This is a genomic window from Acidihalobacter sp., from assembly GCF_037381185.1.
Lineage (GTDB): Bacteria > Pseudomonadota > Gammaproteobacteria > DSM-5130 > Acidihalobacteraceae > Acidihalobacter_A.
Map to the genome: position 1 here is coordinate 1 of NZ_JARRQY010000019.1, position 46527 is coordinate 46527.

General features: G+C 63.4%; 45 protein-coding genes, 2 pseudogenes and 1 riboswitch. Of the genes and pseudogenes, 30 read left to right on the forward strand and 17 right to left on the reverse strand.

Features of this window, described 5'->3' with window-relative positions:
* The first annotated feature begins 1401 nt into the window (after window positions 1-1401).
* Window positions 1402-3033 (forward strand): annotated as a pseudogene (locus P8014_RS08305) (diguanylate cyclase).
* A 116-nt stretch (window positions 3034-3149) separates the two neighbouring features.
* On the opposite strand, the gene P8014_RS08310 reads toward P8014_RS08305, so the two are convergent.
* Window positions 3150-4508 carry a TolC family outer membrane protein gene (locus P8014_RS08310; RefSeq protein ID WP_337816847.1) on the reverse strand — a complete coding sequence of 453 codons (1359 nt, stop codon included), beginning with the start codon at window positions 4506-4508 and terminating at the stop codon, window positions 3150-3152.
* Window positions 4509-4759: 251 nt separating this feature from the next.
* The gene (locus tag P8014_RS08315; protein WP_337816848.1) at window positions 4760-5461 is read right to left on the reverse strand and encodes a protein-L-isoaspartate O-methyltransferase; all 702 of its coding nucleotides are present in this window, start codon (window positions 5459-5461) and stop codon (window positions 4760-4762) included.
* A 174-nt stretch (window positions 5462-5635) separates the two neighbouring features.
* Here P8014_RS08315 and pap point away from each other — a divergent pair, with 174 nt between their 5' ends.
* Together pap and P8014_RS08325 are read left to right on the forward strand one after the other, a co-directional pair.
* On the forward strand, window positions 5636-7126 hold the full coding sequence (pap, locus tag P8014_RS08320; RefSeq protein WP_337816849.1) for a polyphosphate:AMP phosphotransferase: 1491 nt from the start codon (window positions 5636-5638) through the stop codon (window positions 7124-7126).
* 133 nt (window positions 7127-7259) lie between these two features.
* On the forward strand, window positions 7260-8111 hold the full coding sequence (locus tag P8014_RS08325) for a UDP-2,3-diacylglucosamine diphosphatase (protein WP_337816850.1): 852 nt from the start codon (window positions 7260-7262) through the stop codon (window positions 8109-8111).
* Window positions 8112-8211: 100 nt separating this feature from the next.
* On the opposite strand, the gene P8014_RS08330 is transcribed toward P8014_RS08325, so the two are convergent.
* Both P8014_RS08330 and P8014_RS08335 read right to left on the reverse strand, forming a co-directional pair.
* The gene (locus tag P8014_RS08330) at window positions 8212-8694 is read right to left on the reverse strand and encodes a hypothetical protein (protein ID WP_337816851.1); all 483 of its coding nucleotides are present in this window, start codon (window positions 8692-8694) and stop codon (window positions 8212-8214) included.
* Window positions 8688-9110, reverse strand: coding sequence for a hypothetical protein (locus P8014_RS08335; RefSeq protein ID WP_337816852.1), 423 nt, complete (start codon window positions 9108-9110; stop codon window positions 8688-8690). The genes P8014_RS08330 and P8014_RS08335 overlap by 7 nt, the downstream gene beginning before the upstream one ends.
* Window positions 9111-9218: 108 nt before the next feature.
* Between P8014_RS08335 and P8014_RS08340 the strand changes: the two genes are divergently transcribed.
* Window positions 9219-9599 carry a hypothetical protein gene (locus P8014_RS08340; protein ID WP_337816853.1) on the forward strand — a complete coding sequence of 127 codons (381 nt, stop codon included), beginning with the start codon at window positions 9219-9221 and terminating at the stop codon, window positions 9597-9599.
* A gap of 15 nt (window positions 9600-9614) precedes the next feature.
* On the opposite strand, the gene P8014_RS08345 is transcribed toward P8014_RS08340, so the two are convergent.
* Window positions 9615-9851 (reverse strand): BolA/IbaG family iron-sulfur metabolism protein, encoded by a 237-nt coding sequence (locus P8014_RS08345; RefSeq protein ID WP_337816854.1) that lies wholly within the window; start codon window positions 9849-9851, stop codon window positions 9615-9617.
* Window positions 9852-9982: 131 nt separating this feature from the next.
* Complete coding sequence (locus P8014_RS08350) at window positions 9983-10450, reverse strand: DUF6231 family protein (protein ID WP_337816855.1); 468 nt, start codon at window positions 10448-10450, stop codon at window positions 9983-9985.
* 227 nt (window positions 10451-10677) lie between these two features.
* On the opposite strand from P8014_RS08350, the gene P8014_RS08355 reads away from it, so the two are divergent.
* The gene (locus tag P8014_RS08355) at window positions 10678-11166 is read left to right on the forward strand and encodes a cyclic nucleotide-binding domain-containing protein (protein WP_337816856.1); all 489 of its coding nucleotides are present in this window, start codon (window positions 10678-10680) and stop codon (window positions 11164-11166) included.
* A 12-nt stretch (window positions 11167-11178) separates the two neighbouring features.
* Here the strand turns inward: P8014_RS08355 and P8014_RS08360 are convergent, their stop codons facing one another.
* From P8014_RS08360 to P8014_RS08400, 9 genes are all read right to left on the reverse strand, one after another.
* Complete coding sequence (locus P8014_RS08360; RefSeq protein ID WP_337816857.1) at window positions 11179-12534, reverse strand: ATP-binding protein; 1356 nt, start codon at window positions 12532-12534, stop codon at window positions 11179-11181.
* Window positions 12531-13190: a response regulator transcription factor gene (locus tag P8014_RS08365; RefSeq protein WP_337816858.1), complete on the reverse strand. Its 660-nt coding sequence runs from the start codon at window positions 13188-13190 to the stop codon at window positions 12531-12533. Before P8014_RS08365 ends, P8014_RS08360 begins: the two co-directional genes overlap by 4 nt.
* The gene (locus P8014_RS08370; RefSeq protein WP_337816859.1) at window positions 13190-13609 is read right to left on the reverse strand and encodes a hypothetical protein; all 420 of its coding nucleotides are present in this window, start codon (window positions 13607-13609) and stop codon (window positions 13190-13192) included. The genes P8014_RS08365 and P8014_RS08370 overlap by 1 nt, the downstream gene beginning before the upstream one ends.
* 64 nt (window positions 13610-13673) lie before the next feature.
* A complete protein-coding gene (locus P8014_RS08375) occupies window positions 13674-14018 on the reverse strand; it encodes a hypothetical protein (protein ID WP_337816860.1) in 345 nt (114 codons plus the stop codon).
* A 110-nt stretch (window positions 14019-14128) separates the two neighbouring features.
* Complete coding sequence (gene rnd, locus P8014_RS08380; protein ID WP_337816861.1) at window positions 14129-15307, reverse strand: ribonuclease D; 1179 nt, start codon at window positions 15305-15307, stop codon at window positions 14129-14131.
* Window positions 15304-15615 carry a DUF1244 domain-containing protein gene (locus P8014_RS08385; protein ID WP_337816862.1) on the reverse strand — a complete coding sequence of 104 codons (312 nt, stop codon included), beginning with the start codon at window positions 15613-15615 and terminating at the stop codon, window positions 15304-15306. The genes rnd and P8014_RS08385 overlap by 4 nt, the downstream gene beginning before the upstream one ends.
* Before the next feature lie 72 nt (window positions 15616-15687).
* Window positions 15688-16176: a rod shape-determining protein MreD gene (gene mreD / locus P8014_RS08390; protein WP_337816863.1), complete on the reverse strand. Its 489-nt coding sequence runs from the start codon at window positions 16174-16176 to the stop codon at window positions 15688-15690.
* Window positions 16173-17069, reverse strand: coding sequence for a rod shape-determining protein MreC (gene mreC, locus P8014_RS08395; RefSeq protein ID WP_337816891.1), 897 nt, complete (start codon window positions 17067-17069; stop codon window positions 16173-16175). Before mreC ends, mreD begins: the two co-directional genes overlap by 4 nt.
* 60 nt (window positions 17070-17129) lie before the next feature.
* A complete protein-coding gene (locus P8014_RS08400) occupies window positions 17130-18161 on the reverse strand; it encodes a rod shape-determining protein (protein ID WP_337816864.1) in 1032 nt (343 codons plus the stop codon).
* 206 nt (window positions 18162-18367) lie between these two features.
* Here P8014_RS08400 and gatC point away from each other — a divergent pair, with 206 nt between their 5' ends.
* The 4 genes from gatC to hslO all read left to right on the forward strand — a co-directional run bounded on the left by gatC (window position 18368) and on the right by hslO (window position 22657).
* Entirely contained in the window at window positions 18368-18655 is a 288-nt protein-coding gene (gatC, locus tag P8014_RS08405) for an Asp-tRNA(Asn)/Glu-tRNA(Gln) amidotransferase subunit GatC (RefSeq protein WP_337816865.1), read from the forward strand.
* 67 nt (window positions 18656-18722) lie between these two features.
* On the forward strand, window positions 18723-20177 hold the full coding sequence (gatA, locus tag P8014_RS08410) for an Asp-tRNA(Asn)/Glu-tRNA(Gln) amidotransferase subunit GatA (RefSeq protein ID WP_337816866.1): 1455 nt from the start codon (window positions 18723-18725) through the stop codon (window positions 20175-20177).
* 33 nt (window positions 20178-20210) lie between these two features.
* Window positions 20211-21647: an Asp-tRNA(Asn)/Glu-tRNA(Gln) amidotransferase subunit GatB gene (gene gatB / locus P8014_RS08415; RefSeq protein ID WP_337816867.1), complete on the forward strand. Its 1437-nt coding sequence runs from the start codon at window positions 20211-20213 to the stop codon at window positions 21645-21647.
* A 101-nt stretch (window positions 21648-21748) separates the two neighbouring features.
* On the forward strand, window positions 21749-22657 hold the full coding sequence (hslO, locus tag P8014_RS08420) for an Hsp33 family molecular chaperone HslO (protein ID WP_337816868.1): 909 nt from the start codon (window positions 21749-21751) through the stop codon (window positions 22655-22657).
* A gap of 74 nt (window positions 22658-22731) precedes the next feature.
* Here the strand turns inward: hslO and P8014_RS08425 are convergent, their stop codons facing one another.
* Entirely contained in the window at window positions 22732-23013 is a 282-nt protein-coding gene (locus P8014_RS08425; protein WP_337816869.1) for a hypothetical protein, read from the reverse strand.
* Window positions 23014-23214: 201 nt separating this feature from the next.
* Complete coding sequence (locus P8014_RS08430; protein WP_337816870.1) at window positions 23215-24090, reverse strand: LysR family transcriptional regulator; 876 nt, start codon at window positions 24088-24090, stop codon at window positions 23215-23217.
* 115 nt (window positions 24091-24205) lie between these two features.
* On the opposite strand from P8014_RS08430, the gene P8014_RS08435 reads away from it, so the two are divergent.
* From P8014_RS08435 to P8014_RS08535, 21 genes and pseudogenes are all read left to right on the forward strand, one after another.
* Window positions 24206-25525 (forward strand): MATE family efflux transporter, encoded by a 1320-nt coding sequence (locus P8014_RS08435; RefSeq protein ID WP_337816871.1) that lies wholly within the window; start codon window positions 24206-24208, stop codon window positions 25523-25525.
* Between the two features lie 136 nt (window positions 25526-25661).
* On the forward strand, window positions 25662-27053 hold the full coding sequence (locus tag P8014_RS08440) for a glycoside hydrolase 100 family protein (RefSeq protein WP_337816872.1): 1392 nt from the start codon (window positions 25662-25664) through the stop codon (window positions 27051-27053).
* Window positions 27054-27134: 81 nt separating this feature from the next.
* The gene (locus tag P8014_RS08445) at window positions 27135-28289 is read left to right on the forward strand and encodes a homoserine O-acetyltransferase (protein ID WP_337816873.1); all 1155 of its coding nucleotides are present in this window, start codon (window positions 27135-27137) and stop codon (window positions 28287-28289) included.
* Window positions 28290-28877: 588 nt separating this feature from the next.
* Complete coding sequence (locus tag P8014_RS08450; RefSeq protein WP_337816874.1) at window positions 28878-29702, forward strand: autoinducer binding domain-containing protein; 825 nt, start codon at window positions 28878-28880, stop codon at window positions 29700-29702.
* Window positions 29703-29812: 110 nt separating this feature from the next.
* On the forward strand, window positions 29813-30706 hold the full coding sequence (locus P8014_RS08455) for a proline iminopeptidase-family hydrolase (RefSeq protein ID WP_337816875.1): 894 nt from the start codon (window positions 29813-29815) through the stop codon (window positions 30704-30706).
* Between the two features lie 400 nt (window positions 30707-31106).
* Window positions 31107-32810, forward strand: a complete 1704-nt coding sequence (locus P8014_RS08460; RefSeq protein WP_337816876.1) for an ABC transporter substrate-binding protein — start codon at window positions 31107-31109, stop codon at window positions 32808-32810.
* A gap of 6 nt (window positions 32811-32816) precedes the next feature.
* The gene (locus P8014_RS08465) at window positions 32817-33863 is read left to right on the forward strand and encodes an ABC transporter permease (protein ID WP_337816877.1); all 1047 of its coding nucleotides are present in this window, start codon (window positions 32817-32819) and stop codon (window positions 33861-33863) included.
* A 1-nt stretch (window position 33864) separates the two neighbouring features.
* Entirely contained in the window at window positions 33865-34839 is a 975-nt protein-coding gene (locus tag P8014_RS08470; RefSeq protein ID WP_337816878.1) for an ABC transporter permease, read from the forward strand.
* Window positions 34829-35851: an ABC transporter ATP-binding protein gene (locus P8014_RS08475; protein ID WP_337816879.1), complete on the forward strand. Its 1023-nt coding sequence runs from the start codon at window positions 34829-34831 to the stop codon at window positions 35849-35851. Before P8014_RS08470 ends, P8014_RS08475 begins: the two co-directional genes overlap by 11 nt.
* Complete coding sequence (locus P8014_RS08480; protein WP_337816880.1) at window positions 35848-36843, forward strand: dipeptide ABC transporter ATP-binding protein; 996 nt, start codon at window positions 35848-35850, stop codon at window positions 36841-36843. The genes P8014_RS08475 and P8014_RS08480 overlap by 4 nt, the downstream gene beginning before the upstream one ends.
* 170 nt (window positions 36844-37013) lie before the next feature.
* Window positions 37014-37122, forward strand: a riboswitch (TPP riboswitch).
* Window positions 37123-37178: 56 nt separating this feature from the next.
* Complete coding sequence (gene thiC / locus P8014_RS08485) at window positions 37179-39068, forward strand: phosphomethylpyrimidine synthase ThiC (RefSeq protein ID WP_337816881.1); 1890 nt, start codon at window positions 37179-37181, stop codon at window positions 39066-39068.
* Between the two features lie 101 nt (window positions 39069-39169).
* Window positions 39170-39349 (forward strand): hypothetical protein, encoded by a 180-nt coding sequence (locus P8014_RS08490; protein WP_337816882.1) that lies wholly within the window; start codon window positions 39170-39172, stop codon window positions 39347-39349.
* Complete coding sequence (locus P8014_RS08495; protein ID WP_337816883.1) at window positions 39343-39636, forward strand: type II toxin-antitoxin system RelE/ParE family toxin; 294 nt, start codon at window positions 39343-39345, stop codon at window positions 39634-39636. Before P8014_RS08490 ends, P8014_RS08495 begins: the two co-directional genes overlap by 7 nt.
* 21 nt (window positions 39637-39657) lie before the next feature.
* Window positions 39658-39948: a NadS family protein gene (gene nadS / locus P8014_RS08500; RefSeq protein ID WP_337816884.1), complete on the forward strand. Its 291-nt coding sequence runs from the start codon at window positions 39658-39660 to the stop codon at window positions 39946-39948.
* A gap of 170 nt (window positions 39949-40118) precedes the next feature.
* Window positions 40119-40922, forward strand: a complete 804-nt coding sequence (locus P8014_RS08505) for a helix-turn-helix domain-containing protein (protein ID WP_337816885.1) — start codon at window positions 40119-40121, stop codon at window positions 40920-40922.
* 54 nt (window positions 40923-40976) lie between these two features.
* Window positions 40977-41465 (forward strand): bifunctional 3-hydroxydecanoyl-ACP dehydratase/trans-2-decenoyl-ACP isomerase, encoded by a 489-nt coding sequence (gene fabA / locus P8014_RS08510; RefSeq protein ID WP_337816886.1) that lies wholly within the window; start codon window positions 40977-40979, stop codon window positions 41463-41465.
* Between the two features lie 1409 nt (window positions 41466-42874).
* Window positions 42875-43294 carry a hypothetical protein gene (locus P8014_RS08515; protein WP_337816887.1) on the forward strand — a complete coding sequence of 140 codons (420 nt, stop codon included), beginning with the start codon at window positions 42875-42877 and terminating at the stop codon, window positions 43292-43294.
* The gene (locus P8014_RS08520) at window positions 43195-44082 is read left to right on the forward strand and encodes a cupin domain-containing protein (protein WP_337816888.1); all 888 of its coding nucleotides are present in this window, start codon (window positions 43195-43197) and stop codon (window positions 44080-44082) included. The genes P8014_RS08515 and P8014_RS08520 overlap by 100 nt, the downstream gene beginning before the upstream one ends.
* Window positions 44083-44090: 8 nt before the next feature.
* A pseudogene (locus P8014_RS08525) lies at window positions 44091-44971 on the forward strand (TylF/MycF/NovP-related O-methyltransferase).
* Window positions 44968-46152, forward strand: coding sequence for a cupin domain-containing protein (locus P8014_RS08530; protein WP_337816889.1), 1185 nt, complete (start codon window positions 44968-44970; stop codon window positions 46150-46152). The pseudogene P8014_RS08525 and the gene P8014_RS08530 overlap by 4 nt, the downstream one beginning before the upstream one ends.
* Before the next feature lie 6 nt (window positions 46153-46158).
* Window positions 46159-46497, forward strand: a complete 339-nt coding sequence (locus tag P8014_RS08535; RefSeq protein ID WP_337816890.1) for a hypothetical protein — start codon at window positions 46159-46161, stop codon at window positions 46495-46497.
* Window positions 46498-46527 lie beyond the last annotated feature (30 nt).

A 46527-nucleotide genomic window follows, 5' to 3' on the forward strand; every position in this document is an offset into this window, starting at 1 on the left:
CGCAAAGAAACCGGCGAAAGAAACGCACCCCCAAAGCACTCTGCACCTGTGCCATTCGCAACTGCAGTAGGCTGGCGTGGGTTCAGGGCAAGGCGCGGCGCGCAGGCAATGGCCCGAGCCCTTGGCAAGCGCCGCAACGCAGCCCTGGGCGCACACCAGCCCACCCGAAGGGCGCCTCCAGGCTGTCCCGCCCCGGTGTTGCGCCGCTGGTGAAGGCAATGAGCCTTCCCTGCGCGACGCGCCTTGTGGCGAAACAGCCTGGAGTCGCTGCAGCCGCCAATGACACAGGCGCAGAGTGCTGTGCTTGTCCCTGACGGGGAACCTCGCGAACGTACCCCTGAACGGGGCCCGCAGCCATTCGCCGTCCGGGCGAAGGGCCGCTTGGCCGGCTTCCCTGCCGGCCCCCCCGACCAGGCGCACGCTCGCGAGGCAAGCGATCAGGGAGGCTCAACGTCAAAACCCGGTTTCCGTAGGTTGGGGTGAGTGCAACGAACCCCAACATGATCTGCACCGCCCGGGTTGGGGTGCGCTGCGCTTACCCCAACCCACGTTTCGATAGCCGAATGCGCAGCCCAAGTGTTTGGGCTACGTTCTGTTTTGACTTGCCGCTTCCCGTTCGGCCTTGCCTCGAGCGTGCACCCCGTCACGGGGCACCGCAGGCACTTGCCCTCCTGGCAAAGCCTGCTCGGGCGGCTTCCATGCCGCCCGACCCCGTGCCGGGGTGGGCGTTCGAGGTTTGCCCGTCAGGGTCAAGGCCTTTCGGGCGCCTTTCTTTCGTACCTTTCTTTGGGCGTGCAAAGAAGGGTACTCGGGCGCGTCACCTCAGCAGAGAGAAGTCCCACACCTCGAATCGCGCACGAAACAGACTCCCGTGGTCGGCGAGTACTTCGCGCCGGCTCGGAATTCCACCTTGGTCCCCGCCCGCCGTCGACCCCAGCCACTCAGCGAACCGCACAGTGCCGCCCGCTGCATCGGCTTGAATCTCCCCCCCGCATGACGCTATAAGCCCACGCACCAACAAACCACCCACAAGGAAACTGCCATGCGCAAACCAAACCGCCCGAAAACCGGGCAACCACCCCGAAACCGGCTGCACGATCATCCTCTGCTCGGCAAAGGTCAGGCCCACGGCAAAACTCGCAAGGCCGAACGCCGAAGCCAGAAGATCCGTCTACGGCGCGATGAGCGGGGTCAGCACAGCGCGCTTGCCGCTTGAGCGTGTTGTGCTGACCCCGCTCAGGGCGATGTCGGGCGGCTTTGCATATTATGATGAGTGCCCTATTACGTGCCGACGACAGGGGTATTCGGTAAACTCCCGCGATTGCATCGCCGAATGCGTGGGGGGCAGCAGGGGTGGAAGCTTGGGTATTGCTGATCGAGGCGTTCAGCGTTTATGGACTCGTGTTGTTCGCCCATTCGCTGCGCCGGCTGTTCGGTCTTGCCCACTATTACGCCCTGATCGGCGGCCTGACCGCGGTGATGTCCTGGGTGACCGACGCCCACGTCAAGGTCACCGTCGGCCCGGTAACGTTCCTGGTCGGTTCCACCGTCTTCTTTACCGCCCTGCTGCTGGCGGTGTTCGTGATCTACGTCTTCGACGGCCCCAAGGCGGCGCGTACGGCGATCTCCACCATCGTCGGCATCTCCGTGCTGATGCCGCTGTTCGCCATAGTGCTGCACCTGCAGATGCTGTTGTCGAGCACCACGCCGCTGGGCCAGGTGCCGGTGCCGAGCTTGCGCATCAACACCGCTTCGGTACTGACCACCATCGCTGACATGGTGTTCCTCGCCGTGGCATGGGAATACATGCATCACCACTTTAGGGGCGTGCCGCTGGTGGTGCGTACCTTTTTCACCCTGCTCGGCGTGATGCTGCTAGACGTCGTGCTGTTCAACACCGCAGCCTTCGCGGGTCAGCCGGGCTATCTGTCGATACTCGCGGGTACGTTCTCCGAGCGTGTGGCGGTTGCGCTGGTCGCGACGCCGGTGCTGTGGGGCTATCTGCACTGGCAGACACAGCATCGCAGCGAGACCATGCGGCACCAACCGATCCTGGCCATCCTGCGCGAGCTGACCGACGTTAGGCAGGAACTCAGTGCTGCGCAGCAGGAACTCGAGTATCGCCGCCACATAATGCAGCAGTTGCACGATAGCGAGCAGCGCTACCGTGAGCTGATTGAACATGCGCTGGAGGGCATTATGGTCGTGCAGACCGGTCAAGTGGTGTTGGCGAATCCGCGGGCGTCAGGTCTGCTGCGCAGCACGCATAAAGGTTGTCTTGGCATGCGCTTCGTCAATTTCTTTGCGCCGGACGAACGTCAGGGGCTGGCGGAACTGCTGCGGCTAACGGAACAGGATTCCGGGGCGCCGGATGCGGATGCGTTCGAGTTGATCGACGGCGATGGTGCGAGCCGTTGGCTGCAGATCCGGGCGGTGGCCATCGACTGGCGAGGAAGTCCCGCTACGCTGCTGTTTCTGAGCGACGTGACGGAACAACGCAGGACCGAGCAGCAGTTGTTGCGGCGCGCCAACACGGATTCGCTCACTGGTTTGTACAGCCGGCCGCACTTTCTGGAACTGGCGGAACGTGGTTTTGCCGATGCCGTGCGGCGTGATCAGCCGGTGGCTCTGATCAGCTTCGATGCGGATCACTTCAAGTCCGTCAACGATTGTTACGGACATCCGGTGGGCGATGCGGTCTTGCAGCATCTCGCCCGGCTGCTGAAGCGTGATCTGCGTGAAATTGACCTGGTCGGGCGCATGGGGGGGTAGGAGTTTGCCGTGCTGCTTCCGGGCGTGGACATGGTGCAGGCCCGGTCCGTGGCCGAGCGCCTGTGTACGATCGTCAGCCTGACCCCGGCGATGACCGAGCGCGGTGCGATTCAGTTGACCGTGAGTGCCGGCGTGGCCGAGCGCCGGGAGTGGATGAGTGATTTCGGAGCGCTCGTTCAGGCCTCGGACGATGCCTTGTTGAGTGCCAAACAGGCAGGGCGCAATCGCGTGGAATACGCGTTGTCTCCGGCGTCTGCCTAGGCGGCTGTCGTGGCCAGGGGGCGGGATCGTCTTCTACCCGGGCTCAGGGATGAAAAAAGGCGGTGGATGCCGGGCATCCACCGCCTTTTCGTTTGTTGTGTAAGGAGAGTGAATCCCTACTGCGCGTTCTTCTGCTGGGTGTCGGAGCCGGCCAGATAGGCATTGATGCGCTCGATGTCGGCCGTGGTCAGAACGCCCGCCGCTTGCTTCAGGCGCAGCGTGTCGACGAGATAGGTGTAGCGCGCCTGCGAATACTCGCTCTGTGCCTTGTACAAGTCGGACAGGGCGGTAAGCACGTCAAGCGAGGTCTTGGTGCCGACCTTGAAGCCGGCCTGGGTCGCCTTGACCGACGCCTCGTTCGACTCGACCGCCTGGCGCAGTGCCTCGACCTGGCTGATCGAGGATTGCACGTTCAGGTAGGCGGAGCGGGTCTGGCTGATGGTTTGGCGCTGCAGCCCCTTGAGTTCTTGCTGTACCTGCATGTATTTGTACTGTGCCTGGTCGGTCTGCGCGCTGACGCGGAAGCCGGAGAACAGCGGTACGTTGAGCTGCAGGGCGATGGCGTCATCAGTGATCTTACCGGACTGCGAGGCTCCGGTGCCGTTGTCGTTATAGCTGTGGCTGGCGACCAGATCGAGCGTCGGGTAATGGCCGGCGCGCTGCTTGCTGACCTCTTCGCCTGCGGCCTCGGCGTTGTAGCGCGCGGCGACCAGGGACAGATTCTGTTGCAGCGCCGCCTTGACCCACTTCTGCATGTTGGTCGGTTTGGGTGAAACCAGCGGCAGTTTGCCGGCCAGGGGCGCCAGCGGTTCCTGCCCCTGGCCGGTGATCACGGTCAAGGCTTCGCGCGCGGTGTCCAGCGTGCTGCGTGCCTTGATCGTCTGGGCCCTGGCCAGGTCGTAGCTGGCCCGCGCCTGCTTGACGTCGGTGATCGGCACCAGGCCGACTTCGTAACGTTTCTTGGCCTGATCGAGTTGGCGTCGGATGGCGCGATCCTGCGCCTTGCTGAAGCGCAGCTGATCCTCGGCGGACAGCACGTTGAAGTAGGCTTCGGCGGTGCGCAGGACCAGGCTCTGGCTGGCGGCGTCGAGGTTGGCCTGGGCTGCAGCCACGGCCTTGTCGGCCTGCTTGAGACCGGCCCAGTCGCTGTAGTTGAACAGCGTCTGGCTGAGGCTCACCGTGTAGCCGTTGCTATTGTACTCCTTGGATCCGTCGGGCACGGCCGCGCCTTGGGACACGACGCCGTTATAGTGCATGTGGTTGCGCGCGACGTTGGCGCTGAGATTGGCCTGGGGCAGCAGTGCCGACTGGGCGATCGGGGCATTCTGCCGCAGCGCCTTGTACTGTTGCTGGGCGGCCGCGAACTGGGCATCGTTCATGCGGGCCTGTTGGTAGATCTGCATGAGGTCGGCTGCTGAGGCGGTCTGCAGGGCGCCGAATGCGAGCAGGCCGAGCATTGCCTGACGGATTTTCATCGGTGACTCCGTATGTTGCGGATTGTGAAGGCGCCCTATGTCCGGCCGGAGTACGCCGATACGGCATGCCGGCTTCCGGTCTGGTATCCGTACCGTACAGGCTCGCGCTTGGACGGCCGGCGCCTGGAACGTGTCGCGAGGTAGCGCGACGGCCACTTTCAATCAAATGATTGGAAATGCTGTAATGGTAGCGCGGCGACTGAGTTCAATCAAATGATTGTTTGATTGCAAAACGCCGCGCTGCCGTCATTTCATAGCTGAAAAACCGCCGGTTTGCTGAGCCCACGCAGCGGCGCGAGCGAAGTCTCGAACAGGCTGATGCGGCTGAAGGCATGTTCGCCGCTACGGGTGATCAGCATGGCCTCCATCACGGGCGCCACGCCGACAACGGCGAACATGCGTCCGCCGGGGTTCAGCAGACGTTCGAAGGGGGCGGCCATTTCCAGCGTCGGGAGCGAGCCGGTCACGGCTACCACATCGTAGCGCTCGCGCTGGTGCGACCAACCGTGAGCGGCGTCGCCGGTACGCAGCGCCACGCGGTCGAGCAGGCCTAGTTCGGCCAGGCGCGGACGTGCGCTGTGCTTGAAATCCGGAATGATGTCGACGCTGTCGATCCGGGCGGCCAAGTGCGCTAGGCAGGCGGCAAGAAAGCCGCTGCCCGTGCCGATTTCGAGCACTGTTTCGTGAGCTTGCGGTGCCAGCGCTTGCAATAGGCGGCCTTCGACCTTCGGCGCCATCATGTGTTCGCCGTGGCCGAGCGGCAGTTCCAGGTCGCCATAGGCGAGGCGCTGTTGGTCGGGGGGCACGAAATGATGTCGCCACAGGCTGCCCAGCACGTCCAGTACGCGTGGATCGAGCACGTCCCAGGGGCGGATCTGTTGTTCGACCATGTTGAAGCGGAGCATGGCGAAATCGGTGCTGTCCTGCGGCACGCCGCTGCTGGCGTCGGTCATGAGTGCGAGCCTCAATTAGTATTTCGTCACAAGCCAAGATTCTGCAGGTTACGGGCACTTGGCGGCGCGGGCAAGCGTGATCGGCTTGGTAAATCTTGCTCGTGCAGTCTGGGCACAGGCCGTTACACTACGAGCGAGACAGCTGGTACGATCGGCGCGGCAGGAGACGAGATCATGTTCGAAGCAGCCGAATTGGGGCGCAAGCTCAGCAAAAACGAGTTCGACGAGGCCGAACCGGAACTGCGCGCGAGGTTGCTGCAGGCGCAGCGCGCGGCGCGCCAAGCCGGCCTGCCGGTGGTGGTGGTCATCGCCGGCGTGTCCGGGGCCGGCAAGGGGCAGGTCGTCAACCGCCTGTTTGAATGGTTCGATTCGCGCGGCGTGCAGGTACATGCCTACTGGGACGAGACCGACGAGGAAACCCAGCGCCCGCGCTGGTGGCGTTTCTGGCGTACCTTGCCGCCGGCTGGTTCCATTGCCGTCATGTTCGGCGCCTGGTACACCCAGACCATCTACGATCGCGTCGAGGAGCACGACGACGATGCCGCGCACGCGGCCGAGCTGACGCGCATCGCGGACGTCGAGCGGATGCTGGTTGCGGGCGGAGCCTTGATCGTCAAGTTTTGGTGCCATCTGTCGGAGAAGGAACAGTCTGCGCGGATCAGGAAACTGCGTAAGGACCCGCAGAGCCACTGGCACATGGCGCCTGAGACCGTGCACTACGCCAAGCGTTATGACGACTACGCCCGGGTCAGCGCACATGTCTTGCGCGAGACCGACACCGCCGAAGCGCCCTGGTACCTTATCGAGGCTACCGACCGCCGCTACCGGGATCTGACCATCGGCCGCACCCTGCTCGAGGCCATTGAAACGCGTTTGGCAGCGCCACCGGACGGCGTCGAACTCAAGACCTCGCATGCCCCCTCGTTGCCGGAGGGCGAGGACGCGCGCATTACCGTGCTCGATCATGTCGATCTCGGCGAAGTGCTGGAGCGCAAGGAATATCGCGACCAGATCGAGCACTACCAGTCCGAACTCAACCGCCTCGCGTGGGATGTCTTCCACGCGCGCAAACCCATCGTGGCCCTGTTCGAGGGGTGGGACGCTTCCGGCAAGGGCGGCACTATCCGCCGTTTGGTGCGTGCGCTGGACGCACGCCTGTACCGCGTCGTCCCGATCGCCGCGCCCACCGACGAGGAGGCCGCGCACCATTACCTGTGGCGTTTCTGGCGCCACCTGCCACGTGACGGTTACTGGACGCTGTTCGACCGCAGCTGGTATGGCCGCGTGCTGGTCGAGCGCGTCGAAGGCTTCGCCACCCAGCCCGAATGGGCGCGTTCCTACCACGAGATCAACGATTTCGAGGCGCAACTGGTCGAACATGGCGTGGTGGTGCTGAAGTTCTGGCTGCACATCGACCGTGAAGAGCAACTCGCGCGCTTCACCGCGCGCGAGAATACGCCCTACAAGCAGCACAAGATCAGCAAGGAGGATTGGCGCAATCGCGAGCGTTGGGACGACTACCGCTCCGCGATCAACGAGATGGTGGTGCGCACCAGTACCGAATACGCACCCTGGCACCTGATTCCCGCCAACGACAAGCGCTTCGCGCGGGTGGAGGTTCTGAGACTGGCGGTGGAGGCGCTGCAAGAGGCGCTGAAGGGATGACGGGAAGGCCCTCCCGAGGCCGCATGTTCACGTCTGGTCGCCTCATCGTCACAACACCGTCAAGCCAGTGCAGTCCGGGCGTCATCTTGCTCCCCCATAGTGCCGCCAACGAGGCTGATGGGAGACCGTCGCGATGCAGCCGCTCGAATATCGCGCCATTTTCATTTCCGACATCCATCTTGGTACCCGTGACTGCCGCGCCGAGTACCTGCTCGACTTCCTGCGCAACACCCATGCCGAGACGCTCTATCTGGTCGGCGACGTGGTCGATCTGTGGGCCATGCGGCGCCACGTGCACTGGCCGCCCGCCCACAGCGCCGTGTTGCAGGCATTTTTCGACAAGGCGGAGCAGGGTTGCCGTGTGGTCTACATCCCGGGCAACCACGATGAGACCCTGCGCGAATTCGTCGGCGTGAGCTTCAACGGCATCGAGATCCGTCGCGATGCGGTGCATGCCAGTGCCGATGGGCGACGCTTCTTCGTCAGCCATGGCGACGAGTTCGACGCCATGGTGCGCGGCAATCCGCTGCTGCATGTGGTCGGCGACCGTTTCTACGGCGTGCTGCTGTGGTTGAACCGCCAGGCCAACGGCCTGCGCCGTCGCTTCGGCCGCCCCTACTGGTCGCTGTCGTCCTGGATCAAGTCGCGGGTGGGCGGGGCCAAGCGCTACGTGCGCCGTTTCGAGCAGGCTGCGGCGCGTACCGCGGCGCACGAGCGCTACGACGGCTACATCTGCGGGCATATCCACAAGGCCGGGATCGAGCGCCACGGCGATACGCTGTACTGCAACGACGGCGATTGGGTCGAGCATTGCACCGCACTGGTCGAAGATCACGATGGCCGTCTGCAGCTGCTGCACTGGGCCGATCACAAGCGCGTCGATCGTCTGCACGAGGGTGATGAGGTGGTCGACGCCGGAATGCCGCTGCCAGGCAGTTTCGGCGGCGGTTGGAATCCGGCAGCGCTGCGCTCGTTGTCGCGCTGAGGGTCGTCTGCGCTGCGGTTCGATACGGGGTTTGCCAGGTTTGCCGGCTGGATGCCGGGCAAAGCGTTGTTACGCCATGGATGGCGCCTTGATTCTTGTCCTATTGCCGCAGACGCGGCAGCGGGGCGTTTCGTTCGTCGACCAGCCCGTGTTCGCGCAGCCACAGGCGCGCGTCTTCGGCGTCTTCGGCGAACCAGGCCGCGGTGCTGCCGAGGCGGAAGCTGTAGCCCCAGGCGTCCATGTCGCGCATCAGCCGTTCCCGGCCCACGCCGGGCAGCCGGTCGGCGAGCAGGATCTGCAGGTAGCACACCGCGTTTTCCTCCAGCACGTCGCCGCCGGCATCGGTGTGCAACTGCGCGCGCCGCCCGGCGTCCATGCACACGGCATGGCAGAACTCGTGCAGTAGCGAGTGCAGCGGCGTGTCGGGCCGGACATGGACGGTGTTGCCGATCAGACCGGCTTCGGGAGCGCCCCAGTACGAGCCCGGAATGCGCGTACCCTGCGGCACCCATGCGAGTTCGAGACCGTAATCGCGTACCAGGCCGCGCAAATCCGCCGGAGACATCTCGGCCAGGGTCAGCATGCGTCGTTCCCGGGCTTGTCCAGCTGCAGAGGCAAGGGTGGCGGTTCGCGGTTCCAGCCGCGCGGGCAGGCCTCGGGGTGTTCCCGGCACCAGGTCCGCGCCATTTCCATGTAGGCCGGAATCCGCGTGGTGAGGTAGAAGCGCGCCTGCTCGGCGCCGAGCACTTCCGGGGCACCGCTTTCGGCGACGATCACGCCCTTGAGCGCGGTGAGAATAACCGCGGCGGCCGGCTTGCGTTCTAGCTGGATTATCTGCGCCCATACGCCGGGCAGGAAATACAGCCGCACGATGTCCGGGCGCTGACTGAGCAGCATGCGCACCACGTTCTTGAGCGTGCGGTCGACTTCCGTCCAGTCGTTGACCAGGTCGGAACGGATCAGCTGAAGTATCTCCTCGCGGCCCTTGGGGCTGATCATCGGCGTGTCCGGCGGCAGCGCTGACGCAGTGGCGAGTATACAATCGCCGTTTCCGATTCGAATCGCCCGTCTGCGCTCAGTACGGTGGGCGTGGCTGGGAGTATCTCGATGTCGCAACGTATTGAAGGCCGGCTGATCATCGACTTGATGCGCGGATGTCTGTCCGAAGTGTCGGGAGTGCTCAAGAACATGCGTGCCGAACTCGCCGAGGAAGAATCCGGGCAGTTGATGCAGCGCAACGGCCTGCTGTTCTCGCTGGACATGAATCTGGCCGCGATACACATGCTCGGTCTGAAGCTGATGGAGGCGGATACGGCTGCCAGGGTCGTTCTGGAGCCTGCGGAGAAGGTGATCGTCGGTCTGTGCGGCAGCTTCATGGACGCGCCGCTCGCCCGGCTCATCGACGATGCGTTGGAAGGTTTTCCAGTGTCCGACGAGCGGGTGCGGCGCGAACTGGCGAGCGACGGCGAGGGCATGCGGCTGCAGTGATGTTCGCCGCGGCGCTCAGCGCGCAGCGAATTCTTCCGGCGTGTAGGCCTTGATGGTAAGCGCGTGGATGGCGCCGCTGGTGATGTGCTCGCCGACCACGGTGTAGACTTTCTGATGGCGCTTGAGCGTGGACAGGCCGGCGAAGGCATCGCTCACTACCTGCGCCTCGAATTTGCTGCCGTCGCCCTGCACCTCGACGCGGCTGCCGGGCATGTCCTGTTCTATCATTTGCTGTACTGCTTCGGGGGTCATTCGGTCTCCTTCGGACACCGTGTACGCCACGGCCGTTCCGGCTGCGCAGGTCCGGGCGCCGCGTGCTGCGGCTTTGCTCTGCGTTCTAGGGTGAGTGAGCCGGCCATTCTACTGTTCCTCGCAAGCCGGCTCTACCAGCGGTGCTTGTTCCATTGCTCTGGGTTTGCCCAGTTGCACGGATTCAGCCAATCGGGCGTGCGCTTGTAGTCGTAGAGGTCGAAGTGGTAAAGCGCTGCGCCGCCATCGCGGGGATAGACGTCGAACGGTTGAAGGCCGAGCGCGAGCATGCGCGGCGCTGGCCATTGCTCCGGGTCGGCGAGACAGTAGAGCGTTTCGGCCAGGCGGTCGCGCAGCAGGGCGATCAGTGTTTCGCCGCGGCTCGCCGACAGATGCTCCAGCGTGTCCGCGACCAGTGCGAGGCGACGGCGCGGCGGCATATCGGTCTTGCCCTCGAGCAGATTCGTTGCGTCGACTCGCAGGATTTCGGGTCGATCGGCCAGGGACGCCGCGAGCGGGTGATCGGGCGGTGTCACCAGCAGAATGCTGTGGGGCGCGAAATTGGTGGCAATGCGTTGCAGATCGAGCAGGGGGATGGACATGGTTTTGCGGGTTTCGGCGCAGGGGATTGCTCACAAGCCTAGCGTTTTCGCCGGTCGCTTGATACACGCCAAAAGAATGTATGAGCGGGATGATGCGCACGGAGTACACCGCGCAAGCCAGTGCCGTCCACGTAGTGGGTTATGCATCGCGTCCCTTACCGAGCCAGGCAGGCTGTTATACTGCGCGCGCGGTTGGGATTCGAAGAATTGATTGGGGGAGTTCCGAGATGCCGAAAAAAGTCGAGGATCTGGTCGCTTTCCTGAGCGAGCATGGATTGTGCGCCTCTCTGACCACCAAGGAAGTGGAAACCATCCTCGATTTCACAGAGGAGGTGTTCTATGACCGCGGGCAGATCGTGATGGACATCGGCGAGGTGGGCGAGGCGCTGTTCTTCGTCGTCGAGGGCGAGATCGTGCTGCTGTACGACACCGGCTCGATGGAAACCGAGGTCGGGCGCCGCCGCCAGGGCGAGCTGATGGGTGAGATGTCGTTCTTCGACCGTAAACCGCGTCTGACACGCATGCGCGCCACGCGCAACAAGACGCGCCTGCTCAAGCTGTCGCGGGCCATGTACGACCGCATGCGCGTCGAACAGCCCTTCATCACGGTGAATCTGCTGGAGTACGCAATCATCAGCCTGGATCGCCTGATCCGCGAGATGAGCACTGACGTGGCCGTGCTGACCGACTACTACTTCGCGCCGGGCAAGAAATAGCCCGCCTGCGCTTCAACCCGCCTCGCTGCGCCGCCCGCCCGGCGGCAGGTCGATCTCGACGCTGAGCCCGCCCAGCACCTCCGAGCGGCCGAAGGCCAAGCGTCCGTTGTACTGGGCGACGATGTCGCTGACGATGGCCAGCCCCAGGCCGTGTCCGGCGACGTGTTCGTCGGCCCGGGCGCCGCGCTCGGTCAAGCTGGCCAGCGTCTGCGGGTCGCCGCCGGGACCATCGTCTTCCACCCAGGCATGCAGGGCGCCTGCGGCGTCGGCCTCGACGCGCAGCAGGATGCGCCCGCGAGCCCATTTGCAGGCGTTGTCGAGCAGGTTGCCGAACAGCTCCAGCATGTCCTCCCGGTCGCCGGAGAAGGTTTGTCCGGCAGGCAGCTCGGTCTCGATTTCCAGCGTACGGTCGTGATGGATTCGGCCCGTGACTTCGGCCAGGCGCGCCAGCTCCGTGTCCAGCCGCAGGCGCATGCCGGGTACGCCGCCGCCGGCCATGCGTGCGCGCTTGAGTTCGCGGTCGATGCTGGCGCGCATGTCGCCGATCGCCTGGGCGAGGTCGCCGCGGACGTCGGGGGGGAGCGCGGTGCTTTCGAACTCGCTGATCTGCTGCAGGCGCGCCAGCGGCGTCTTGAGCGCGTGCGCCAGGTTGCCGGTGGCGCTGCGTGAGCGTTCCAGGCGTGCTCCGAGGCGTTCGAGCAAGGCGTTGAGTTCGTGCACCAGAGGGCGGATCTCGCGCGGAGCGTCCTCCTCGAGACGATCGCGCTCGCCTCGCTCCAATTGGCCGAGTTGGCGGCGAATGGTCTGCAGAGGGCGCAGTACCCCGCGCACCACCGGACGCTGCAGCAGCAGCACGGCGATTAGCGCGATGACGGTGAACAGCGCCAGGTAGCGCCTGAAGCGGGCGATGTCGGCGTCCAGCGCGGAGAGGTTTTCGGCCACGGTCAGATCGACGGTTTCCCCCTGCAGCGTGACCCGGCGCTGCCACACGAGAAGATGCTGGTTCTGCGGGCCGGTCACTCTGCTGAGTCGTGCGGAGGAGCCGGCGGGCGGTGGTCCGGCGTCGAGCTTGTAGTCCCACAGCGAGCGGGAGCGCAGCACGTCGCTGCCGGCGCGGATGACGTAGTAGTGGCCCGAGAACGGCCGTAGATAGACCGGGGCGACGAAGCGCGGCGCAATGCCGAGCTTGCCGTCGGAGGCGCGGCTCAGGCCGGCGAGCAGGGTCTCGCCGTCGTGCTCGAGACGGGCGGTGACGTAGTGCTGGGTGAGCCGCTGCGGCGCCATGTCGGTGACCAGCCAGGCGAGCGCGAACAAGACCAGCAGAATGCCGGTCAGCCAGACGCTGAGGCGGGTCTGCAGCGAGGTCATGCGTTCATCACGTAACCCTGGCCGCGGCGGGTCTGAATGCGTTCACGGCCGAGCTTGTGCCGCAGTCGGTTGATGTAGACCTCGATGACGTTGCTGTCGCGATCGTCGTCGTAGGCGTAGACGTGTTCGGTCAGGCGGGTCTTGGACAGCACCTGCCCGGGGTGGCGCATGAAGTAGCGCAGCAGGCGGAACTCGGTGCCGGTCAGCGCCAGCTCGCCTCCGTCGGGCAAGCGCACGATCTGCCGCCCTTCGTCCAGAGTGAGTCCGGCCACGCTGAGTTCGGGCGCCGGCTGTCCGCTGGCGCGCCGCACCAGGGCCTGCAGACGGGCCAGCAGTTCCTCGGTGTGGAAAGGCTTTGCCAGGTAGTCGTCGGCACCGGCCTGGAAGCCCTCGACCTTCTCCTGCCAGGCGTCGCGTGCGGTCAGAATGAGCACCGGCAGCGTGCGCGACTGCTCGCGCCAATGCCGCAGTACGTCGAGGCCGTTGCGGCGCGGCAGGCCGAGGTCGAGCACCACCACGTCGTAGGGTTCCTCCATGCCCATGAATTCGGCGTCAACGCCGTTGTCGACGGCATCGACGGCGTAGCCTTCCCGGCTCAGGCGTTCGCTCAGGCGGCTGGCCAGCGCATGATCGTCTTCGGCTAACAGTAGGCGCATCAGTCGTGATTGTGTGGCAGCGCGTCGCCGTTCAGGGCATTGTAGCGACGCTCGCGCACGACGCCGTCAGGGCCGAGCAGCTTGAGTTCGTAGATCCACAGGGCTCCCTTGCGATCGATCTCGGCGTCGAGCACGCGGCTGCGTGTGAGATGGTGGCGTTCGAGCAGTTTCTGCAGCTTGATCGGGACCGGCGCGGGTGCGGCATCATGACCGTTGAGGAGGGTGTCGCTCGACTGTCCGGGCCGGCTGTTGTGGCTCCCGCTGCTGTTCATGCCGGAGCCTGCCCCGGCGCTGCCGCCGCCGGCATTGCCCGCGCCGCCGCGCGCGAATGCATTGCCGCTGCCGGCGATAAGGCCGCACAGCGCCAGCATCGCGAGGATGCGGCGAACGGATGCACGTCGTGAGGGGCGGGGCTGCATGATCGTGTGCCTCGAAGTTTCGCCCCCGCGGTCGGCCCGCGGGGGCGGATGCCGGTCTCTAATACTACCGGCCTTTGCCCGTGCCGTGGCCGCCGTTGCCCGACTTGCCGCCGTTCATGCCGCTTCCGTCACCCATGTTGGTGCCGCCGTCCAGAACGCGGTAGCGGTACTCCGCCCGCTCCTGCACCATGTGTTTGGTGCCGCCGCGGAACTGGTATTCATAGCCGTCGTCGGAGACCGCTTTGAGGTGGATGCGGTCGTGCGACTGTAGTCGGTCCTGGGTGTGGGTCCAGTCTTCGGTGTGCAGGCGGTCCTGCGTGCGCAGCTGATCCGAGGCCAATGCGCTTCCCGCGATGCCGGTGGCAAGCAGACCGCCGGTTAGTGCGATGCCGAGAATGGTCTTGTTCATGATTGCTCTCCTTTCGTGTCGCCGGGAGCGCCCCGTGCGCTCCGTTCTCTGTGACGATGCCAGTGTGCGACCGGCGTGCTTAAACAGAGCTGAAAGGGTGAGCGGAGCTATCAGTCCTCCAGATGGACGCCGCTTTCATCGGCGCGCAGGCAACGCTCGCCGCGGCGTACCGCGAGCAGGGTGTCGCCGATGAGGCGGGCACGCCAGCCGCGCAGCACGGGCAGGTCGTCGTCGCCGCTGGCCAGGCGTTCGAGTTCGCGCCGCGTGGCGAGCATGGCGGCGCCGATGTTCTGGCGCTGGGCTTCGAGGCGTAGCGTCGCCATCAGCAGGTCCGCCAGCGCTTCCTGTTCGGTGCTCAGAACGAGGCGTTCGGCCGGCTGCGGACAGTCCGTTTCGGGGTGGTTGCGGGATTGCTCCAGCAGGTCGAGCAGGGCGCTGCCGTGGCGTTCCAGCGTGCGTTCCGGCAGCCCGCGGATGCGCGCCAGTGCGGCGGTATTGCGCGGCATGCGGCGAGCCACGTCGAGCAGCACCTCGTCGGCCAGTATCCAGCGCCGCGGCCGGTCGGCCTGCTGCGCCAGTTCCTCGCGCCACGCCGCCAGTGCCTGGGCGGCGCATAGCTGGCGTCCGTGCAGGTGTTGGATGCCGCGCAGCCGCGTCCATTGCGTCTGCGGATCGACGGTGTAGCTGGCCGGGTTGCTGAGTCGGCGGAAGTCTTCGTCCAGCCAGTCTACGCGGCCCAGTGCGGCGAGGCGTTCGCGCTGCTGCAGATAGATTTCACCGAGGTAGCGTACGTCGTCAGCGGCGTAGCCGATCTGCTCGGGGTCGAGCGGCCGCTGGGCCCAGTCGGTGCGAGCGTGGCCTTTCTCGAGGTCGATGCCGAGCATCTCCGAAACCAGCCGGCCGTAGCCCATCTGTTCGCCCAGGCCGAGCAGCGCGGCGGCGATCTGGGTGTCGAACACGGGGGCGGGCACGGCGCCGTAGAGCTGGTGGAAGATTTCCAGATCCTGATGCGCGGCGTGCAGCACCTTCACCGTGTTCGACGCCGTGAGCAGCGCGCGCAGCGGTTCGAGATCGGGCAGGGCGAGCGGATCGACGCAGGCGACCAGTTCCGGCGAGGCGATCTGGATCAGGCACAGGCGGGCGCGGTAGGTGCGCTCGCGGATGAATTCGGTATCCAGCGCCAGCCAGGGAGAACCCGATAGCCGCTCGCAGAGCGCATCCAGCGCCTCGGGGGTGTCGACGTAGAGGTCATGTGCGCTGTCGATGCGCACCGTATCTGTGTCGCTCATGCCGGTTCGTTCTCCGAGCTGCGGCTGGCGGCGGCGAAGGCGGCTTGTTGTTCCGGAGTGGCTTCGCGCTGGTAGCGTTCCTTCCACTGCGCGTAGGGCATACCGTAGACGATTTCGCGCGCAGCGTCGTAGTCGATGTCCAGGTCGCGCTCCTCGGCCGCGGCGCGGTACCACTTGGACAGGCAATTGCGGCAGAAGCCGGCCAGATTCATGAGTTCGATGTTCTGCACGTCGGTGCGTTCGCGCAGATGCTTGAGCAGGCGGCGCAGAACGGCGGCCTCGATCTCGGTGCGGGTTGGTTCGTCCATGAGCGGATCTCCATTGGCGATTGGCTTGCCGACAGCGTAGCCGGTCTCCGGGGGCGGGGCGAGTGTCGTGCGTCAGCTGCCGAAGTTGAGCCTGCGGCGGAATCCGCGCAGCAACAGGTATACCGCGGGCCAGATGAGTATGTCGGTGCCCAGCGGGAACCAGTAGGCCCAGGTGCCTGGAGCATGCCCGGTGATGCCGTAGACCCACAGGATGAGCAGCCGATACACGGCGAGCATGAAGCCCACGCTGATGGCCTGCTGCCAGAGCGGATAGACGCGCACGCGCTGGTGTACGCGGATGCTCAGATAGGACAGTACGGCGAGCGCCATGGCGTGCTGGCCGAGCAGCGTTCCGCTGAGCACGTCGAGCAGCAGTCCGAAGATCCAGGCGCTGCCGGGCCCGAAGCGCCGCGGCAGCGCCATACTCCAGTAGGCGGCAGCGAGGGCAATCCAGTCCGGGCGGAACGGCACCAGGGCCTGGGGCAGGGCGATGATGTGGAGGCCCATGGCCACGATCAGGGTCAGCCAGATGCCGACCACGGCGCCGCGTGTTCGACTCATGGCTTGGACGCCTTGGGGGCGGGTGCGGGCGGTTTGTCCGGATTGTGCGTGGGTGTATTCCAGATCAATAGCACCTCGCGATGCCGGCCGAGTGCGGCGACCGGGCGGCAGCTGACCTGCGCGAAGGGGTCACCGGGAGTGCGTCCGATCGAGGCGATCGTGCACACCGGATAGTCGGGGGGAAAGCGTCCGCCCAGCCCGGAGGTGACGATCTGGTCGCCGACCCGAATGTCCGCCGTATTGGGCGCGCTGCGCAGGCCGAGCGAGTCGGACTGTCCGGTGCCTACGGCCAGCAGGCGCAGGCCGCTGCGCACGTCGATGACCGGCACGGCACTGCCCGGGTCGGAGATGAGCAGGACCTCGGAGCTGAAGGGGCCGACCTGGATGACCTGACCGAGCAGGCCGTTGGCGTCGATCACGGGCTGACCGAGATAGGCGCCGTCGCGCTTGCCCTGGTTGATGACGATGCGCTGCGTGTAGGGGTCGAGGTCGACCGACAGCAGCCGCGCGATCTTGACCCGCGCGGTGGTGCGTTCGGAGGCGTTGAGCAGTCGGCGCAGGCGAGCGTTTTCCTGGCTGACCGCGTCGAATTTCTGTTGCCGGGCCTGCAGCAGGAGGTTCCGCTGCTGCAACGTCGCGTTCTCGTGGATCAACTGCTGATGGGAGGACAGCTCGGCGCTCAGCCAGGCGAAGGTGCGCTCCGGCTGCGCGACCGCCTCGCGCAGTGGCGCGACCGCGTACTGAAGGTAATAGCGAACTTCCCGCAAGGCGGTGAAGCGTTGGTCGACGGTCATGAGAACCACCGATACCAGCACCAGCAGGAACGTCTTCAGGTGCAGCGCCGGGCCGATATTGAAAAGTGGCTGCTTGATGGCTGTAACCTCTTGCCTCAGCCGGCTGCCGCGGCGGCGTTTCGCAGATGCTTACTCGAACAGCGCAGCGCCTGGCGCGGCTTATTCCATTGCCAGGAAGTCGGAGCCGTGCTTGTCGATCAGTTCGAGCACCCGGCCACCGCCGCGGGCGACGCAGGTCAGCGGATCGTCGGCGATCACTACCGGCGCGCCGGTTTCTTCCATGATCAGGCGGTCGAGGTCGCGCAGCAGCGCGCCGCCACCGGTCAGCACGATACCGCGCTCGGCCACGTCGGCGCCAAGTTCGGGCGGGGTCTGTTCGAGTGCGGTCTTGACCGCGCCAATGATGCCGAATAGGGGTTCCTGCAGCGCTTCGAGGATCTCGTTGCTGTTGAGAGTGAAACTGCGCGGTACGCCTTCGGCCAGGTTGCGTCCCTTTACCTCGACTTCGCGCAGTTCGCGGCCGGGGTAGGCCGAGCCGATCTCGAACTTGATGCGTTCGGCGGTGGCTTCACCGATCAGCATGCCGTAGTTACGGCGTACGTAGTTGATGATGGCGTCGTCGAACTTGTCGCCGCCGATGCGTACGGAGGCCGAATAGACGATGCCGTTGAGCGACAGCACGGCGACTTCAGAGGTGCCGCCGCCGATGTCTAGCACCATGGCGCCCTTGGGCTCGTCAACCGGCAGGCCGGCGCCGATCGCCGCCGCCATCGGTTCTTCGATCAGGTAGACCTTGCGCGCGCCGGCGCCGGCCACCGATTCGCGAATCGCGCGCCGTTCCACTTGGGTCGCGCCGCAGGGCACGCAGACCACCACGCGCGGACTGGGCCGGAACCAGTGATGCTGATGCACCTTCTTGATGAAGAACTGCAGCATCTTTTCGGTGGTGGTGAAATCGGCGATCACGCCGTCCTTGAGCGGACGGATGGTGGTGATGTTGGCTGGTGTGCGGCCGAGCATCCTCTTCGCCTCGAGGCCGACGGCCTCGACGGATTTCATGCCGCCAGCACGGTCCTGACGAATAGCGACGACCGAGGGCTCGTTCAGAACGAGGCCTTTATCACGCATGTAAATCAGGGTGTTTGCGGTGCCGAGGTCGATCGACAAGTCGTTGGATAGGAAGCCAAGCATGGGCGCGGTTGCTGGAGATCCGAAGTGGGGGGGCAAGAATCGCGGTACTCTAACAACAGGGTGGGTTTTGGGCAAGGCGCGTTTGTGGTAGTTTTTGACGCCCCGGCAACCGTTTGCGCGAACCGCCCGCCGCCAGATCTGGCGCGAGGTGCGAGTCGCACGCTGCGGGGCTGGCAATTCAGCTCAGCACATTAGAGGATTTCCGCATGTCCCTCGGTTCCGACGAGGTCGTCCGCATTGCACACCTGGCCCGCCTGGCGCTTGAGCCAGAGGCAGTCGAGGGCTATGCCCGCGACCTGTCATCCATCCTCGCCTTCGTGGAGCAGCTCGATGCTGCGGACACGGCCGACGTCATGCCCATGGCCCATCCACAGGACGCCAGCCAGCGCCTGCGTCCCGACGAAGTGACCGAACAGAATCAGCGCGAGCGCTTCCAGACGCTGGCGCCGCAGGCCGAGGCCGGCCTGTACCTGGTGCCCAAGGTCATCGAGTAATTCCCGCTGCGTCGCGTCCGCCTTTCCGGCGGCGCAACGAGCCACCGTCTATTCACGGAATACCAATATGCACAACAAGACCATCGCAGAGCTGTCCGCCGCGTTGCGTGCCGGCGAGGTCACCAGCCGCGAACTGACACGGCATTTCCTTGAGCGCATCCGCAGTCTCGACGGCGGACTCAACGCCGTGATCACCGTCACCGAGGAACAGGCTCTGGCTCAGGCCGACGCCGCCGACGCGCGCATCGCCGCCGGCCAGGCCGGACCGCTGACCGGTATCCCGCTGCTGCACAAGGATCTCTTCTGCACCGACGGCGTGCGTACTTCCTGTGGTTCGCGCATGCTGGACAACTTCGTTGCGCCCTACGATGCCGCAGTGGTCGAGCGCCTGCGCGAAGCCGGCATGGTGATGCTGGGCAAGACCAATATGGATGAGTTCGCCATGGGCTCGTCGAACGAAAACAGCTACTACGGCCCGGTACGCAACCCCTGGGACACCGAACGCGTGCCCGGCGGCTCCTCGGGCGGCTCCGCTGCCGTGGTGGCCGCGCGCCTGACACCGGCAGCAACCGGCACCGACACCGGCGGCTCGATCCGCCAGCCGGCTTCGCTGTGCGGCATCACCGGCATCAAGCCCACCTATGGCCGCGTGTCGCGCTGGGGCATGATCGCCTTCGCCTCCAGCCTCGACCAGGGCGGCGCATTCGCCCGCACCGCCGAGGACTGTGCGCTGGTGCTGGGCGCCATGGCCGGCACCGATCCGCGCGACTCCACCAGCATCGAGCGCGAGGTGCCCGACTACGCCGCCGGACTCGACGCCGACCTGAGCGGGCTTCGCATCGGCCTGCCCAAGGAATACTTCGGCGAGGGTCTGGATGCCGGCGTGGCCGCCGCGGTCGAGGCTGCGGTCGAGACCTTCAAGAGTCTGGGCGCCGAGGTCAGGGAGGTCAGCCTGCCCAACACGCATCTGGCCGTGCCGGCCTATTATGTGGTCGCACCGGCGGAGTGCTCGTCCAACCTATCGCGCTTCGACGGCGTGCGTTTCGGCCATCGCTGCGAAAATCCCAAGGATCTGACCGACCTCTACGAGCGTTCGCGCGGCGAAGGCTTCGGCCCCGAGGTGCAGCGGCGCATCATGGTCGGTACCTACGCGCTGTCGGCCGGTTATTACGACGCCTACTACCTCAAGGCGCAGAAGGTGCGTCGCCTGATCAGCGACGATTTCCTCCGCGCCTTCGAAGAAGTCGACCTGATCCTCGGTCCGACCAGCCCGAGCACTGCGTTCCGCCTGGGCGAGAAGGCCGCCGATCCGGTCAGCATGTATCTGTCCGACATCTACACCATCGCGGTGAACCTGGCCGGCCTGCCGGGCATGTCCGTACCGGCCGGTTTCGCCGACGGCCTGCCCGTCGGACTGCAGATCATCGGCAATTACTTCGAGGAGGGGCGCATGCTCAATGCCGCGCACCGCTTCCAACAGGCCACCGACTGGCACACCCGCGCCCCGCACGGCTTCGAGTAAGTCGCAGACATCGAATCATCAGGTAACGACGCTATGGAATGGGAAGTCGTCATCGGGCTGGAAATCCACGCCCAGCTCGCCACCCGCAGCAAAATCTTTTCCGGGGCCTCCACCGCCTACGGCGCCGAGCCCAACACGCAGGCCTGCGCGGTCGATCTCGGCCTACCGGGCGTGCTGCCGGTGCTCAATGCCGAAGCCGTGCGCATGGCCGCCAAGTTCGGCCTGGCGATCGGCGCCGCGGTGGCCGAGCGCTCGGTGTTCGCGCGCAAGAACTATTTCTATCCCGACCTGCCCAAGGGCTACCAGATCTCGCAGTACGAGCTGCCCGTGGTCGGCCTGGGCAGCATCGAGATCGAACTCGATGACGGCGAGACCAAGACCATCGGCGTGACCCGAGCGCACCTCGAAGAGGACGCCGGCAAGTCGCTGCACGAGGATTTTCAGGCTGCCACCGGCATCGACCTCAACCGTGCCGGCACGCCGCTGCTGGAGATCGTTTCCGAACCGGACATGCGTTCGGCCAAGGAAGCGGTCGCCTACATGAAGAAGATCCACACGCTGGTGCGCTACCTCGGCATCTGCGACGGCAACATGCAGGAAGGCTCCTTCCGCTGCGACGCCAACGTATCCGTGCGCCCCAAAGGCAGCCACGAGTTCGGCACCCGCACCGAGACCAAGAACCTCAACTCCTTCCGTTTCGTCGAGCGCGCGATCAACTACGAGATCGAACGTCAGATCGACGTCATCGAGGGCGGCGGTTCGGTGGTGCAGGAAACGCGCCTGTACGACGCCAACAAGGACGAGACGCGCTCCATGCGCTCCAAGGAAGAGGCGAACGACTACCGCTACTTCCCCGACCCGGACCTGTTGCCGCTGGAAATCGATGCCGCCTTCCTGGAAGCCGTGCGCGAGGCCCTGCCCGAACTGCCGGACGAGAAGAAGCATCGCTTCATGACCCATCACGGCCTGTCCGCCTACGACGCCGGCGTGCTCACCACCAGCCGTGAACTGGCCGACTACTACGAGGCGGTGGTCGCGGCCAGCGGCGGACACGCCAAACTCGCCGCCAACTGGGTGATGGGCGATTTCTCCGCCTTCCTCAACAAGGACAACCGCGAGATCGCCGACGCCCCCGTGAACGCCGGGATGCTCGGTGGGCTGCTGCTGCGCATCGAGGACAACACCATCTCCGGCAAGATCGCCAAGGAAGTGTTCGAGGCGATGTGGGCCGGCGAAGGCGATGCCGACGCCGTGATCGAGGCCCGCGGCCTCAAGCAGATTACCGACGCCTCGGCGATCGAGAGCATCATCGACGAGATCATTGCCGCCAACCCGGCACAGCTGGAACAGTACCGCAGCGGCAAGGACAAACTGTTCGGCTTCTTCGTCGGCCAGGCGATGAAAGCCACCCAGGGCAAGGCCAATCCGCAGCAGTTGAATGAACTGCTCAAGCGCAAACTGGCCGGCTGACGGCTGAAACCTCACGGGGCCTGGGGCACAATGTCCCAGGCCCCGCCCCGTATTCTTCGATTCGAGGCGGCGATGCGAAGCCAGCGCACGCCTATTCCACCATGACCGAACGTGACAGCCTGCACCGTTTTCTGATCGAGCGTACCAACGTGCGCGGCGAGTGGATTCACCTCGACGCTACCTGGAAGGCGCTGCTCGAGCGCAACGCTTATCCCGAGGCCGTGCGCGGCTTGCTCGGCGAAGCCCTGGCGGCGACCGTGCTGCTGTCCGCCACGATCAAGTTCAGCGGCTCGCTGACGCTGCAGATACGCGGCGACGGCGCCGTACCCATGCTGGTGACCCAGGCGCAGGTCGGCCGCGCGCGCAGCGGCGAGCCCGAGGGACACGGCCGGCGCACCGTGCGTGGGCTGGCGCATTGGCAAGGCACGCCGGAGGCGGGAAACCTGCCGGCGCTGTGCGGGCGCGGGCATGTCGCGCTCAATATCGATCCGGGTAAGGGAGGTGTGCGTTATCAGGGCATCGTCGCGCTGGAAGGCGAACGCCTGAGCGATGCGCTGCGCGACTACTTCGACCGTTCGGAACAGTTGCCGACTCGCTTGTGGTTGGCCGCGGGAGAGCACGGCGTCGCCGGCCTGCTGCTGCAGGCGCTGCCCGGCGAGGTGCCGGATCCCGACGCCTGGGAGCGCAGCGTCGCTCTGGCCGACACGGTGACCGCGGAAGAACTGCTGGAGTTGTCGGCCGCCCAGTTGCTGCATCGTCTCTATCACGAGGAGGACGTGCGCCTGTTCGAGCGCGAGCCGGTGGGTTTCCACTGTGGTTGCTCGCGTGAACGGGTGGTGGAGATGATCCGCGGTCTGGGGCGGGAGGAAGCCGAGAGCATCGTGGCCGAGCAGGGCGGAATCGGAGTGGATTGCGAGTTCTGCGGGGCGCACTACGGCTTCGATGCGGTCGATGTCGAAGCGATTTTCTCTGCCGAGGGTCAGCCGGCGGTGCCGCGCACGGAGCACTGAGGCGGCATTTGTTGCCGTGACTGCCGGCCGGCAGGGGCGGATCGTCCCGCCGGCCGATGGAGTCCGTGCCGCTGTCAGCCCGGGACCGGAACGGGCCTGAACGTTTCGTCTTCCGAGGCCAATGCGGCCCGCTGGCCGGGCCCGACTCTGCCGAGTACGTATATCCGGCCGCGTTCGGCCAGTCCGTGTACCGATCGCAGTACCTGAGCGTGCTCTACCCCCAGCGTGTGGGCCAGATGCGCCAGCGGCGCCTCGCCGTGGGTTTCCAGCAAGGCCAGCAAAGCGGCGTCCAGCGCCCGTTCGCCCTGTTCCAGGTGGTGGTCCAGAGCCGTCTGCAGCGTGTTTTCGTCGGTCATTGTGTTGCGTCCTCCAGCATGCGCCGCTCAAAGCGCACCGCGCAATGGCGCGAACAAACCCCAGTGCGACGCTTGGTTATTGGATGCTAATGGGGGACCGGGGGATTTGGCTAATTGATGAAGATGATCACGTGATAGACGCTATCGAAGAAGGCCCACCTGGACGCCGAATCGTCTTGGGGTCATTTGTGCAGTCGAGGGTCAGCTTTCGGCTGCATTCCCTCGCCACACCTCCAGCGCCGCTTCCAGATGCCGATTGCGGGGATGTCCGGCGCGCCACAGCAGTCCCATCCGCGCCCCGCCGCCGGGTAGCCGTCGGACGTCGAGGTTCAGCATGGCCCATTGCGAAACCAGCCGATCCGACAGCACCGTAACGCCGACACCTCTGCACAGCAGTTCGCCCAGGGTGACGATTGAATCGGTCTCGACCAGCGGCGCGGCCGCCAGTCCGCTGTCCAGCAAATGGGCGTCGAGCAGCCTGCGCTGCTGCATTTCCGGAGTCAGCAGGCATAGCGGGAAGCGGGTCAGATCGCTCCACTCGGGCTGGTCGGGCAGCTCGAAATGCTCGCGCGCGGCTACCAACGCGGGATATTCCTGATACAGCGGGCGATGCGCGAAACCGGCCATGGCGGGGGAATCGAGGTAGCCGAGCGCCAGGTCGAGGTCGCCGGTTTCCAGGCCCTGTGCGAGTGCACCGGTCGCCAGTTCCCGCACTGTAATGGCGAGGCCAGGATGGGCCCGGCGCAGATGCGGCAGGAAGGCAGTCGCTTCGCCCAGAGCCGAGGGTACGCTGCCGACGCTCAGGCGACCGAAAATGGGGGCGTTGCCATCGAGTTCGCTGCGCAGCGCGTCGAACTCGTTGAGTATCAAGCGCGCGTGCTTGAGCACACGCTCGCCTTCGGCCGTCAGCCCTTCGAAGCGGCGTCCGCGGCGGATCAGCGGTGTGCCCAGTTCCTCCTCGAGCTGCTTGATACGCGCCGACAGCGTCGGCTGGGTGACATGGCAGGCCGCCGCGGCACGTCCGAAATGGCGCTCACGGGCGAGAGCACAGAGGAAGGCAAGCTGGCGATGGTCCATGGCGTCTCCCGGCGAGGAACGTGCATCATCCGGTTAGTGGCCGTTATGGTGCAAGTCGGTCCGCGTTTGCCGGTATGCTGTAGCGCTTCCCCGCCCGTGGCTCCAAGGTATTTCCATGCAGGCTTCCACGCAGAGGCTGGATGGCGCCGTTTGGCGTCTGGCCTGGCCTATCATCCTGTCCAATTTGACCGTTCCGCTGCTCGGACTGGTTGACACTGCCGTGGTCGGCCACCTGCCGGCGCCGCGCTATCTTGCCGCGGTGACGCTGGGCGCGACGCTGCTGAGTTTTCTGTACTGGGGCTTTGGTTTTCTGCGCATGGGCACGACTGGTCTGACCGCGCAGGCGCAAGGCCGGCAGGACGTGGAGACGGTGCGGGCGCTGCTCGGCCAGTCGCTGATCGTGGCCGCCGCGATCGGTCTGGCGCTCATCGTGTTCGGCCATCCGCTGGTGCGGCTCGGCCTGTATCTGCTGGGCGGCAGCGCGGATAGCGCTGCGCTGGCCTCCCAATATGCTCACATCCGCCTGCTGTCCGCGCCCGCGGTGCTGGCGAACTATGCGATCCTCGGCTGGTTCCTGGGCCTCGGCAATGCGCGCGTCACCTTCGTGATCATGGCGCTGACCAACGTGGTCAACATTGCCCTGGACGTGACCTTCGTGCTCGGCCTGGGCATGACTAGCAACGGTGTCGCTGGGGCTTCGGCGATTGCCGACTACACCGCCCTCGGCGTCGGCCTGTGGCTGCTTCGCCGCGAACTGCGCGAGCTGGGCGGCGGTCCTGTCCCGCGCCATCGACTGTGGCGTCTGTCGGCTTACAGCGAGCTGTTCGTGGTCAACCGGCATCTTTTCGTGCGTACGCTGTGCCTGCTGTTCGCTTTTGCGTTTTTTACCGCGCGTGGCGCCGATCTGGGCAACATCGTGCTGGCCGCCAACGCCGTGCTGATGCAGTACGTGATGCTGACCGCCTATGGCCTGGACGGCTTTGCGCAGGCGGCCGAGTCGCTGGTGGGCAAGGCGGCCGGACGCAGGGACTGGACCCTGTTCGCCGCTTCGGTGCGTGCTGCGCTGCGGTTTTCCGTGGTCACCGCCGTGCTCGCCACGGCGGTGTTCGCGGTCGCGGGCCATGTGCTGATCGGCCTGCTCACGGACCTGCCGGCCGTGCGGGCCGTTGCCGGGGCGCATCTCGGCTGGCTGGTGGCGATGCCCGCGCTGACGGTCTGGAGCTACCTGTTCGACGGCGTGTTCGTCGGGGCGACGGCCACGCGCGAGATGCGCGATACCGTGATCGTGTCGCTGGCGCTGTTCCTGCTGGTGTGGTGGGCGAGCCGAGGCTGGGGCAATCAGGGCCTGTGGTTCTCCTTCGCGGTGTTCTCCGCCGCGCGTTCGCTGACCCTCGCGGGCGTGTACCGGCATCATCGGCGCAAGCACTGGCGTTGAGGGCGGGCGTAGCCGCGCCCTGGCTGCGGGGTACGTTTTGAGGCGGGTTTTAGTACACTAAAGCACTCCGAGCCGGGCCGTCCGTGTCCGGCTTGCCAGTCCTACAGGGCCTGTTCCTGCCGACGAGGTTCAAGATTTGAGTGCCGATTTTGCGTTCGCCGATGCGGCGGAGATCCTGCAGTCCGCGCGCGAGCTGCTCGAGGCTTCGCTGTTCTCCTACCAGAACGAGCCGGTCGGCACGCGTGCCGCGCTGAGCGCCGGCGTTGCGGCGGAGAACTACGCCGACTGTTTCATCCGGGATTTCGTGCCTTCGGCGTTGGTGTTCCTGTTCGACGGGCGCAGCGACATCGTGCGGCATTTTTTGCGCGTGGCCCTGCGCCTGCGCGGGCTGCAGGAGGAGATCGAGGGCCACCGCAACCTGCCGCGCGTGATGCCGGCGAGTTTCCGGGTGGAGCGCGAGGCCGACGGCAGCGAGGTGCTGCACGCCGATTTCGGCGACCGCGCCATCGGCCGGGTGGCGCCGGTGGATTCGATGATGTGGTGGGTGCTGATCCTGCAGGCCTACGTCAACATGAGCGGCGACAGCGCGCTGGCCGAGGAGCCGGCCTTCCAGCGCGGCCTGCAGTCCATTCTTTCCGTGCTGCTCTACGACCGATTCGAGGTGTTCCCCACGCTGCTGGTGCCGGACGGCGCCTTCATGATCGACCGCCGCATGGGCGTGTACGGCCATCCGCTGGAAATCCAGGCGCTGTTCTTCGCCACGCTGAATGCGATGCAGGAACTGCTGGTGCCCGACACCGTCACCGGACCGATGCTGGAGCAGGCGGCCAAGCGGCGCGCGCACCTGACCGAATACGTGCGCTCCTTTTACTGGCTCGATCTGCCCCGCCTGAACGAGATCCATCGTTACGAGACCGAGGGCTTCGGCCACGACATCGCCAACCCGCTGAACATCTATCCGGAGAGCATTCCCGAGTGGGTGTCCGACTGGGTGCCGGACGACGCCGGCTATCTGCTGGGCAACCTCGGGCCGGGGCGCATGGATTTTCGCTTCTTCGCGCTCGGCAACCTGCTGTCGGTGGTGTTCGGCCTCTCCACCGACGAGCAGAACACGGCGATCATGAATCTTTTCGATCACCGCTGGTCGGATCTGATCGGGCGCATGCCGGTCAAACTGGTCTATCCGGCGCTGGTCGGCGTGGAGTGGCAACTGCTGACCGGCTCGGACCCCAAGAACACGCCCTGGTCCTACCACAACGGCGGCAACTGGCCAGTATTGTTGTGGCCCTTCGTCGCCGCCGTGCTGCGGGCCGGGCGCCGGGATCTGGCCGTGGGTGCTTTGGACGTGGCGCGCATGCGACTGTACCGCGACGATTGGCCGGAGTACTACGACGGCCGCAGTGGGCGCATGATCGGCCGACGCGCGAACACGCGTCAGGTGTGGACGGCAGCCAGCCTGATTCTGGCCGAGGTGCTGATCGAGCAGCCCGACCGCCTGTCGTTCTGGGACGCAAAGATCCATTTGTGATCCGTCGCCAGTGGCATTTTGAGGGCCGCTGCTGCAGAATGTATTACCCTACTAATATGCTTGGGTATTGGGGTGTACAGCATGCAGACAGCCGCGCGACTTCTATCCAAGCCTTTCCCGGCCCCCCCGCGTGGTTCGCGTTTTCTGCGTCTCGGGCGTCCCTTCGAGCTGTATCGCGGCGGGCGGCTGAGCGACGTCGAGATCGCTTACGAAACCTGGGGGGAACTCAATGCGGCGCGCGACAATGCCGTGCTGTTGTTCACCGGCCTATCGCCCAGCGCGCATGCGGCATCATCGTGCCGCGACTCCTCCCCGGGCTGGTGGGAGTACATGATCGGGCCCGGACGGCCGCTCGATACGCGCCGCTTCCACGTCATTTGTATCAACTCCCTGGGCAGTTGCTTCGGTTCCAGCGGCCCGGCTTCCCCGCATCCGCACGATGGGGAGCCCTACCGCCTGCGCTTTCCGCGCCTGGCGCTGGAGGACGTCGCCAAGGCGGGTATCGAATTGATCGATGCGCTGGGCATAGACCGTCTGGCGGCCGTCGTCGGACCTTCGATGGGCGGCATGAGCGCACTGGCGTTCGCGTTCATGGCCCCCTGGCGCAGCCGCACGCTGGCGCTGCTGTGCTCGAGCGCGACGGCGTCGCCGCATGCCATCGCCATGCACGCACTGCAGCGCGAGATGGTGCTCAGCGATCCCGCCTGGGCGGAGGGTGAATATCCTCTCGAGGCGGGGCCGGTCAACGGCATGCGTCTGGCGCGCAAGCTCGGCCTGTCCTGCTACCGCTCGCCGGGCGAGTGGTTGGAGCGTTTCGGCCGGCGGCGTACCGTTTCGGCCCACGATGCGGACGATGACTTCGGCGCCGAATTCGAGGTCGAGTCCTACCTCGATCACAACGCGGCGAAGTTCGCCACGGGCTTCGATGCGAACTGTTTTCTGTATCTTTCGTGCGCCATGGACGACTTCGATCCCGCCGAACATGCTGACGGCGATTTCTCGGCGGCTTTCGCCTGCCTGCAGATCGAACGCGCGCTGGTCGTCGGCGTGAGCAGCGACACGCTGTTTCCGGTGGCCGAGCAGCGCGATCTGGCGGCCGCGCTCGAACCCGGGTGCGAGAACGGCGTGCATTTCGTCGAACTGGGCTCGATTCAGGGACATGATGCGTTCCTGATCGACGAAGCGCGGTTCGCCCCCGTGATGCGGGGGTTTTTCAGCGGCTTGGCGCCGGCATAGAGGCAGGCTTGCGGCCGTTTGTGTTGCGAGTCCATATGGACGCAGCTACAGCGGCGAATGGGATCTGGCGCTGATGCCGCGTCCGTTGTGAGACAACAGCTTCTTCCTAACCCTACCGTACTCAGCTAGCTCATAGGGCCTGTTCATACAACAGCGTGCCGCACGGTTGTGTGAACAGACTCTGACACGAGACTAGAGGTGCCAGCACCGTGTTGCCCGTGGCCGCGCGGTCATCTCCGCCAACATCGGCAACTCCGCCGTCACCTCCTCCATCGAGGAAGAGGTCGAAAAGGTGAGGCGCTGAGGTGGGCGGTGGAAGCACTGGAGGAGGCTCTAAAGGGGGATGGGAGTTCGTTCCTGGTAATGCCACGATTAAATGGGTAAGCGGGCGATCTGCTACGTTGCGCGCTGCTCGCTCCTGCGCCTATCCGCTTGATCTGTCCCACTCGCCGCACTGCGTGCGCCTTGCAGTTCATCCCGCTTGTTCATTTGGTCGGCGTGTCCCTAGGCAGGGCATGCGGAATCGATGGATGAGTGGTCGGACTACTGAAGGGATATTTCGGGGTGATTTGAGCGTCTTGGGTCAAGTTGGCCGAGTTTGTGCTTTCTTTTCTGGAAGGAATCATTGACCGGGAAGCTACTATGATGTCGAATAACCCTGGTGTTTTTGATGTGTTTTTTGCCGGCTGCCATACGCTGGACGCGTGTCTGGATCACTCGTTTTCCCATGCGACGGAGATCGGCTTCGAGTCACTCCTGTACGACTACTCCCCCATACCGCTCGACCGCTGCGGCATGCTGATCACGCCGGCGGTGTTCGAGCAGCGTAATGTGCCGGTGGATATGCGCCGAGCCTGGTGTGAGGAAGGCTATTATCAGCAAGACCCGGTGCAGCAATGTGCCAGCCGCAGTGTTAGGCCGTTCGTCTGGTCGTACAGTTCGGATTCGCGGTGCGAATTCGGGCTCTATCTGAACGACAGTCATTGCAGGGTTTCGCACTATCTCCACGACATTGGACTGACTACCGGTGCGATCGTCCCCATGCACCTGCCTGGCGGAGGATTCGCCACTCTGACCGGCATTGTGGCGGAGGGCGGCGACGGCAGCGAGTGCGCAATCGCCTCCGTATTGCCCGAGTTTTTCTGGCTTGCATACGCTTTCCAGGCGGCCGCGCAGGATTTCCTGGCCGATGCCGCCGAGTCGCCGGAGCCGCAGGTCGCGCTGACGACACGCGAGCGGGAATGCCTGCAGTTTTCCGCCGGCGGGCTGACCGCCAAACGTATCGCAGACAGGCTCAACCGCTCGGTTGCGACGATCAATCTGCACCTCAATTCCGCCGCGCACAAACTGGGTGCGAGCAACCGGGTGGAAGCCGTGGCCAAAGCGATCAAGTACCAGTTGCTGGACCTGTAGGCCTTTCCGTCCGCTCCGGAGACGAATAGGAAAAACTATAATTTTTTCTAGTTATGCGGCCGTCGGCGCCCCGCTAGGATTTGGATGAATCCCGCTGCGGAGTCGGTTCAATGCATGTCGAAGAAGGGTTTGCGAAATTTCGCGGTTACCAGACCTGGTATCGGATTACGGGCGACATCGGCAAGGGCAAAACGCCTTTGGTCATCCTGCACGGCGGTCCAGGCTGCACGTACGATTACGTCGACAGCTTCAAGGATCTCGCCGACAGCGGGCGGGCGGTCATTCACTATGATCAGATCGGCAACGGAAAATCGACGCATTTGGCGGACATGCCGGCCGAATTTTGGACCGTGGATTTCTTCCTGGCCGAGCTGGAGAACCTGCTGCAGACGCTCGGTGTCGGCGAGGGCTACGCGCTGCTGGGCCAGTCCTGGGGCGGGATGCTCGCCGCTGAACATGCGGTTCGTCGTCCCGGCGGTTTGCGCGCGCTCGTCATCGCCAACTCGCCTGCCTCGATGGCATTGTGGTCGAGCGAGGCGCAGCGCCTGCGCACAGCGCTTCCGCAAAAGGTGCAGGATGCTCTGAAGCGGAACGAGGAGGCCGGCAGTATCGATTCGGTCGAATATCACGACGCCTCGCGCGTGTTCTATGATCGCCACGTCTGCCGGCTTCAGCCGTGGCCGGAAGAAGTCGCCCGGACATTCGCGGCGATGGACGTCGATCCGACCGTCTACCACGCGATGAACGGACCGACCGAATTCCACGTGATCGGCAGCATGAAGGATTGGAGCATCATCGATCGTCTGGATCGCATACAAGTGCCGACCTTGCTGATTTCCGGCCGCCACGACGAGGCGACTCCGGTGACGGTGCAGCCTTATGCCGATCTCATCCCGGACGTGCGCTGGACCATTTTCGAAAATTCCAGCCACATGCCTCATGTCGAGGAGCGAGAGGCGTGCATGCAAACGGTGAGTGATTTTCTGGACGGCGTTGAAGTTTGATCGTCACGGACCGTTTGTCGTCTTCGGAGCATGCATGGGTGCGGGGCGAGGGCCCGTATACGGTTTCTCGGAATTGGATGTGCGGTTCAATATTGAGCAGTGGATGGCCTGTTCGCACGCAATTGGTGCGACGTTAGGTCTGAAAAAACCATTTGATAGCGGGGGTTAAGGGCGTCGGGAAAAGTCGTGCATGCACCGCGTCGCCGTTCTCGGTGTTCAGTCGCGTGTTTGAAATTCCTGACTTGTGAATTGCGGTCGTCTCCGGGACTTCGAGGCGGCCGATATCTCGAGCGAAATCGCTCGCCGATTTCTTGCGCAAACAAACGGACCCGTTTGCGTGGGGTTTGTGTCGCATGTTTTCGATATGCGTTTTCGTCGGACTTATTTGAGGGCTTCTCCTGTGAAAAACATCATCGAATCGAACAAACGCTTCATGACTGCCCTGGTATGTGGTTCGGCAATCGTGCTGTCGCTAGCTTCATCCGTCACTCAGGCGTCCCAGTACTGGACGCCCGAACTCATGGCCAAACACAAAGGCGGCACCTTGGTCCTGGTGGCGCGTTCGGCCGCCGGCACGGTCGACCCGCAGATCAACTACACGCTCCAGTTCTGGCAGATATTCCAGTTCACCTACGATGGCCTAGTCGCGTTCCGCAAGGCGCCCGGAAAGGCCGGCGCGGAACTCGTACCGGATCTGGCCGTGGCGCTGCCCAAGGCCGAGGACGGCGGCAAGACCTACGTCTTCAAGTTGCGCAAGGGCATCAAGTTCTCCAACGGCCAGCCGGTCACGGTCAACGACGTGGTAGCCTCGTTCCAACGCATCTTCAAGGTGTCCAGCCCAACCTCGGGAACGTTCTACAACAACATCGTCGGCGCAGATAAATGCCTGAAGACCCCGGCGACCTGCACCCTGGCAGGCGGCGTAGTCGCCGATGCCGCGGCGGGCACCGTCACCTTCCACCTGACGCAGCCCGATTCGGAATTCTTCGACAAGCTGGCGCTGCCGCATGCCGCCATTCTGCCGGCGTCGACACCCGACAAGGATGTCGGCACCAGGCCGATTCCCGGCACCGGTCCCTACATGATCGCGAGCTACAACCCGAACAAGGAAATGAAGTTCGCGCGTAATCCCTATTTCAAGCAGTGGAGCGTTGATGCGCAGCCTGCCGGATACCCCGATGCGATCGTCTACCGCTTCGGCCTGACCGACGAGGCCGAGGTCACCGCGGTGGAGAACGGCCAGGCCGACTGGATGTTCGACCAGCCGCCGACCGACCGCCTGGGCGAGATCGGTACCCGCTACATGAAGCAGGTCTACGTCAATCCGCTGGAAGCGATGTGGTACGCGCCCATGAACACGCGGCTGGCGCCTTTCAACAACCTCAAGGCCAGGCAGGCGGTGAACTACGCCATCGACCGCCAGGCGGTGGTCAACCTGTTCGGCGGACCCCGCCTGGGCGTGCCGTCCTGTCAGATCCTGCCCCCGGGATTCCCCGGCTACGCGCCCTACTGCCCCTACACCAAGAACCCGGGTGCCAAGTGGAGCGCTCCTGACATGGCCAAGGCCAAACAATTGGTGAAGGAGTCGGGCACGGCAGGCGAGAAGGTCACGCTGATCGTCGAGGACACCGCCGTCGCGCGCGCCATCGGCACCTATCTGCAGGGCGTGCTCAATGAACTCGGTTACAAAGCCAGCGTCAAGGCGATTTCGCCGAACATCGAGTTCACGTATATCCAGAACACCAACAACAAGGTGCAGATCAGCCTGACGCAGTGGTATCAGGACTATCCTGCAGCTTCGGACTTCCTCAACGTGCTGTTTTCCTGCGACGCCTTCCATCCGGGTTCGGACTCGTCGATCAACATCTCCGGTTTCTGTAATCCCAAGATCGATGCGCAGATGCAGCGGGCGATGAAGCTGGCAATCACCGATCCCGCCGCGGCCAATAAACTCTGGACCAAGGTCGACAGGCTGGTCACGGATCAGGCGCCGGTCGCGGTTCTGTTCAATCCGAAGCATGTCGACTTCGTGTCCTCGCGCGTCGGCAACTTCATGTTCAACAGTCAGTTCTACGGGGTCATGTCCCAGGTCTGGGTGAAGTAGGCCGGCATGGGTGAGGTCATGTCCGGCGGGGGCGGCATCGCCCCCGCAGCCTCCTCGCGGCGCAAGAGCCGCGGCCCGTGGGCGACGGCGTGGCGCAAGCTGCGCCGCGACCGAGCCGCGATGGCGGCGGTCGTACTGCTCGCCGTCATCGTCGTCCTCTGCCTGTGCGCTCCGCTGTACGCCGCCTACGTCGCCAAGAGCGATCCGTTCCAGTCCAACCTGAACGGCAGTTTCGTCCTCGACGGCAAGACGGTGGCGGTGATGCAGCCGTCGACAACCGGCCTCGGCCTGGGTGTCACGCCGATCGGTCCGACCTGGCAGTTCGGGCCGTACATGCTCGGAGCCGACAACCAGGGCCGCGACGTCGCCGCCAGGCTGCTCTACGGCGGACTTAACTCGCTGCTGATCGGCACCATGTCGACCCTGATCTGCCTGTTGCTGGCCACGCTGCTAGGCACTTTTTCAGGCTTTTTCGGCGGCGTGGTCGACACCGTCGTCTCACGCCTGCTCGACGTACTGTGGGCGTTTCCGATCTTTTTTCTGGCGATCTCGCTATCCATCGTGCTGATCAACAAGAGCATCAGTCTCGGCCCGATCACGATCAACTCCGGCAGTCTGTGGCTGCCGATACTCATCGTCGGCATCGTCTACGTACCCTATGTGGCGCGGCCGATCCGTGGCCAGGTGCTGTCGCTCAAGCAGAGCGAGTTCGTGCTCGCCTCCATCGGCCTGGGCGTTCCCGCACACCGCATCCTGTTGCGCGACATCCTGCCCAACGTCAGCACCACGATCATCGTCTTCGTGCCGCTGATGATGGCGTTGTGCATCCTCACCGAATCGGCGCTGTCCTTCCTGTCCATCGGCGTGCAGCCGCCGGCGGCCAGCTGGGGCACCATCATCCAGGACGGACAGAACCTGCTGTACACGCGTCCGCTGGTAGCGGTGGCGCCGGGCGTGGCCATCGCGCTGACCGTGCTGGCGCTCAATGTGCTGGGGGACGGCGTGCGCGACGCGCTCGACCCGCGCTCCAAAGTCCGCATCAGGGTGGGCTGAGATGCTAGGCGTCGTTCTGCGCAGACTCGGCCACATGTTCTTCGTGATGCTGGGCATCAGCATCATCGTGTTCCTGATCTTCTTCGCCACGCCGGGCTCCGACCCGGCTTCGCGCATCGCCGGACGCAACGCCTCGCCGGAAACCCTCGCCGCAGTAAGACAGAGCTTCGGCCTGGACAAGCCGCTGCCGGTGCAATACGTGATCCTGATGAAGAAACTGTTCGTCACCCGCGACCTTACTTCCTTCGTCAATCGCGGTCAGGCAGTGATCCCGGAGGTTATGCAGGCGGCGCCGGTCACGCTTTCGCTGGTCACCGGCGCGGCGGTGATATGGATGGTGCTTGGCGTGGGCATAGGCCTGCTCTCGGCCGCCACGCGCGGTAGCGTACTCGACCGCGTGTTGATGGCATTGGGGCTGATAGGAATATCGATGCCGGTGTACTGGGTGGGCGAGATCATGAACCTGCTCTCGCAAAGCCGCCTGCATGACACCGCGCTGTTCTCCTGGGTGCCCGCACTCGGCTACCACGCCTTCGCCAGCGACCCGTTGACCTGGTTCCAGGGGCTGGTCATCCCGTGGATCACTTTGGCCATCATGTATATCGGGCTCTACGGTCGCGTACTGCGGGCGAACCTGATCGAAGCCCTGCAGGAGGATTACATCCGCACGGCTCGCGCCAAGGGCCTCAGCGAGACCCGCGTCTTGCTGCGACACGCGCTGCGCACCTCGATGATCACTCTGATCACGCTGTTCGGGCTGGATTTCGGCGCGTTGGTCGGCGGCGCGGCAGTGCTGACCGAAGTCGTGTTCGGCCTGCCGGGGATCGGCAAGCTGACCTACGACGCGCTGCAGAATCTCGATCTGCCCGTGATCATGGCCACCGTCATCTACGGCTCGTTCTTCGTGGTGATGGCCAATGCCGCGGTCGACCTGCTCTACGTGGTGCTGGACCCGAGGGTGCGACGTGACGACTGATGCCGCCGAGCCGCTGCTGGACGTGCGCGACCTGTGCGTGTCCTTTCATACCGAAGACGGCCTGATTCGCGCCGTCGACGGCGTATCCTTTCACGTCGACCCGAACGAAATCGTCGGCATCGTCGGCGAGTCGGGTTCCGGCAAGTCGCTGTCGGTGATGAGCATCGTGGGGCTGATCAGCGATCCCAACGTGGTGATCGAAGGTTCGGTGCGCTACAAGGGGCGCGAGCTGATCGGCCTGCCGCAGCGGGCGCTGCGCCCGCTGCGCGGCAGGGACATCGCGGTCATCTTCCAGGACCCCATGACGGCGCTGACGCCGGTCTACACCGTCGGTTGGCAGATCGTCGAACAGGTGCGCGCGCACGAGAAGCTCTCGCGCCGGGCGGCACGCCGGCGTGCCGTCGAACTGCTGGACGCTGTCGGCATCCCGCAGCCTGATGCGGCGGTGGACCGCTACCCGCACCAGCTCTCCGGCGGCATGCGCCAGCGCGCCATGATCGCCATGGCGCTGTCCTGCCAACCCTCGCTACTGATCGCCGACGAGCCGACCACCGCGCTGGACGTGACGGTGCAGGCGCAGATCCTGGAGCTTATCCATCGGCTCAAGGACGAGTTCGGCTCGTCCGTGATCCTCATCACCCACGACATGGGCGTGGTCGCCGAGACGGCCGACCGCGTGCTGGTCATGTACGCCGGCCGCGTCGCCGAATACGGCACCACGCGCGAGCTGTTCAGCGAGCCCCTCCATCCCTACACCTGGGGGCTGCACGATTCGATTCCGCCGCTGGAAGGCAACCGACCGACGCGCCTGTCGTCCATCCCCGGCAGTCCTCCGGCGCTTACCGAGCGGCCCGCCGGCTGCGCTTTCGCACCGCGCTGCACCTACCGTTTCGAGGCCTGCGAGCAACTGCCGCCGCTGCGCGGCACGCGCGAACACCAGGCGGCCTGCTTCCTCCCGCCTGGCCGGCGCCGTGCGGCCGACAGACATCAAGACCAGGAGACTTCCGCATGAGCGCCGCCATCGCAGAGATGCCGCTACTCGAGGCGCGGGGGCTAAGCAAGTTTTTCGACGGCGGACGCAGCGGACTGCTGGGGCAAACCCGGCGCCGAGTGACTGCGGTCGACGGCGTTTGGCTGCAAGTCTATCCGGGCGAGACGCTTGGCCTGGTCGGCGAGTCGGGGTGCGGCAAGTCGACGCTTGGCCGTTGCCTGGTACGCCTGCAAGAGCCCAGCGAAGGCGAGCTGTGGTTCGAAGGCAATGAAATAACGCACCAAAGCATGCGTGAGCTGCGGCCGCTGCGGCCGCGGCTGCAGATGGTGTTCCAGGATCCATCCGCATCGTTGAACCCGCGCCGACGCGTCGGCGAGCTGATCGCCGAACCGCTGCGCGTACATACCAGGCAGAGCCGCACGGAAATCGCCGAACGGGTGGGCGAGCTGCTGCGGGTGGTCGGCCTGCAGCCGGACCACTACTACCGTTTTCCGCACGAGTTCTCCGGCGGCCAGCGCCAGCGCATCGGCATCGCCCGCGCCCTGGCCCTGAATCCGCGCCTGGTGGTGGCCGACGAACCCGTATCGGCCCTGGACGTCTCGATCCAGGCCCAGATCGTCAACCTGTTCGCCGATCTGCAGGAACAGTTCGGACTGACCTACGTCTTCATCGCCCACGACCTCAGTGTGGTGCGCCAGGTCTCGACGCGCACGGCGGTCATGTACCTCGGCTCCATCGCCGAGATCGGGCCAACCGAAGAGGTGTATCGCGAACCGGCCCATCCCTACACCCAGGCGCTGATCTCCGCCGTGCCGGTACCCGAGTTGGACAGCGAACGCCGTGAGAAGCGCATCCTGCTCAAGGGCGATCTGCCGAGCCCGATGAATCCGCCGTCCGGCTGCCGCTTCCAGACGCGTTGCCCGCAGGCGCGGGAACTGTGCCGCGAGGAGCGACCGCAGCTAAAGGCGTTTGGCGGCGGGAGGTCGGTGGCGTGTCACTTCCCGTTGGCGTAGTACGCCTCAACGGCCGGAGTCTCTGGAACGCGCCAAACAAAGGTGCTCCCGCGTGGCGTTAGCCACGCAGGAACGCGAACGTCCCCGACGCTGTCGGCAAGCAGATCTTTCCCCCGCCGAAACAAGGCCTTCTTGCAAAGCCTTCCGTACTCAGCTAGCTTCACCATCTAACACGAGGCTAGGGGTGCCCACGCCGCTGTTGACCGCGAGCCGGGCTGAGAAAGACCCTTGGAACCTGAACCGGATAATTCCGGCGGAGGGAAGCTTCGGAACGCCCGCCAGCGGTCCTTCCGACACGCCAACCTTCCGCCGCACCACTAAAGGAAGGAATCCCCATGAGCGCGATCCCGCAGGGTTTTGTCGAGAAGACCAGCAAGCTCTCCGAAGAAGTCACCCGTCCGTTCCCCAACTCGCGCAAGGTCTACGTCCAGGGCTCGCGCGAGGACCTGCGCGTCGGCATGCGCGAAATCGAGCAGACGCCCACGCACACCGACGCCGGCGTCGAGGAGAATCCGCCGATCCCGGTCTACGACACCTCCGGTCCGTACACCGACCCGGAGGCCCGCATCGATCTGATGAAGGGCCTGGCGCCGCTGCGCGCGAGTTGGATCGAGGAGCGCGGCGACACCGTGCAGCTCGACGGCCCGACTTCCGAGTACGGCCGCCGCCGGCAGGACGACGCCGAGCTCGCCAGCCTGCGCTTCGAGCACGTGCGCGCCCCGCGCCGCGCCCGCCCCGGCATGAACGTCTCGCAGATGCACTACGCCCGCCAGGGCATCGTCACCCCCGAGATGGAATACATCGCCATCCGCGAGAACTTGAAGCTGCAGGAGCTGCGCGCCGATCCGCGCTACGCCAAGCTGCTGCGCAGCCATCCCGGCGAGTCCTGGGGCGCCAGCCTGCCCGAGGAGATCACCCCCGAGTTCGTGCGCGAGGAAGTCGCCCGCGGCCGCGCCATCATCCCCGCCAACATCAACCACCCCGAGCTGGAGCCCATGATCATCGGGCGCAACTTCCGGGTGAAGGTCAACACCAACATCGGCAACTCCGCCGTCACCTCCTCCATCGAGGAAGAGGTCGAGAAGATGGTGTGGTCCGCGCGCTGGGGCGGCGACACGCTGATGGATCTGAGCACCGGCAAGAACATCCACGAAACCCGCGAATGGATCCTGCGCAACGCGCCCATGCCCATCGGCACCGTGCCGATGTATCAGGCGCTGGAGAAGGTCAACGGCAAACCCGAGGACCTCACCTGGGAGCTGTTCCGCGACACCCTGATCGAGCAGGCCGAGCAGGGCGTGGACTACTTCACCATCCACGCCGGCGTGCGCCTGCAGTACGTGCCGCTCACCGCCGACCGCGTCACCGGCATCGTCTCGCGCGGCGGCTCGATCATGGCGAAGTGGTGCCTGGCGCATCACCAGGAAAGCTTCCTTTACACCCACTTCGAAGACATCTGCGAGATCATGAAGGCCTACGACGTGTCCTTCTCGCTGGGCGACGGCCTGCGCCCGGGCTGCCTCGCGGACGCCAACGACCGCGCCCAGTTCGCCGAGCTGGAAACCCTTGGCGAGCTGACCAAGATCGCCTGGAAGCACGACGTGCAGGTCATGATCGAAGGCCCCGGGCACGTGCCGCTGCAGAAGGTGAAGGAGAATATCGACAAGGAGCTGGCCGACTGCTACGAGGCGCCGTTCTACACCCTCGGGCCGCTGGTCACCGACATCGCCCCCGGCTACGACCACATCACCTCCGGCATCGGCGCCGCGAACATCGGCTGGTACGGCACCGCCATGCTCTGCTACGTCACGCCCAAGGAGCATTTGGGCCTGCCCAACAAGCAGGACGTGCGCGACGGCATCATCACCTACAAGATCGCCGCCCACGCTTCCGACGTCGCCAAGGGCTTCCCCGGCGCGCAGATGCGCGACAACGCGCTGTCCAAGGCCCGTTTCGAGTTCCGCTGGGAAGACCAGTTCAACCTCGGCCTCGACCCCGAAAAGGCCCGCGAATACCACGACGAGACCATGCCCAAGCAGGCGCACAAGGTCGCGCACTTCTGTTCCATGTGCGGCCCGAACTTCTGTTCAATGAAGATTACGCAGGACGTGCGCGACTACGCCGCCAAGCAGGGGCTCACGGAAGACGAGGCGCTGCGCAAGGGCATGGAAGAGAAGGCGGTCGAGTTCGTGAAGACGGGTGCTGAGATTTATAAAGAGGTCTGATGCTTTTGCATGCAACCATGCGATGGGTAATATCAGCTCATCGCATGGCAGCAGACGAGACCTCGTCGGTATGTGAGTGGATACTCGGGTGGAGGACGATCATGCACGCAGCCAAGCAAGAAGCGTTGGAAGCCATCGGCAAACTGCCGGAGGATGCGGACATGGATGAAATCATGTACCGACTCTATGTGCTGGATAAAATTAGAAAAGGGCAGGAAGCCGCGGAACGAGGCGAGACCGTCACCAGCGCGGAGCTGAAGCAGGAAATCGATTCATGGTGATCTGGTCGTGCCCAGCCCGGGCCGACCTGCGTTCCATTCACGATTTCATTGCCCACGACTCTCCGTATTACGCGAAGAAGGTCGTCCAGGATATCCGTGCGAAGACCGACGTCCTGGAGCAGCTGCCCAAGGCCGGGAAGAAGGTGCCGGAACTCGATGAGGATCGAGTCAGGGAGTTGTCCCTCTATTCATACCGGATCGTCTACGAGATCAAGGAGCAGGGGGTATTCGTGTTGGCCGTGGTCCATAAGCGGCGACAGATGGAGCCTGACGATATTAAAGCGTAGGGCGGGACGAGGAATTCGGACGTGGAGAAGGCATTGTTTGACGAACTGACGGAGAGCTTGAAGGAAGCGGGGAGAATTCGCCGCGGAAGTCAGGCACCTGCGCGCAGTTACGCGTTCGATGCGTTGGACGTAAAGGTTATCCGTGAGCGCACCGGACTTTCACAGGGACGCTTTGCGCTTCTCATGGGCGTAAGCGTCAAGACGTTGCAGAACTGGGAACAGGGCCGGCGACAACCTCAAGGCCCGGCGGAGTCGCTGCTGCGAATCGTGAAGAACGACCCGCAGGGAGCTATGAAAGCCCTGCATGGGTAACGCTATGTTGAAATGCCAAGCGAGAGTCGGGAAGAACGTTTCTTGTATATTGATGCGTGATTGCAAGACGTGACCCCGAAGCTCGCAAGGCGGTGTGACCATGGAGTCCGTTCCTGCGCAAGCTGGATCGGAACGAGCGCAGCGTGATCGGTCGTGTCAGACGTCTACCCATGAATCGCCTCGCACCTCTGCTGTTTCAGCCGACACTGACTCCGTCCGGTCTGGCGTGTTTCGGGCTCGGGTTGCGCGAGGCACGACCGTGTCCCGCGCTACGCGAGATCGTCCATTCGTACTTGCAGATCGATGCGCAGGACAGTGCGCTCTATCCGGTGATACCCGATGGCACGCAGTCGGTCTTTCTTTCCCCGAACATTGCGCGACTGGGCGGCGCGCAGACGGCGGCGCGTGTGCTCCGGTTGCCGCAGGCCGGCGAATATTTCGGCATACGGTTCATGCCCGGCGGTCTGCGGCATTTTCTCGTTCTGGATCTGACGGAAATCACCGATGCCTATGTCGCAGAAGGGGATGTCCCTGATAGGGGCTTTGCCGATCTGCGCCACGCGATTTACCGATATGGATCTTTCCACGAGCGCGCGGCAGCCTGTGACACTTGGCTGCTGAACCGATTCGTTCTTCGCCCGGACGTACAGCTGGATCATGCGCTGACGCTGATCGAACGAATGCGCGGCGGCATCAGGGTCGGGCAGCTTGCTGCGATCGTCGGGCGTAGCGAACGCCACCTCAATCGTCTGTTCCGACGTCATACTGGCCTGAACATCAAGGCTTTCATCGACACGACACGTCTACAGCACGTCAGCCAGCGACTCCATGCGCAGCCTGGCGCCGTGCTCGATACGGCGCATGATCTGGGCTATTGCGATCAAGCGCATCTACTCAATGACTTCCGCAAATACACCTGGTCTACACCCCGCACCTTCTTCGCGCGCTTCATGTCCGATTCTTACAAGCCCTGAGCTGACGCCATCCGCAGACTGCCGGGCTTTCGGGTCATGCGGAGCTACGTATCCATGCGGTTTACCCACGAGCAGGTGCTGGCAATCAGCACAGGGGAAGTTTTCGGGCCGGGCAATGCGAAGCTGCCTGCGGCACCCCTGCTGATGGTTGACGAAATCGGGTCGATCGAGATCAGTGGCGGCCGGTATGGTCGTGGGTATCTGGAGGCCGCGTTGCAGATTCGGCCGGAGCAGTGGTTTTTCTCCTGTCACTTCGCGGGCGATCCCGTCATGCCGGGTTGTTTGGGGCTCGACGCCTTGTGGCAACTGCTGGGCGTCTTCCTAGCTTGCTCAGGGTTGCATGGCCGCGGCAGAGCGCTGGGAGTTGAGAAGGTCAAATTTGGCGGACAGGTGTATCCGGATGCCGGCGAGATCGCGTACCGGCTGGACATCAAGCGGGTGTTCGCCAAGCCGATGTCGGTGGGCGTTGCCGACGGCGTCGTACTGCATGCGGGACAGGTCATCTACCAAGCAGACGGTTTGAAGGTTGGGCTTATCCGGTGATCATACTGGCCGTGTTGCGGAAGAAATAACGCGCGTATCTGGGGGCATGCACGACGTCAGGGGCTATCGTTGAAATCGACAGGCGGCGAGGGGCAGGGCTCGCAGCTATGTTCAGACCGCTACGCATCGAGCTGGTCAGCGTGCACACCATCCGAGGTCCAGACTTTATACCCCGTGTGGCGCGTACGCGGCTACAGCCACAGGCAGACCGGCGCACATTTTGGTGTGCGCTTCACTACAGCTGCGGGAAATTGGTGAGGCAGGCAAAGGGGGCTGAAGTATAAAATATAGACCCCGAATACTTGCGCGTTGGGCGCCCCATCTGAGTGCACCAACGCACCACTCATATGCAATCAGATCACGCTAATTCTGCCGAATAATTTTATCCAGAAACTCCAGGGTGGACAGATATATTAATTCGCTTAATAAATAACAATTACAGATCATTGAAATCAATAAGACCATATAGCTTCCCAAAGCCCTCCTCACACAACCCACGCTCTTATTCTGTTTACATAGCTGATATCTCCATGCACAGATAACTCAACTATAAGACAATAGAACAAAAACCCTCCCCATCCTATATGACATTAGCACTCGACCAAGTGCAGGAGCGACACCTCACCACCCCGACAAACACTCTTATTTATTCAAAACGTTACAGAACCTCCTCAAAAAACAAAAATAATCCGAAAAATCTTAATTAGACAAACAAAAAAACGAAAAGTTCACAAAAAATAACAACGTTAATATGCGAACTTTAAAACACTATTAAGCGTTCTTAATTTTTAATGAATTGGCATGATGGTTGCGTTTGTCTGGGGGCACCTTAAACAACTAGAGCAAAGGCAAATGCAAACCGGCAAACCAGGTCTTATAGCGGATTGGTGCAGATGGAAAACAACGCGCCAATGCTGACCATCATGCAATCCTGGCCCATTCATCGCATTACTACTCACTACACTGGTATTCACTCAGTGCAGTCCCGCCTTCGTTTCTCGTTGTTACCGTTTAACCAAACAAAGGCTTCATGTAGCCCCCCCGAATCGATCGTCACTGTTATCGAACAGAGGCGGGAGATCTCTCGACTGTTGAGTACATTCAATGGCCGAGAGTGAACGAGGGTATGTGCGACATGGCATGCACTGATCCATCCGGACCTGCAAAGGTACCGCATTGCAATGGGACTGCGCGCGCCGTCACCGCCACAACCTTCACTTCGCCTCCACCTGGAGGCACACCCACTCGAGGAAACTTCAAATGAAACTGCAAATCAAGGACATCAAGATCGTTCGTTTCAAAGGTGGCTTGTTTATCGACAACCAAGGCAAGCTGTTCTAACAGCCCCTGAAGTGCGCCGGGCAGTTAATTATATGGCTGCCCGGCCCTTTTTGAGATCGGGAAAATACATGTTTTTTGAAACTATTTTGCCAGACATCGACCGCAACACATTCCTGCGTGAGACGATGGGGAAAAAACATCAGCTATTCAAAGCGTCCCACAAGCTGCACGAGGCCTTCTCGGTGCGAGACATCGATGATTTGCTGACGGCATGGAACGGGCAACTTGAGACATTTGTTCTGGTATCGATCGGCGGCGAGCCGGTGCACATCCCGCGCAGCGAGCTCAGGCAAATCAATCAGAAGGCAATGATTGAGGCCCTGTACCGCCACGGAGCAACGCTGAGCATCGACGGTTTCGAACTGCGCCACCCCCTTATTTCCCGCCTTTGCCGCGATCTAGAAAACCAACTCGGTGGCTCTACGACAACGAAGGCTTTCATCACCCCCCCGGCAAGCCTGGCTACAACGTCCACTTCGACGCACTAGACACCTTTGTCCTTCAGTTGGACGGCGAAAAACACTGGAAAGTGTTTCCCCAGGCCATCTCCATGCCGACAGCCACTCAAGCCCGAGAACTGGAGGACGAGGAGGTGGGCGAGGCGCTGGCCGAATACACACTCGAGCCCGGCGACCTCTTGTACATGCCTGCGGGGTACCCGCATGGCGCCCTGTGCGTCGAAGAGCACAGTACACACGTAACGATCGGCTTCACACCCTGGCGCGTCAATCGCATCGCCGAGTTCGTCATCAACACGCTGCTTGCGCCTACGAGCGAAACGATACGACAACATCTTCTAGCCCGCGAAGCCGACGAGGACTCAGAAGCAAAACTAAAGATTGGCCTGCTGGACATCGCGTCGGCCCTGGAGCACATCAATCCGCGTACCGTGATGGATACATTCCAGAACGCGTCACGTGGCATCATGCCGTCGGTCCTAGACTACGGCATTAAAAATGCGTCTTCTCAGCCACTGTTGACGGTAACGTCAACTTTTTCCTTCAATAGTGAAAGCCTACACCGCCTCGACCTCGACCTCGACGCAGGGGTGGTATTCGTCAGACTAGGCTGTTCAATGGCACCTCGCCCTGACACGCTGACACTTCCTCCCCATATGGAACTACCGGCGTACGCGGCCTGCGACCTGGAGTGGATCTTCGATTGTCAGGAGCCGTTCAGTGTGGCCGACATCAGGGGCGACCTTGACGAGGAAAGCCGCTTAGTACTACTGAAAGAACTCGTGAACCACGGCGTGGTCAACGTCGTATCCGCATGACAACGACTATGATCGATCAAGCGTCACACACCGTGTCGGTTAACAAGTACAACCGGCCCTACGTCGACCTCCTGAAGCGCGTACTATGCAACAGCATTTACGGGTCAGAGTCCGATGTCACCGATGATGATATCGCCGTCTGCACTGCAGCATTGGATTCGATTCGTGCAAGTAAACCATGGGTACTGGAGCGCTATCGCTCGCTCGACGGCCAATCTCTCGCACAAACTCTTGCATACACCAAGCGCAGTCGCGCACTTCACACCTATGTGCGCCGGCCAGGCCTCGACAACATCGAGGCATGCGCCCTAGACGTTTTTGCATCGTCCGTTCCTGGCGACTTCATTGACGCCGGGACTCTCAGGGGCGGTACCGCGATCCTGATGAAAGGAATACTGCGCGCCGCTTCGCAAGAGCAGCGCAAAGTGCTAGTGGCCGACTCCTTTGAGGGATTGCCGGCCCCTTGCGAAAGCGACTCGGTGTTCGATCGGGAGATCTGGTACGCGATGGCGGCGGCGCTACCTCAGTACAACTTGCTGTGCCTCGAGACACTGGATCGTGTGAAGGAGAACTTCGTACGGTATGACTTCTAGACGACGGCGTGGAGTTTGTACCGGGCTGGTTCTCGCAGACCTTACCCCAGATATCGCCCCGCCCGTTGGCGTTGATTCGCATAGATGCAGACTGGTATGAGGGTACCAGGGACGTTCTGATCAACCTCTACCCTATGCTCTCCGATGGAGGATATGTGATCGTCGACGATTACAAGCTCGAAGGGTGCCGACGAGCAGTCGACGAATTTCGCGTCCAGCATCGCGTGTTCAACAAGATCCAGATCTGTGACGAGGAAGATGGCGTGGTCTATTGGAAGAAGGAAACTTCGAAATGAGCGGCACTGGATTCTTCACTGCTCTGGATTCACTCAAGCCGACATTCGATCTCATCAATGCCATGTCCACGCAGTTCCTTCCGTTGTCGATTGAGCAGTACGGCCTTCATGAAAAGCCTGTGCTGGATCGCATTGCGGCATTGGCTTCGACGCGCAACGGTAATCAAGTGCGCGCCTACGACTCGCGAGCCGCAGTGCAGATACCCGACATTGCCCCGACTTCCATCGACGAGCTGTTCGAGCATTCACAAGCTCTTAAGTACACGTTCAATATCGAGTACATCGAGTCGCACATCCCTGAAGCTAGTGCCCTCGCGATCGATTTGGCCGCGTTCTTTGGTGGCAGCGTCGCAGTACATGCCTTTGTTTCGGGTGCAGGCGTTCCCTCAACCCCGATCCACTACGATTACACCCACGCCTTCACATTCCAGTTGACTGGATCGAAGCGATGGCAGTGCCACCAGTACCTGGAACAGCCCACCTTTGGCGCAGGCGGCTATGTCGTCAACCCGGATCAAGTCGGACCCATGACGCTTGACAAGGTTCTGCATGCCGGAGAAACGCTGTTCGTGCCCCGAGGCAAGCTTCACCTAGTTAGCGCGTTGCCCAATTCCAACTCGGTCCACTTGGCAGTGAGCGTCAAGCATCTCGGCTGTTATCGATTCATTGCTCCGTTCCTGGATCCAGACATGGACGATCCCGAGTGGGCCGGCACCCGGTTTGAGCAACACGTGGAATGGATGACGAACGGCATCAATAAGTTTCCCGAACGCGCAAGCTCGGGACAAGCGCTCGAAAAGGCCCGCATCGCCATTTGGCAAATGATCTACGAACAGCATCATCGGATGCGCTGCCCTCCACCTGCTGGGTCTGCGTCTGAGCCGTCCAGGGTGCGCTGGTACAGAAGCAATGGACGGCCGGTAATAGTACGTCGCCTTTCGGACTGCATCGCCGTGGAGTTCCTAGACCCGTCCGGGGAGCTGGTAGGCAATCGCGCCTACGGTTTCGGTCCTTCACGCGTGGAACTGCCTTTGGAGGCCGAACCGTTCGCAAAAATGCTCGAGCGAGGCGTGCTCGACGAGCCGCAACTCCGGGAAACATATGATAGCGAGACAGCCGAGAACCTTCTCCAGTTGGTGCAGGATATGGAAATCTTCCATCACGCCGCAGATGCGCAATAGCCAACCATGACCAAGACGAAGAACGGCATGTGGAATAAAACGTCAGTCGGGCTCATGGCAGGGTCAGCGTTAGCCGGCTTCAGCTTTTGGGTTGATTTGCTCGTCATCCTGACACTGGCCGCCTATGAATACAAAGCCAGTCCGTTTGTGATGGCTTTTATCAGCGCAACCCTGATCGTGCCCAGAATGCTGGTGGGGCCCGCGGTCGGGCGCTGGTTGGACAGGACGCGACTAGCGCCGACGCTCATGGGTGCCCTTGAACCGCCCCGGGATTTGCGGAGGCTCCAACACTTGAGAGAATGGAGCCATGAGCAAAGCCAAGAAGTATTCCCCCGAAGTGCGTGAGCGTGCGGTACGTCTGGTGCAAGAGCACCG

What these genes read in the sequence shown, in the direction of transcription:
- P8014_RS08375 (WP_337816860.1), bottom strand. Translation starts at nt 14,018, where the DNA reads ATGAACAAGACCATTCTCGGCATCGCACTAACCGGCGGTCTGCTTGCC.
- fabA (WP_337816886.1), top strand. Translation starts at nt 40,977, where the DNA reads ATGCGGTTTACCCACGAGCAGGTGCTGGCAATCAGCACAGGGGAAGTT.
- P8014_RS08515 (WP_337816887.1), top strand. Translation starts at nt 42,875, where the DNA reads ATGTTTTTTGAAACTATTTTGCCAGACATCGACCGCAACACATTCCTG.
- P8014_RS08430 (WP_337816870.1), bottom strand. Translation starts at nt 24,090, where the DNA reads ATGGACCATCGCCAGCTTGCCTTCCTCTGTGCTCTCGCCCGTGAGCGC.
- P8014_RS08345 (WP_337816854.1), bottom strand. Translation starts at nt 9,851, where the DNA reads ATGACCCCCGAAGCAGTACAGCAAATGATAGAACAGGACATGCCCGGC.
- P8014_RS08350 (WP_337816855.1), bottom strand. Translation starts at nt 10,450, where the DNA reads ATGTCCATCCCCCTGCTCGATCTGCAACGCATTGCCACCAATTTCGCG.
- P8014_RS08400 (WP_337816864.1), bottom strand. Translation starts at nt 18,161, where the DNA reads ATGCTTGGCTTCCTATCCAACGACTTGTCGATCGACCTCGGCACCGCA.
- P8014_RS08310 (WP_337816847.1), bottom strand. Translation starts at nt 4,508, where the DNA reads ATGAAAATCCGTCAGGCAATGCTCGGCCTGCTCGCATTCGGCGCCCTG.
- P8014_RS08340 (WP_337816853.1), top strand. Translation starts at nt 9,219, where the DNA reads ATGTCGCAACGTATTGAAGGCCGGCTGATCATCGACTTGATGCGCGGA.
- P8014_RS08465 (WP_337816877.1), top strand. Translation starts at nt 32,817, where the DNA reads ATGGGTGAGGTCATGTCCGGCGGGGGCGGCATCGCCCCCGCAGCCTCC.
- P8014_RS08360 (WP_337816857.1), bottom strand. Translation starts at nt 12,534, where the DNA reads ATGACCTCGCTGCAGACCCGCCTCAGCGTCTGGCTGACCGGCATTCTG.
- hslO (WP_337816868.1), top strand. Translation starts at nt 21,749, where the DNA reads ATGACCGAACGTGACAGCCTGCACCGTTTTCTGATCGAGCGTACCAAC.
- gatC (WP_337816865.1), top strand. Translation starts at nt 18,368, where the DNA reads ATGTCCCTCGGTTCCGACGAGGTCGTCCGCATTGCACACCTGGCCCGC.
- P8014_RS08495 (WP_337816883.1), top strand. Translation starts at nt 39,343, where the DNA reads ATGGTGATCTGGTCGTGCCCAGCCCGGGCCGACCTGCGTTCCATTCAC.
- P8014_RS08370 (WP_337816859.1), bottom strand. Translation starts at nt 13,609, where the DNA reads ATGCAGCCCCGCCCCTCACGACGTGCATCCGTTCGCCGCATCCTCGCG.
- thiC (WP_337816881.1), top strand. Translation starts at nt 37,179, where the DNA reads ATGAGCGCGATCCCGCAGGGTTTTGTCGAGAAGACCAGCAAGCTCTCC.
- P8014_RS08365 (WP_337816858.1), bottom strand. Translation starts at nt 13,190, where the DNA reads ATGCGCCTACTGTTAGCCGAAGACGATCATGCGCTGGCCAGCCGCCTG.
- P8014_RS08385 (WP_337816862.1), bottom strand. Translation starts at nt 15,615, where the DNA reads ATGGACGAACCAACCCGCACCGAGATCGAGGCCGCCGTTCTGCGCCGC.
- pap (WP_337816849.1), top strand. Translation starts at nt 5,636, where the DNA reads ATGTTCGAAGCAGCCGAATTGGGGCGCAAGCTCAGCAAAAACGAGTTC.
- P8014_RS08505 (WP_337816885.1), top strand. Translation starts at nt 40,119, where the DNA reads ATGAATCGCCTCGCACCTCTGCTGTTTCAGCCGACACTGACTCCGTCC.
- P8014_RS08330 (WP_337816851.1), bottom strand. Translation starts at nt 8,694, where the DNA reads ATGCTGACCCTGGCCGAGATGTCTCCGGCGGATTTGCGCGGCCTGGTA.
- P8014_RS08535 (WP_337816890.1), top strand. Translation starts at nt 46,159, where the DNA reads ATGACCAAGACGAAGAACGGCATGTGGAATAAAACGTCAGTCGGGCTC.
- gatA (WP_337816866.1), top strand. Translation starts at nt 18,723, where the DNA reads ATGCACAACAAGACCATCGCAGAGCTGTCCGCCGCGTTGCGTGCCGGC.
- P8014_RS08455 (WP_337816875.1), top strand. Translation starts at nt 29,813, where the DNA reads ATGCATGTCGAAGAAGGGTTTGCGAAATTTCGCGGTTACCAGACCTGG.
- P8014_RS08325 (WP_337816850.1), top strand. Translation starts at nt 7,260, where the DNA reads ATGCAGCCGCTCGAATATCGCGCCATTTTCATTTCCGACATCCATCTT.
- gatB (WP_337816867.1), top strand. Translation starts at nt 20,211, where the DNA reads ATGGAATGGGAAGTCGTCATCGGGCTGGAAATCCACGCCCAGCTCGCC.
- mreD (WP_337816863.1), bottom strand. Translation starts at nt 16,176, where the DNA reads ATGAGTCGAACACGCGGCGCCGTGGTCGGCATCTGGCTGACCCTGATC.
- rnd (WP_337816861.1), bottom strand. Translation starts at nt 15,307, where the DNA reads ATGAGCGACACAGATACGGTGCGCATCGACAGCGCACATGACCTCTAC.
- P8014_RS08335 (WP_337816852.1), bottom strand. Translation starts at nt 9,110, where the DNA reads ATGATCAGCCCCAAGGGCCGCGAGGAGATACTTCAGCTGATCCGTTCC.
- P8014_RS08355 (WP_337816856.1), top strand. Translation starts at nt 10,678, where the DNA reads ATGCCGAAAAAAGTCGAGGATCTGGTCGCTTTCCTGAGCGAGCATGGA.
- P8014_RS08445 (WP_337816873.1), top strand. Translation starts at nt 27,135, where the DNA reads ATGCAGACAGCCGCGCGACTTCTATCCAAGCCTTTCCCGGCCCCCCCG.
- P8014_RS08470 (WP_337816878.1), top strand. Translation starts at nt 33,865, where the DNA reads ATGCTAGGCGTCGTTCTGCGCAGACTCGGCCACATGTTCTTCGTGATG.
- P8014_RS08425 (WP_337816869.1), bottom strand. Translation starts at nt 23,013, where the DNA reads ATGACCGACGAAAACACGCTGCAGACGGCTCTGGACCACCACCTGGAA.
- P8014_RS08490 (WP_337816882.1), top strand. Translation starts at nt 39,170, where the DNA reads ATGCACGCAGCCAAGCAAGAAGCGTTGGAAGCCATCGGCAAACTGCCG.
- P8014_RS08530 (WP_337816889.1), top strand. Translation starts at nt 44,968, where the DNA reads ATGAGCGGCACTGGATTCTTCACTGCTCTGGATTCACTCAAGCCGACA.
- P8014_RS08435 (WP_337816871.1), top strand. Translation starts at nt 24,206, where the DNA reads ATGCAGGCTTCCACGCAGAGGCTGGATGGCGCCGTTTGGCGTCTGGCC.
- P8014_RS08315 (WP_337816848.1), bottom strand. Translation starts at nt 5,461, where the DNA reads ATGACCGACGCCAGCAGCGGCGTGCCGCAGGACAGCACCGATTTCGCC.
- P8014_RS08480 (WP_337816880.1), top strand. Translation starts at nt 35,848, where the DNA reads ATGAGCGCCGCCATCGCAGAGATGCCGCTACTCGAGGCGCGGGGGCTA.